General features: G+C 63.9%; 48 protein-coding genes and 1 pseudogene (1 of these 49 running past the window's edge). 36 read left to right on the top strand and 13 right to left on the bottom strand.

Going from position 1 to position 57,671, the window contains the following annotated elements; genetic code table 11:
• The 14 genes from B0G83_RS26040 to B0G83_RS25975 form a co-directional block, all read left to right on the top strand.
• Nucleotides 1–656 carry the 3' portion of an energy transducer TonB gene (locus B0G83_RS26040; RefSeq protein ID WP_105510268.1) on the top strand. Its footprint begins 40 nt before the window's first position, so 656 of the gene's 696 nt are visible here — the last part of the coding sequence; the start codon falls outside the window, past its left edge; it ends in the stop codon at nt 654–656.
• Between the two features lie 73 nt (nt 657–729).
• Nucleotides 730–1,560, top strand: a complete 831-nt coding sequence (locus B0G83_RS26035; RefSeq protein ID WP_105510267.1) for a MotA/TolQ/ExbB proton channel family protein — start codon at nt 730–732, stop codon at nt 1,558–1,560.
• A gap of 43 nt (nt 1,561–1,603) precedes the next feature.
• A complete protein-coding gene (locus B0G83_RS26030; RefSeq protein ID WP_105510266.1) occupies nt 1,604–2,026 on the top strand; it encodes a biopolymer transporter ExbD in 423 nt (140 codons plus the stop codon).
• Between the two features lie 19 nt (nt 2,027–2,045).
• On the top strand, nt 2,046–2,471 hold the full coding sequence (locus B0G83_RS26025) for a biopolymer transporter ExbD (protein ID WP_105510265.1): 426 nt from the start codon (nt 2,046–2,048) through the stop codon (nt 2,469–2,471).
• 70 nt (nt 2,472–2,541) lie between these two features.
• Nucleotides 2,542–3,534 carry a succinylglutamate desuccinylase/aspartoacylase family protein gene (locus tag B0G83_RS26020; RefSeq protein ID WP_105510264.1) on the top strand — a complete coding sequence of 331 codons (993 nt, stop codon included), beginning with the start codon at nt 2,542–2,544 and terminating at the stop codon, nt 3,532–3,534.
• Between the two features lie 416 nt (nt 3,535–3,950).
• Nucleotides 3,951–4,502: a GNAT family N-acetyltransferase gene (locus B0G83_RS26015; protein WP_105510263.1), complete on the top strand. Its 552-nt coding sequence runs from the start codon at nt 3,951–3,953 to the stop codon at nt 4,500–4,502.
• 52 nt (nt 4,503–4,554) lie between these two features.
• Nucleotides 4,555–5,490, top strand: a complete 936-nt coding sequence (locus tag B0G83_RS26010) for an ABC transporter substrate-binding protein (RefSeq protein ID WP_105510262.1) — start codon at nt 4,555–4,557, stop codon at nt 5,488–5,490.
• Nucleotides 5,491–5,645: 155 nt separating this feature from the next.
• Nucleotides 5,646–8,168, top strand: a complete 2,523-nt coding sequence (locus B0G83_RS26005; protein WP_105510421.1) for a TonB-dependent siderophore receptor — start codon at nt 5,646–5,648, stop codon at nt 8,166–8,168.
• A gap of 156 nt (nt 8,169–8,324) precedes the next feature.
• A complete protein-coding gene (locus tag B0G83_RS26000; RefSeq protein WP_105510261.1) occupies nt 8,325–9,326 on the top strand; it encodes an LLM class flavin-dependent oxidoreductase in 1,002 nt (333 codons plus the stop codon).
• Nucleotides 9,327–9,368: 42 nt separating this feature from the next.
• Nucleotides 9,369–10,691, top strand: coding sequence for an LLM class flavin-dependent oxidoreductase (locus B0G83_RS25995; protein WP_105510260.1), 1,323 nt, complete (start codon nt 9,369–9,371; stop codon nt 10,689–10,691).
• Nucleotides 10,692–10,725: 34 nt separating this feature from the next.
• A complete protein-coding gene (locus tag B0G83_RS39485) occupies nt 10,726–12,540 on the top strand; it encodes an amino acid ABC transporter permease/ATP-binding protein (protein WP_105510259.1) in 1,815 nt (604 codons plus the stop codon).
• A 4-nt stretch (nt 12,541–12,544) separates the two neighbouring features.
• The gene (locus B0G83_RS25985; RefSeq protein WP_374954941.1) at nt 12,545–13,537 is read left to right on the top strand and encodes an ABC transporter substrate-binding protein; all 993 of its coding nucleotides are present in this window, start codon (nt 12,545–12,547) and stop codon (nt 13,535–13,537) included.
• 93 nt (nt 13,538–13,630) lie between these two features.
• The gene (locus B0G83_RS25980; RefSeq protein WP_105510258.1) at nt 13,631–14,713 is read left to right on the top strand and encodes an LLM class flavin-dependent oxidoreductase; all 1,083 of its coding nucleotides are present in this window, start codon (nt 13,631–13,633) and stop codon (nt 14,711–14,713) included.
• 3 nt (nt 14,714–14,716) lie between these two features.
• Nucleotides 14,717–15,244 (top strand): GNAT family N-acetyltransferase, encoded by a 528-nt coding sequence (locus tag B0G83_RS25975; RefSeq protein WP_105510257.1) that lies wholly within the window; start codon nt 14,717–14,719, stop codon nt 15,242–15,244.
• Nucleotides 15,245–15,381: 137 nt separating this feature from the next.
• On the opposite strand, the pseudogene B0G83_RS25965 reads toward B0G83_RS25975, so the two are convergent.
• The 5 genes and pseudogenes from B0G83_RS25965 to B0G83_RS25945 form a co-directional block, all read right to left on the bottom strand.
• Nucleotides 15,382–15,591: pseudogene (locus B0G83_RS25965) on the bottom strand (amino acid ABC transporter permease); the annotation flags it as partial.
• Between the two features lie 150 nt (nt 15,592–15,741).
• The gene (locus B0G83_RS25960; RefSeq protein ID WP_105510255.1) at nt 15,742–16,386 is read right to left on the bottom strand and encodes a thiol:disulfide interchange protein DsbA/DsbL; all 645 of its coding nucleotides are present in this window, start codon (nt 16,384–16,386) and stop codon (nt 15,742–15,744) included.
• Nucleotides 16,387–16,505: 119 nt separating this feature from the next.
• The gene (locus B0G83_RS25955; protein ID WP_258168269.1) at nt 16,506–17,813 is read right to left on the bottom strand and encodes an MFS transporter; all 1,308 of its coding nucleotides are present in this window, start codon (nt 17,811–17,813) and stop codon (nt 16,506–16,508) included.
• 110 nt (nt 17,814–17,923) lie between these two features.
• A complete protein-coding gene (locus B0G83_RS25950) occupies nt 17,924–18,916 on the bottom strand; it encodes a dihydrodipicolinate synthase family protein (protein ID WP_105510254.1) in 993 nt (330 codons plus the stop codon).
• 144 nt (nt 18,917–19,060) lie between these two features.
• On the bottom strand, nt 19,061–19,972 hold the full coding sequence (locus B0G83_RS25945; RefSeq protein ID WP_105510253.1) for a LysR family transcriptional regulator: 912 nt from the start codon (nt 19,970–19,972) through the stop codon (nt 19,061–19,063).
• A gap of 127 nt (nt 19,973–20,099) precedes the next feature.
• Between B0G83_RS25945 and B0G83_RS25940 the strand changes: the two genes are divergently transcribed.
• A complete protein-coding gene (locus tag B0G83_RS25940) occupies nt 20,100–21,224 on the top strand; it encodes a mandelate racemase/muconate lactonizing enzyme family protein (protein WP_105510418.1) in 1,125 nt (374 codons plus the stop codon).
• Nucleotides 21,225–21,272: 48 nt separating this feature from the next.
• On the opposite strand, the gene B0G83_RS25935 is transcribed toward B0G83_RS25940, so the two are convergent.
• Nucleotides 21,273–22,337: an ATP-binding protein gene (locus tag B0G83_RS25935; protein WP_105510252.1), complete on the bottom strand. Its 1,065-nt coding sequence runs from the start codon at nt 22,335–22,337 to the stop codon at nt 21,273–21,275.
• Nucleotides 22,334–23,071, bottom strand: a complete 738-nt coding sequence (locus B0G83_RS25930; protein WP_105510251.1) for a response regulator — start codon at nt 23,069–23,071, stop codon at nt 22,334–22,336. Before B0G83_RS25930 ends, B0G83_RS25935 begins: the two co-directional genes overlap by 4 nt.
• 132 nt (nt 23,072–23,203) lie before the next feature.
• On the opposite strand from B0G83_RS25930, the gene B0G83_RS25925 reads away from it, so the two are divergent.
• From B0G83_RS25925 to B0G83_RS25870, 12 genes are all read left to right on the top strand, one after another.
• Complete coding sequence (locus B0G83_RS25925; protein WP_105510250.1) at nt 23,204–24,391, top strand: efflux RND transporter periplasmic adaptor subunit; 1,188 nt, start codon at nt 23,204–23,206, stop codon at nt 24,389–24,391.
• An 18-nt stretch (nt 24,392–24,409) separates the two neighbouring features.
• On the top strand, nt 24,410–27,553 hold the full coding sequence (locus B0G83_RS25920; protein ID WP_105510249.1) for an efflux RND transporter permease subunit: 3,144 nt from the start codon (nt 24,410–24,412) through the stop codon (nt 27,551–27,553).
• Between the two features lie 46 nt (nt 27,554–27,599).
• A complete protein-coding gene (locus tag B0G83_RS25915; protein WP_105510248.1) occupies nt 27,600–29,075 on the top strand; it encodes an efflux transporter outer membrane subunit in 1,476 nt (491 codons plus the stop codon).
• Nucleotides 29,076–29,194: 119 nt separating this feature from the next.
• Nucleotides 29,195–30,838 (top strand): AMP-binding protein, encoded by a 1,644-nt coding sequence (locus B0G83_RS25910; protein WP_105510247.1) that lies wholly within the window; start codon nt 29,195–29,197, stop codon nt 30,836–30,838.
• A 187-nt stretch (nt 30,839–31,025) separates the two neighbouring features.
• Nucleotides 31,026–31,901, top strand: coding sequence for an AraC family transcriptional regulator (locus tag B0G83_RS25905; protein ID WP_105510246.1), 876 nt, complete (start codon nt 31,026–31,028; stop codon nt 31,899–31,901).
• Nucleotides 31,902–31,988: 87 nt separating this feature from the next.
• Nucleotides 31,989–32,924 carry a PhzF family phenazine biosynthesis protein gene (locus B0G83_RS25900; protein WP_105510245.1) on the top strand — a complete coding sequence of 312 codons (936 nt, stop codon included), beginning with the start codon at nt 31,989–31,991 and terminating at the stop codon, nt 32,922–32,924.
• Entirely contained in the window at nt 32,921–33,424 is a 504-nt protein-coding gene (locus B0G83_RS25895) for a RidA family protein (RefSeq protein ID WP_105510244.1), read from the top strand. Before B0G83_RS25900 ends, B0G83_RS25895 begins: the two co-directional genes overlap by 4 nt.
• A gap of 80 nt (nt 33,425–33,504) precedes the next feature.
• Nucleotides 33,505–34,257 carry a transporter substrate-binding domain-containing protein gene (locus B0G83_RS25890; RefSeq protein ID WP_258168267.1) on the top strand — a complete coding sequence of 251 codons (753 nt, stop codon included), beginning with the start codon at nt 33,505–33,507 and terminating at the stop codon, nt 34,255–34,257.
• Nucleotides 34,254–34,910, top strand: coding sequence for a glutamine ABC transporter permease GlnP (glnP, locus tag B0G83_RS25885; protein WP_105510243.1), 657 nt, complete (start codon nt 34,254–34,256; stop codon nt 34,908–34,910). Before B0G83_RS25890 ends, glnP begins: the two co-directional genes overlap by 4 nt.
• Nucleotides 34,907–35,635 (top strand): glutamine ABC transporter ATP-binding protein GlnQ, encoded by a 729-nt coding sequence (gene glnQ, locus B0G83_RS25880; protein ID WP_105510242.1) that lies wholly within the window; start codon nt 34,907–34,909, stop codon nt 35,633–35,635. The genes glnP and glnQ overlap by 4 nt, the downstream gene beginning before the upstream one ends.
• Before the next feature lie 57 nt (nt 35,636–35,692).
• The gene (locus B0G83_RS25875) at nt 35,693–36,877 is read left to right on the top strand and encodes a serine hydrolase (protein ID WP_105510241.1); all 1,185 of its coding nucleotides are present in this window, start codon (nt 35,693–35,695) and stop codon (nt 36,875–36,877) included.
• A gap of 207 nt (nt 36,878–37,084) precedes the next feature.
• Entirely contained in the window at nt 37,085–38,485 is a 1,401-nt protein-coding gene (locus tag B0G83_RS25870) for an MFS transporter (protein ID WP_105510240.1), read from the top strand.
• A gap of 21 nt (nt 38,486–38,506) precedes the next feature.
• On the opposite strand, the gene B0G83_RS25865 is transcribed toward B0G83_RS25870, so the two are convergent.
• From B0G83_RS25865 to B0G83_RS25850, 4 genes are all read right to left on the bottom strand, one after another.
• Nucleotides 38,507–39,748: a citrate synthase gene (locus B0G83_RS25865; RefSeq protein ID WP_105510239.1), complete on the bottom strand. Its 1,242-nt coding sequence runs from the start codon at nt 39,746–39,748 to the stop codon at nt 38,507–38,509.
• Between the two features lie 108 nt (nt 39,749–39,856).
• Nucleotides 39,857–40,249 carry a VOC family protein gene (locus B0G83_RS25860; protein ID WP_105510238.1) on the bottom strand — a complete coding sequence of 131 codons (393 nt, stop codon included), beginning with the start codon at nt 40,247–40,249 and terminating at the stop codon, nt 39,857–39,859.
• Nucleotides 40,250–40,275: 26 nt separating this feature from the next.
• A complete protein-coding gene (locus B0G83_RS25855; protein ID WP_105510237.1) occupies nt 40,276–41,592 on the bottom strand; it encodes an MFS transporter in 1,317 nt (438 codons plus the stop codon).
• A gap of 55 nt (nt 41,593–41,647) precedes the next feature.
• On the bottom strand, nt 41,648–42,406 hold the full coding sequence (locus B0G83_RS25850) for an SDR family oxidoreductase (RefSeq protein WP_105510236.1): 759 nt from the start codon (nt 42,404–42,406) through the stop codon (nt 41,648–41,650).
• A 289-nt stretch (nt 42,407–42,695) separates the two neighbouring features.
• On the opposite strand from B0G83_RS25850, the gene B0G83_RS25845 reads away from it, so the two are divergent.
• A complete protein-coding gene (locus B0G83_RS25845) occupies nt 42,696–43,658 on the top strand; it encodes a D-glycerate dehydrogenase (RefSeq protein WP_105510235.1) in 963 nt (320 codons plus the stop codon).
• 109 nt (nt 43,659–43,767) lie between these two features.
• Here the strand turns inward: B0G83_RS25845 and B0G83_RS25840 are convergent, their stop codons facing one another.
• Nucleotides 43,768–44,157, bottom strand: a complete 390-nt coding sequence (locus tag B0G83_RS25840) for a hypothetical protein (protein WP_105510234.1) — start codon at nt 44,155–44,157, stop codon at nt 43,768–43,770.
• A 438-nt stretch (nt 44,158–44,595) separates the two neighbouring features.
• Here B0G83_RS25840 and oxlT point away from each other — a divergent pair, with 438 nt between their 5' ends.
• The 6 genes from oxlT to B0G83_RS38265 all read left to right on the top strand — a co-directional run bounded on the left by oxlT (nt 44,596) and on the right by B0G83_RS38265 (nt 50,389).
• Nucleotides 44,596–45,927 (top strand): oxalate/formate MFS antiporter, encoded by a 1,332-nt coding sequence (gene oxlT / locus B0G83_RS25835; protein ID WP_105510233.1) that lies wholly within the window; start codon nt 44,596–44,598, stop codon nt 45,925–45,927.
• Between the two features lie 77 nt (nt 45,928–46,004).
• Nucleotides 46,005–47,747 (top strand): oxalyl-CoA decarboxylase, encoded by a 1,743-nt coding sequence (gene oxc / locus B0G83_RS25830; protein ID WP_105510232.1) that lies wholly within the window; start codon nt 46,005–46,007, stop codon nt 47,745–47,747.
• A gap of 24 nt (nt 47,748–47,771) precedes the next feature.
• On the top strand, nt 47,772–49,022 hold the full coding sequence (gene frc / locus B0G83_RS25825; RefSeq protein WP_105510231.1) for a formyl-CoA transferase: 1,251 nt from the start codon (nt 47,772–47,774) through the stop codon (nt 49,020–49,022).
• A 102-nt stretch (nt 49,023–49,124) separates the two neighbouring features.
• The gene (locus B0G83_RS25820; protein ID WP_105510230.1) at nt 49,125–49,556 is read left to right on the top strand and encodes a PAS domain S-box protein; all 432 of its coding nucleotides are present in this window, start codon (nt 49,125–49,127) and stop codon (nt 49,554–49,556) included.
• A gap of 161 nt (nt 49,557–49,717) precedes the next feature.
• Nucleotides 49,718–49,918: a hypothetical protein gene (locus tag B0G83_RS25815; RefSeq protein ID WP_105510229.1), complete on the top strand. Its 201-nt coding sequence runs from the start codon at nt 49,718–49,720 to the stop codon at nt 49,916–49,918.
• 261 nt (nt 49,919–50,179) lie between these two features.
• Complete coding sequence (locus B0G83_RS38265) at nt 50,180–50,389, top strand: hypothetical protein (protein ID WP_146120293.1); 210 nt, start codon at nt 50,180–50,182, stop codon at nt 50,387–50,389.
• Here B0G83_RS38265 and B0G83_RS25805 read toward each other — a convergent pair.
• The gene (locus B0G83_RS25805; RefSeq protein WP_105510227.1) at nt 50,386–51,189 is read right to left on the bottom strand and encodes an EAL domain-containing protein; all 804 of its coding nucleotides are present in this window, start codon (nt 51,187–51,189) and stop codon (nt 50,386–50,388) included. The genes B0G83_RS38265 and B0G83_RS25805 overlap by 4 nt on opposite strands.
• Nucleotides 51,190–51,500: 311 nt before the next feature.
• Between B0G83_RS25805 and B0G83_RS25800 the strand changes: the two genes are divergently transcribed.
• A complete protein-coding gene (locus B0G83_RS25800) occupies nt 51,501–51,821 on the top strand; it encodes a hypothetical protein (protein WP_146120292.1) in 321 nt (106 codons plus the stop codon).
• 512 nt (nt 51,822–52,333) lie between these two features.
• On the top strand, nt 52,334–57,580 hold the full coding sequence (locus tag B0G83_RS39595; protein WP_105510416.1) for an ESPR-type extended signal peptide-containing protein: 5,247 nt from the start codon (nt 52,334–52,336) through the stop codon (nt 57,578–57,580).
• Nucleotides 57,581–57,671: the final 91 nt, after the last annotated feature.

Below are 57,671 nucleotides of genomic sequence, written 5' to 3'. Positions count from 1 at the left end.
CGCGTCCACCCCAATACGGACGACATGCGCAGCATCCGCTGCGGCGCTACGCCGGCCTCGCCGTGGTTCTGCTGCTGCATCTATTTTTCATCTGGGCGCTGATGAACGGCCTCGCGAACAAGGTCGTTCAGATCGTCCAGAAGCCGATCGAAACCCGCATCATCATGCCGGTGAAGCCGCCGCCCCCGCCACCGGTGCCGACGGTGAAACTGGCGCCGCCCAAAGTCACGCCACCACCGCCGCCGTTCGTGCCGCCGCCCGAAGTGGTGGTCGCGCCGACTCCGCCCGCGCCAACCATCACGCATCAGGCCGTGCCTGAGCCGACGCCGGTCGCGGCACCGCCCGCGCCGGTCGCGCCGCCTGCGCCGGCACCGGTCAAACCGGTTAGCCATACGGTCGGCGTGGTGTGTCCCAACTCGGACGAGATTCGCCGTTCGATCGCGTATCCGCAGGAAGCGCAGGACAACAACATCACCGGCGACGTGACGATCTCGTTCGTGGTCGATCCGCAGGGGCACGTAACCGACGAGAAGGTCGAGCAGTCCGCCGATCCGATTCTCGACCGGGCGGCCTTCGTCGCGGTGAAGAAATTCAACTGCATTTCGCAGGGGCAGTCGGTCCGCGTGCAGGTGCCGTTCTCGTTCAACCTGAACTGAGCGTCGCCCACGGTATGCCGTCCTGTCGCTCTCAACCCATCCGATTTCGATGACCGCCTCATCTGGAGCATCCATGAATAAGCGTTCTTTTGCCGCCGTGGCGGCCAGCCTGCTGATTCCGGCCGCGGCTGCCGGCGTTCTGGTCGTCCCGCAAACCGTGTGGGCTCAGGCGAGCGTCGCCGAAGTGACGAATCCCTACGGTCTCGGCGCGCTGTGGGCGAACGGCGACTTCGTCGCGCGGTTCGTGCTGATCCTGCTGGTCATCATGTCGATGGGCAGCTGGTACATCATGATCACCAAGTTTTTCGAGCAGGTGCGAGCGAATCGCCGCGCAAAAAGCGCCGACGACCAGTTGTGGAGCGCACCGTCACTCGCGCAGGGGGTGGCGCAACTCGATCCGGCCTCGCCGTTCCGCTTCATCGCGCAGGTCGGCATCGACGCCGGTGCGCATCACGACGAAGCCCTGCTCGAGGCGGTGGACCGCAACACCTGGATCGACGTGTCGATCGAGCGCGCGATCACCAACGTGTCGAACCGCTTGCAGGACGGCCTCGCGTTTCTCGGCACGGTCGGTTCGACCGCGCCGTTCGTCGGCCTGTTCGGCACGGTGTGGGGCATCTATCACGCGTTGACCGCAATCGGCATCGCCGGGCAGGCGTCGATCGACAAGGTGGCGGGTCCGGTCGGCGAGGCGCTGATCATGACGGCGATCGGTCTCGCGGTCGCGGTGCCTGCCGTGCTCGGCTACAACTTCCTGGTTCGGCGCAACAAGTCGGTGATGGAGCGTGTGCGCGCGTTCGGCGCGCAGTTGCACACGGTGCTGCTGCCGGGCCAGAAGCGCCATGTGCGCGCGGCCGTCGCGCAGGTGAACCCGCCCGTCGTGGCGCAGGCCGTCCTCGGCTAACGCCGGGCTCTAACCCGGCCGAACCCACGCGGAGCGCACTACCATGGGCATGAAAGTTGGACAGGACGGCGACGACGAAATCATCGCCGCGATCAACACCACGCCGCTCGTCGACGTGATGCTGGTGCTGCTGATCATTTTTCTGATCACGATTCCGGTGGTCACGCACACGGTGCCGGTGCAGTTGCCGACGCAGACGGTGAGCCCGTTGCAGACCAAACCGGACAGCGTCGAGATCGCGGTCAACAAAGACGGCGATCTGTTCTGGAACGAGAAGCAGGTCGACGCGCCGACGCTGCTCGCGCGCCTCGAGGCGGCGTCGGTGAAGCTGCCGCAGCCGGAGGTACGCGTGCGCGGGGATCAGGCCACGCGCTACGAATTCATCGGGCGGGTGGTCACGGCTTGCGAGCGGGCCGGGATTTCGAAGGTCTCTTTTATCACCCAGCCGCCCGCACGCGGCGGGTAGTTTTGCCGGAGAGTCGACAGTGGGAATGAACCTGAAATCGGGCAGCAGCGGCGAGCCGGAAGTGATGGTCGACATCAACACCACGCCGCTGATCGACGTGATGCTGGTGTTGCTGATCATGCTGATCATCACGATTCCGATCCAGATGCATGCGGTGAAAATGAACCTGCCGGTCGGCAACCCGCCGCCGTCCGCGGCGCCGCCGGCGGTGCAGGTCGACATCGATTTCGACGGGACGATCCGCTGGAACGGCACGCTGCTCGCGGGCAACGCCGAGCTGGAAAAACACATGGCCGAGGTGGCAGCGCAACCGGCCCAGGCGGAGATTCATCTGCTGCCGAACCGGCTGGCGCCTTACCGCGATGTGGCTGCCGTGCTCGCCGCCGCACAGCGCGAAGGCGCGACAAAGATCGGGCTGATCGGCAACGAACAGTATATGAACTGAGCGCGCGCGGAAGAGATATGGCACGCTGCCGGGGACACCCGCTGAAGGCCCCCTCGCTGAAGGACACCCGATGAGCTCGCTGCATAACGAAATCGATCTGGATGCCGACGGACGTCACGTCGGCTATCTGCGCCTGCCGCACTCCGTGCATCGTTCCGCGTACGGCTGGATTCCGATTCCGATCGCCTCCGTGCGCAACGGCGAAGGCCCGGTCGTGCTGCTGATGGGCGGCAACCACGGCGACGAATACGAAGGACAGGTGCTCGTTTCCAGCCTGATCCGCGAAATCGAGCCGCACTGGGTGCGCGGTCAACTGATCTTCCTGCCAATGGCGAATTTCCCCGCCGCGGCGGCAGGCCTGAGAACGTCGCCGCTCGACGGCGGCAACCTGAACCGCAGTTTTCCGGGCGATCCGGCAGGTGGCCCGACCGCGTTGATCGCCGACTACATCGAGAACACGCTGCTCGCGCGCGCGCAGTATCTGATCGACCTGCATTCGGGCGGCAGTTCGCTGCTCTACGACGGCGCCAATATGCTCGCCATCGAGCCGCGCGATTCCGAAGAAGAAGCGCGGCTCAAAGCCTTGCTCGCGGCATTCGGGTTGCCACGGGCCTTCCTGCATCGGCCGAACCCGGTGCATGCGGCGAGCGCGGCGCGTCGACAGGGGGCCGTGTCGATCCTCACCGAACTGGGCGGCGGCGGCACCGTGCAGACGAACCTGTTGCGCGACGCACGGCAGGGGCTGCTGAATCTGCTCGGCTTTATCGGCTTGCTGAGCGGGCCGCTCGTGCCGGCCGGGCCGCCGGCGCAAACGCGCTTCTATTCGGTGGCCGGTTCGCGCCATTACGTGTACGCCTACGATCGCGGCGTCTACGAGCCACTCGTCGAACTCGGCGATCAGGTCGTGGCGGGTCAGCCCGCGGCACGCATCCATTTCCCCGACACGCCGCTGCGCGAACCCGTCACCGCGTTTTTCGCGGGAACCGGCCAGGTGGTCTGCAAGCGCGTGCCCGCCGCGGTGGAGCGCGGCGATTGTCTATTCCATCTCGCCGAACCGGTTTGAAGCCGGGACGACATTCGTTTCCCGACGTTAGCCTGGAAGATCGCGCGTTTCATTGGTGCAATAACCCGCAACCGAACGCGCGACTCACGACGCCCAATCGTGTATTGATGGCTTGATCGCGCAGCTATAGCGCGAATAACGACGCCAGTAAAATTAAATGAAAGCGCGTTGAAATAAGTCCGTTGCCGATATTCTAAAAATCGCGTTATAGCGTCGGCTTTAAAGCCGGTAAAGCCAAACGGCTATGCCGCGCGAATTAAATATCCGTTATTCACGGAATAACCATTCGTTAAATGTTTGGTTCATTCCGCATTGCCGGCCTGTTATCTTGTTTTCAGTTCGACAGCATGCGAAGTCGGACAGGCCAAAGATTCAACGGACAATCGACCCGCGCCAGCGCCATCCCCGTATTCATCATGACCTACGAGATTATCGATACCACTCCGCTCGATCCCATCGCGCAACCGTTGCTGGCCGCGCTGCAAATCGAATACATCACGCGTTATCGCGAGTTCCGCAAGGACAGCGCCGCCTCGGTGAGCGAAGAGATGCTGCGTTATCCGGCCGAACTGTTCGCGCCGCCGGAGGGGGCTTTTGTCGTGATCCAGCGCGACGGGCAGACGGTCGGCGGCGGTGCGTTCAAACGCTACGACGCGGCCACCGCGGAACTCAAGCGGATCTGGACCCACCAGAGCGAACGCCGCCAGGGACTCGCTCGCCGCGTCGTCCAGGAACTCGAAGTACGTGCATTACGCCAGGGCTATCGGCGGGTTTATCTGACCACAGGTTTCAAGCAGCCGGAAGCGGCCGGGCTCTACGCGAGCACCGGCTACGAAGCGCTGTTCGATCGTTCGATCGCGCCGGAAATTCATTTCCGCCTGCCGTTCGGCAAGGACTTGCTGGAGCCGGGCCGCATCGAGTCGCTCAGCGATCTGCGCCGCGCCGAGCCGCTCGGGCAACGGCCGTAACGCGCCTCAGCGCATCGATCCATTCGTTCATTTCAACAAGGCAGAACCAGCCATGAAGCACAGCAAGGCAATCCGCTCGGCGTTCGCGCTCTGGGCGTTGGGTGTGGCGTTCGCCGCGTCGGCGGCCACCCCGGGGGCCCTCGATCTGAGCCCGGACCGGCACGACCGGGTTCGCACGACGCCCGACGCCGCGGCCATTCAGGCCGTGCCCGCCGCGTTTCCGTTCGTCGGCAAGGACGAACTGGTGATCGGCATGACCGTGGCGTGGCCGCCGCTCAGCACCTACGCGACCGATGAAAAGACGGTGGTGGGCGTCGACCCGGACCTCGCGCAACTGGTCGCCGACGGCCTCGGCCGCAAGCTGAAAATCGTGGTCCTCGCGTGGGAAGACTGGCCGCTCGCGGTGCAATCGGGCAAGGTCGACGCGGTGCTGTCGAACGTGACCGTGACCGAAGCGCGCAAGGAGAAATTCGATTTTTCGAGCTATCGGCGCGACGTGCTGGGTTTCTACGTGCACAAGGCCAGCCCGATCAAGGCGATCCGCGAACCGAAGGATATCGCCGGGCTGCGCATCATCACCGATTCGGGAACGAACCAGGAAAAGATCCTGCTGGAATGGGACAAGGAAAACGTCGCGCATGGGCTCAAGCCGGTGCAGATCCAGTACTACGGCGATCCCGCCGTGAGTTTCGTCGCCTTGCAGTCGGGGCGCGCCGATCTGATCCTCAGTGTGAATTCGGCGCTGGCGTACGAGGCGGCACAGAAAGGGGACTTGCGCGCAGTCGGCGCGATCAGCGGCGGTTGGCCGATCACGGCGGATCTGGCGATCACCACGCGCAAGGGTGGCGGACTCGCCGCGCCGCTCACGCTGCTGCTCAACGATCTGATCCACAGCGGCAAATACACCCAGGTACTCGACCGCTGGAACCTCGGTTCCGAAGCGGTGGATAAGGCCGTGACCAATCCGCCCGGCTTGCCCAAAAGCTAGACCCGCCGTCTGACCGATAGCGGGACGGTTGGGGCGGCGATCGCTGCCGACGACGATCCGCTTTCCATCGCTTTCATCACCACGTTACTGCCTTGCGCACGGCTGCGATCAGCCCGTGTGCCGGCGCCCTTCGTCCATACAAAACGGAACAGTCGATGCGCGGGACACATATCAGGAATCGGGCGGCTCAGCCCGTCATAGGGGTTCGCAGGACCATGCTGTCGATGGCCGTGCTGGCGATCGCATTCAACGGCACGGCATGGGCGCAAGGCGCGGCGGCGCCGGGCGACGTGAGCGATGCGGCCGCCGCCGCTCAGCCGGACAGCACGCCGTCCACGTCCACGTCGACATCACCGGCTGCTGCTGCGGCGGCCCGGCAAGCCGCCCCGGTGAACACCGTCCAGCAGGACACCGTGGTCGTGACCGGCACACGCACCGATACGAAGGCCAGCCAGAGCCTGACCCCGGTGGACGTGATCAGCGGCGCGCAATTGCGCTCCACCGGCCAGAACAATCTGCGCGATGCGCTGGTGCAGCTGTCGCCTTCGATCTCGCACGAAACCTACGCGGGCGACGCCGCGTTGCTCACCGACGCACTGACGCTGCACGGCCTGAGCCCCGATCACGTGCTCGTGCTGGTGAACGGCAAGCGCCGCCATACCACCGCGAACATCGCGCTCGACGGCGGCCTGAACCAGGGCTCGACCGGCGTCGATATCGACATGATTCCGGTGGGGCTGATCGATCACATCGAAGTGCTGCGCGACGGCGCGGCGGCGCAGTACGGCTCGGATGCGATCGCCGGCGTCATCAACATCATCCTGAAGAAAAATTCGCACGGTGGCGAGTTGCAGACCACCAACGGCCAGGCCTATGCGGGCGACGGCTTCAGGAATGGCGAAACGGCCACGGTCGGACTGGATCTGGGCGGCAAGGGTTTTCTGGATCTGAGCGCGGATTACAACCGTCAGAACCACACGGTACGCACCGGGCCGGACGATTACTTCGGCTCTTTCAAGCCCGGCCACGGCTACTACAATCCGATCGAAGGCGACCCGGCCAGCACGCGCGAAGCGGTCGGCTACAACGCCGGCTACTACCTCGGCGACGACGTCGAGTTGTATGGTTTCGGCACCTATGCGCACCGTAACGCGCAGGCGTACCAGAACTACCGTCCGCCTTCGGTGCTGCCGCAGATCTATCCGAACGGTTTCGTGCCGGCGGAGACCGTCAACGAGAACGACTTCTCGGTGACTACCGGCATCAAAGGCCAGAATCTGTTCGGCTGGTCGTGGGACCTGAGTTCGACCTACGGCGGCGACCACGATGTGATCGGCATGACGAACTCGGCGAACACGGGGTTGTTCGCAAGCCAGGGCTATACGCCGACGAGTTTTCACCTGGCGACCGTCAGCAACACGCAGTTGACGAACAACCTCGATTTCTCGCGTGCCTTCCAGTTGCCCGTGCTGTCGGCGCCGGTGAACATGTCGTGGGGCGTCGAACAGCGCCGCGAGACCTATACGGTGGGGGCGGGCGATCCTGCTTCGTACCTCGACGGCGGTTCGCAGGCTTTGCCGGGTCTCGCGCCCGTCAGCGCGAGCGACAACTCGCGCAATGTGGTCGGCACGTATATCGATCTGTCGACCCATCTGACGCCGCAATGGACCGTCGATCTGGCGGGACGCTTCGAGCACTACAGCGACGTGGGCAACACCACCAACGGCAAGTTCTCGACGCGCTACGACTTCACGCCGGCATTCGCCGTGCGCGGCAGTGTCAGCACCGGCTTCCGCGCGCCGTCGCTGGCCGAGCAGTACTACAGCAACATCAACGAATCGCCGGCCTCGGTCGAGGGACTGCTGGCGGCCAACTCGGGAGCGGCGAGACTGATCGGTGCGGCGCCGCTGAAGTCGGAGAAATCGACCAACTACAACCTCGGCTTCGTGCTGACGCCGGTCAAGGGCCTGCACCTGACGCTCGACGCGTACCAGATCGATATCCGCAACCGCATCGTCGAAGGTGGCACCGCGTCGGGCGCGGCCGCGATCGCCGCGATGCAGGCCGCGGGCTTGTCGGTGCCGAGTTCGATTCCGGCCTCGGCGGTCTCGGCGAGCTACTTCACCAACGGCGCGAACACACGCACGCGCGGGCTCGATCTGAGCGGCACGTATCACACGGGCTTCGGCGCGTTCGGCCAGGTGGACTGGGATCTCGGCGTGAACATCAACACGACGTCGGTCACGCATATCGCCACGGGCGCGAATGGCGCCCCGGAACTCAACGCGCAACAGATCGCGTGGCTGAGCACGTCGACGCCGAAGAACAAGATTATCGTCGGCGGCACGTGGCATCTCGACAGGTGGGGCGTGAGCCTGCACGAGACGCGCTTTGGCTCGACGTCGAGCGAGGAGACCTACATTGTCGGGCCGAACGCATTTTCGACGACGCAGTTTCTTCATTTCGAGAACGCGGCCCGCTATATCACCGACGTCGAAGTCCGCTACGACGTGACGAAGAAATTCCAGATCGCGGTGGGGGCGAACAATCTGTTCGACGTTTATCCGAGCAAGCTGCCTTATGCCGCGCAACTCGAAGGCGCGCAATACGATTCTTTCGCGTCGACGACCGGCGTGACCGGCGGTTTTTATTACGCGCGCGCCCGCTACCTGTTCTGACGATTTGCTCATATGCAAAGCAAAATTTGCTCGAACGGAATCGAGCGCGGATGACGATAATGGATCAACGGTTTCGTTCGCTGCGTTCGGCGTTTCGCTCGGCTTACTTCCCTAACTTATCCCCATGTACCTGGCGGTACACCAGGAGGGCTCACTGTGTCCTATTCACTTTCGATTCTCGACAAGAGTCCCGTCGCCGAGGGTAAAACGGCTCACGACGCGCTGAAGTTCACCGTGCGTCTCGCGCAGCGCGCGGAGGCGTTGGGCTATAAGCGCTACTGGATCGCCGAGCATCACGGCGCGCCCGGCCTGGCGAGTTCCGCGCCGGAAATCGTCGTCTCGCATCTGCTCGCGCATACGTCGCGCATTCGGGTCGGCTCGGGCGGCGTGATGCTTCAGCACTACAGCCCGTTCAAGGTGGCGGAGTCGTTTCGCGTACTCGCTTCGCTGGCGCCGGGGCGCGTCGATCTCGGGGTCGGCAAGGCGCCGGGTGGACTGCCGCTGACCACGCGCGCGTTGCAATGGTTTCACGACAAGGCGAAGAAACCCGACTTCGCGCACCAGCTCGCCGAACTCGACGCGTTCCTGAAATGGGGCGTGGCCGAGGATCATCCGCTGGCCGGCGCGGTGGCACTGCCCACGCCGCCCGAACCGCCGCAACGCGTGCTGCTGGGCGGCAGTCCCGAGAGCGCGGCGCTCGCCGCGCAGCACGACTGGCAGTACTGCTACGCCGGTCATTTCAATGGCGACGAGGCCAACATCGAGCGTTCGTTCGACGCCTATCGCAGCGTGACGGGCCGCACGCCGCTGCTCGCGGTGTATGCGTTCGCGGCGGAGTCGAAGGCCGAGGCACAGCGTCACGTCGGCGCGTTGCGGGTGTTCAAGGTGCGCCTTGCCGGCGGCCAGACGGTGAATCTGCCGAGCCCGGAAGCGGCGGCGGAATTCGCCCGGCAGACCGGCGTGACCGACTTCAGGCTCGACGAACTGCGGCCTCATGTGATCACCGGCACGCCGGACCAGGTACGCGGCGAACTCGACGCCTTGCACGAACGCTTCGGTATCGAGGAATTCGTGATCGACACGCCGGTTGCGGATTACGCGCTAAGGCTTGCGTCGGTCGAAGCGCTCGCTGGCACGCGGCAGCCCGCCAGCGTCTGAGCGCATTCGCCTTTTTCCCATTCCCCTTTGACGGACCCCATCATGACCCAGCGAAACCTCACTTTCGGCATCATGCTGCACGGCGCAGGCGGCCACATGAATTCGTGGAAGCATCCCGCCGGTCCCGCGGACGCCAGCGTCAACCTCGACTTCATCACCGGTATCGCGCAGAAGGCCGAAGCCAACGGCGTGGCGTTCGCGTTCGTGGCCGACGGCCTCTATATCAACGAGAAATCGATCCCGCATTTTCTGAACCGCTTCGAGCCGATCTCGGTTCTGTCGGCGCTCGCGACCGCGACGTCGAAGATCGGTCTGGCCGGCACGCTATCGACGTCGTACAGCCATCCGTTCACGGTGGCGCGGCAATTCGCGTCGCTCGATCTGATCAGCGGCGGGCGGGCCGGATGGAACGTCGTGACGTCGCCGCTCGAAGGGTCGGCGAAGAACTACGGCGGCGAGCATCCGGATCACGAACTGCGCTACGAGATCGCCGACGAATATCTGGAGGTGGTGCAAGGACTGTGGGATAGCTGGGACGACGACGCATTCGTGCGCGAACGCGACAGCGGCCGGTTCTTCGACCCGGACAAACTGCACACGCTCGACCACAAAGGGCGTTTTTTCCAGGTCGCCGGACCGTTGAACATTCAGCGCTCGCCCCAAGGGCAGCCGGTGATTTTCCAGGCGGGTTCGTCGGATTCGGGGATCGCGCTGGCCGGTAAATATGCGGACGCGGTGTTTACGCATTCGCCGTCGCTGGAGGAAACCCGGGGCTTCGCGCAACAGGTGCGGCACAGCGCGGTCGAGCATGGCCGCGCGCCGGACGATGTGAAGATCTTCCCGGGCATCGGTCCGATCGTCGGCGCGACGCAGGACGAAGCCGAGGCGAAGTACCGCGCGATCCGCGATCTGCTGACCGTGGACGACGCGCTCGCCTACCTGGGCCGCTTCTTCGAACACCACGACTTCACCCAATACGAGCTCGACGCGCCGTTCCCCGAACTGGGCGAACTCGGTACGAACAGCTTCCGTTCGACGACCGACCGCATCAAAAGCGAAGCGAAGCGCAAAGGCTCGACGCTGCGTGAGGTCGCCCTCGAAGTGGCGACGCCGAAGTCGCAATTCATCGGCACCGGCGAACAGATCGCCGACGAGCTGATCCGCTGGTTCGACGCCGGCGCGGCCGACGGTTTCATTCTCGGCTTCCCCGCGCAGGCCGAAGGGCTCGACGATTTCGTGCGTTACGTGATTCCGGCGCTGGAGGCACGCGGCCGTTATAGCCGCACATTGGCCGGCGCGACGCTGCGCGATCACCTGGGACTGCCGCGCCGCGAAAGCCGCTACGCGGCGGCAGAAACGGCATGAGCCACGACGGTTTGCAACGCAGGAGGGCAGCATCATGAGCGACACCACCACGCCGTTTGCCGGCTCCGCTCACGCGGGCCACGTGCCGGACACCGCCGACCGGCACGAGTACGCGCACTACCGGATCGTGCCCATGCGGCATCACGCGCGGATGGCCGGCACGGTGCTGGCCATCGTGCTGATCGGGCTCGTCCTGAACTCGGTGCTAGGCAATCCGCGTTGGGGCTGGGGCGTTTTCTCGACATGGTTTTTCGCGGAACCGGTGCTCTCGGGCCTCGGTCGCACACTGGTGCTGACGGCGCTCGGTGCGCTGTTCGGCTTCGCACTGGCCACGCCACTGGCGCTCGCGCGGGTGTCGGGTTCGCCGTTGCTCGCCGCTTGCGCGTGGGCGTTCATCTGGCTATTCCGCTCGATTCCGCTGATCGTGCTGCTGCTTCTGCTGAACAATCTCGGCTATCTGTACGAGACGATCTGGATCGGCGTGCCGTTCACGCATATCGCGCTGCTGAACGAGTCGACCACCGATCTGATCAGCCCGTTCCTCGCGGCCGTGCTCGGGCTCACGCTGAATCACGCGGCGTTCGCGGCCGAAGCGATTCGCGGCGGGCTGCTGTCGGTCGATCAGGGCCAGCGTGAAGCGGCCGCCGCGCTCGGCTTGCCGGGCGGCCGCCAGGTGCGGCGCATCGTGCTGCCGCAGGCCATGCGCGCGATCCTGCCGACCGCGTTCAACGACGTGATCGGCCTCGCGAAAGGCACGTCGGTGGTTTATATCCTCGCGATGCCGGATCTGTTCTACACGGTGCAGATCATCTATCACCGCAATCTGGAGGTGATTCCACTGCTGATGGTCGCCACCGTCTGGTATCTGATCATCCTGACCGTGCTATCGGCGATTCAGGTGCATATCGAGCGGTACTTCGCGCGTGGCGCGACGCGCGAACAGGTCGCGGTGTCGCCGTTGAGCGCGCTGTTCGGGCGTTGGCTCGCGGCGCGCGGCGCGCGGGCGGCAAACCTCACAGGCACGGCAGGCGCGACCGGCACGTCCGGCGCGGCGCAAGCGGAAGCGGCCGGCTGGGCGCAGCGGCGAGTCGGCGGGCGGGTCGGGATTCACAACCTGTCGAAGAGCTTCGGCCCGCTGAAGGTGCTCGACGATATTTCGCTGTCGTTCGCCTCGGGAAGCGTCACGGTGATCCTCGGACAATCGGGCTCGGGCAAGTCGACGCTGCTGCGCACGATCAACCATCTCGAACGCGTCGACGATGGCTTTATCGATATCGACGGTGAGCTGGTCGGCTATCGGCGCGATGGCCGCACGCTCTACGAACTCAAGGAAAAAGACATTCTGCGACGTCGGCGCGCCGACGTCGGGATGGTGTTCCAGAGCTTCAATCTGTTCCCGCATCTGAACGTGCTCGGCAACCTGATCGAAGCGCCGCTGGCGGCGGGCGTGCCGCGTGCGCAGGCCGAGGCCGAAGCGCGCGTGCTGCTCGCGCGCGTGGGACTGGCCGATAAGGCCGACGCGTGGCCGCGCCAGTTGTCCGGCGGTCAGCAGCAACGCGTGGCGATTGCCCGCGCGCTGGCGCTCAAACCGAAGGTGCTGCTGTTCGACGAACCGACTTCGGCGCTCGATCCCGAACTCGTCAACGAGGTGCTCGACGTGATCCGCCAGCTCGCGCGTTCCGGCACGACGCTGATTATCGTCACGCACGAAATCGGCTTTGCGCGCGAAGTAGCCGACACGATCGTGTTCATGGACGGCGGACGTATCGTCGAATCCGGCCCACCCGCGAACGTGCTGGGCGACCCGGCTCATCCGCGCACGCGCGAGTTTTTATCGAAGGTGCTGTGACCGTATGCGACGACGACAACGACAACCCGACACGCTGAATCGGAATCCATCGCACCCGCAACGCCGTACGTTCCTGCTCGAGCTGGCCGCACTGGCCGCCATGCCGCTCGCGTGGCATGGCGGGATCGCGCAAGCCGCCGCGCAGTCTTTCGACTTCAGCGCGGAGCAGAAAGGCCGCGTGCGTGCCCCGAAAGATCCCGACGCGCTACGCGCCGCCGCAAGCTACCGTTTCGTCACGCCCGGCGTGTTCACCGTGGCCGTCGCACCGGCCGCGCCGCCCATCGCCACTTATGCGACCGATGCGCACAGCGTGGTGGGCGCCGATCCCGACTATGCCCAACTCCTCGCGGATGCGCTCGGCCTGCGGCTTCAACTGGTGCCGGTCGCGTGGGCCGACTGGCCGCTCGGTCTGACCTCGGGCCGCTACGATGCAGTGATTTCGAACGTGGGCGTGACCGAGGGGCGCAAGAAGAAGTTCGACTTCACCACCTACCGGCTCGGCCTGCACGGCTTCTATGTACGCAACGACAGCCCCATCAGGGCGATCCGCGAGCCGCGCGATATCGCGGGGTTACGGATCGTCACCGGCTCCGGGACGATTCAGGAGCACATCCTGCTCGAATGGAACCGGCGCAACGTGGCGCAAGGCCTGAAGGCGGCCACGCTGCAGTACTACGACGACGACCCCGCGTCGGGGCGGCTCGCGTTGCTGTCGGGACGGGTGGACGCGATCTTCAATCCGGATGCGCAGCAGGCCTACGAGGCCGCGACGCAAGGGCAGACCCAGCGTGTCGGCACGGTCAACGCGGGCTGGCCCGTCACGGCCGACGTTGCGATCGCGACGCGCAAGGACAGCGGGCTCGCGCCGGCGCTGACGGCGGCGACCAACCGGCTGATCCGCGACGGCCAGTATCGCGCGGCGCTGACGCGCTGGGGCGTGCAGGCGCAAGCCGTCGACCACTCGGAAACCAATCCGCCGGGCTATCCGGATACGTGAACCGGGCGGTGCGTGGCCTGCTATCCGTCGCACTGACGCATGCATTGTCAGTACGAAGCCAACGCAATTTTCAGAACGACAAGGAGGTCCACAATGTGCGCGGTTCGCATCGATCATCTTGCTTTCCTGACACCGGGTAATTATCCCGACGATGCACCGCTCGCCGGTTTCGAGCGCACGCTCGACCTGTTCGGCGTCGGCGAAGCGCTTGGCTACGACAGCGCGTGGGTCCGTCAGCGACATCTGGAGCGCGCGGTGTCGTCCGCCGCGACGTTTCTCGCGGCGGCGAGCCAGCGCACCACACGCATCGGACTCGGCGCGGCGGTGATCCAGATGGGTTATGAGAATCCGTTCCGGCTGGCCGAGGATCTGGCCACCGTCGACGTGCTGTCGCACGGCCGCCTGAATATCGGATTGAGCGCGGGCGCGCCGGCGCACGGCATTCTGCTCGGTGAGCGTCTGTTCGATGCCAATCCCGAGTTGATCGACTTTTCGCACGCGCGTGTCGAGCGTCTGCGCCGCAATCTGGCGGGCGAATGGCTCGGCGACGAGGACAGTTTCGTCGAATCGGCGGCGGGCCGCGTGCGGCCGCGCGTGAGCCCGTTCGCACCGGGCCTGACGGATCGGCTCTGGTACGGCGCCGGTTCGCAGCGATCCATCGAATGGGCCGGCCGTCACGGCTTCAATCTGCTGATCGGCAACATCACGACAGGCGAGGGCACAGACGACTATCGCGACGCGCAAGTGAAACAGCTCGACCTGTTCCGTGCGCACTGGCGTGAGACGCGCACGCCGCGCATCGCGCTGGGCCGCGTGATCGTGCCGACCGACGGCGCCGACGCCCGCACCCGGCAGCGCTATCGCGAGTTCGCCGCAGCGCGCCACGCGCGCACACTGACGCCGCAGGGCGAGCGGCGCACGCTGTTCGTGCCGGACCTGGTGGGGTCGGCCGATGAGATCGTCGCTCGTCTGCTGGACGATCCGGTGCTCGGCCAGGTGAGCGAATTGCGCCTCGAGTTGCCGTATGATCTGCCGTTCGAGAACTATCAGCAGATCCTCGAAGATGTCGTCACGCGAGTGGCCCCTGAACTGGGCTGGCGGCCGGCGGACGCGCAGGTTTCGCAACTCACCACACCTGCTGAACTGCCGGTTCGTTACGCGCAGGCAAGGAGATAGGGTATGTCAGCGGTGCTTTCCTCCGTCGCCACGGACGATCGACTCGTGTACGTGTCGGTTCTCGATCCGCTGGCGCGTCCGCTGTTCGACGAACTGGCGCACGAATATGGCAGCCGTTACGCCGGCCTGATCGACGAGCAGGAGATCGCCCATGAAATGCAGCGCTATCCGGTCGAGGCGTTCGCCGCGCCGGAGGGCGCGTTCGTGCTGCTCCTGCGCAACGGCGAGGCGATCGCGGGCGGTGCGTTCATGCGCCACGCCGATCCCGGCACTGCCGAATTCAAACGCATCTGGGCGAGCGGCCGGCATCGCCGTCAGGGGCTTGCACGGCGTGTGCTGGCCGAGCTGGAAGCGCAGGCCGCGCGGCTGGGTTATACGCGCGTGTTTCTTGGCACGGGGCCGCGCCAGCCTGAGGCGATAGCGCTTTACCAAACCAACGGCTATACGCTGCTGTCGGCGCATGACTTCGGGGAGGACGAGCCGCCGGGTTATCTGTTCGAGAAGTCTCTCGCCGCGCCGCCTGGCGAATAGTCGCAACGCTGAAACCGCCATATCGAAAGCGTGAGGCGTGGCCTTCTCGACTTTCTTGCCGCCGCGTTCGCCGGTGCCGACGATGCGGCCTACCGTAAATTGCTCGCCGTCAACGGCGCGGATTCGCGCCGCGCGGCCGCGGTGTTCGGCAGCGCGAGACCGAGCGTGACCTTGATCCAGTCGGGAAAGGGCAGCGAAACATGGCCGATGTCGATTTCGAACGGGAACACGTAGGTTGAAAAATAGATCAGCACGAGCAGCGGGGCGTTGCGGAACACCTGCATATAGGCACGCGTGACGACCCGAACGGGCCACAGCGGCGACACCAGCAGCGCGCCGAGCACGATCTTGTGACGCTGATGAATCCGGTCGAGCGTCGCGTCGGCGTGTGCCGCCGTGGCGACGAACCCGTTATCTGATTCGTGCGTTTGGGCAGACGACGCCGACGTCACAACGTCGGCCGGATTCAGGTAACGGATTTTTGCGGCGGCGAGCCCTTACAGCTTTTTCGCCCGCACCGACGCCACCAGATAATCCAGCACCTGAATCGTGCCCGGCAAACTTTCCGTGCTGGCCGGGCCAGTCAAATACTTGCCCTGTACGGCCAACGTGGGCGTCGCGTTGACCTGATAGTCCTTGATCAACCGTGTGTCGCGCTGCAACGCGCTTTGTGTCGAGAACGAGTTATATGCCTGCAGGTATTTGGCTTTGTCGACGCCTTGGGTGGCGAGGAAGGCCGCTTGCGAATCCGGCGTCAGCAAATAGTCTTTCTTCACGTAGATTTCGTTGAAAACCACCGGCGTCAGTCGTGATGCCAGGCCCAGCGCGTCGAGCGCATGGAACATTCGCGAGTGGGGCACGAAATCGTCGCGGAAAGCGACCGGGACCCGCTGAAACACCACGTCCGGGCCCTGCTTCTTGACCCATGCTTCCAGATACGGATCGAACTCGGCGCAGTGCGGACAGCCGTACCACATGAACTCCGTGACGACGATCTTGCCGGGCGCATCCACCGGTTGCGGCGTGGAAAGAACCGTGTATTCCTTGCCGGCTACCGGCGCGGACGTCGAAGCATGGGCCGTGGAAAGGGCGGCGGCAAACAGGGTAACGGCGACGATCGAGGCGCGGAAGAGGGTTTTCATGGTTGCAAAAGGGAGGAAACGGGCCCCGAGCAAAACATAGAAAAATTAAACGATGCTTAAGGGTGTCGAAGGGTGTCGAGGTGGCGGCGGCCGCGCGGACAACACCGCCGCCGCAAGCCTCAACGATTCACCAGCCGTGCCGGAATAAACACCAGAATCAGCACCGCCGACAGCGTCAGCGTGCAAGCCGTCAGCACCAGCCCCGACGCCAGCGTATGCGTGTAGCTCTTCAGCCAGCCGATCACGGTCGGGCTAATGAAACCCGCCAGATTGCCGGTGCAATTGATCAACGCGATGCCGGCCGCCGCGCCGGTGCCGCCGAGAAACGCGGTGGGCAGCGCCCAGAACATCGGCAGTGCGGTGACCACGCCGGAGACGGCAAGCGTGAGCCCGAGCATCGACAGCACGGCACTGTCGCCGTTGGCTGCGCACAGGCTGAAACCGGAGGCGGCCACCAGCGCTGGCGCGACGATATGCCAGCGGCGTTCGCGCGTGCGGTCGGCATGGCGGCCTACCGCGAGCATCGAAAGCAGCGCCGCCGAATACGGAATCATGGTCAGCAAACCGATCATCAGCGGATCGTCGATGCCCGTGCCGCGAATGATGGTCGGTTGCCAGAAGCCGATCGCATACGAGCCCATCACGATGCCGAACAGCACCAGACACAGCAGCCAGACCCGCGCCGAACCGAACACCGCGCGTACCGAAGCGTGCGTGCGGACCACGGCGTCGGCATCGATTTCGCCTTGAATCACGCGCTTTTCCGCTTCGGTGAGCCAGTCGGCGTCGGCCACGCGATCGTCGAGGCAGCGATAGATCACCCCGCCCAGCACGATGGAGGGTAATGCCTCGACGATGAACAGCCACTGCCATCCTTCGAGTCCCCACGCGCCGTTGAACGCATGCATCAGATAGCCGGACAACGGACCGCCGAGCAAACCGGAAACGGGAATGCCGGCCATCAGCAGTGCGGTCATCTTGCCGCGCCGGTGCGACGGAAACCAGTACGTGAGATACAGGATCATGCCGGGAAAGAAACCGGCTTCGGCGACACCGAGCAGAAAGCGCACGATGTAAAACATCAGCGGCGTATGGACCCACGCGGTGACCATGGAAAGCAGCGCCCAGGTCACCATGATGCGGGCGATCCAGCGCCGCGCGCCGAAGCGATGCAGCAGCAGATTGCTCGGCACCTCGAACAGGAAGTAGCCGATAAAGAAGCAACCGGCGCCGAGGCCATACGCCGCTTCGCTGAAATGCAGACTGCCGAGCATCTGCAGTTTCGCGAAACCGACGTTGACGCGGTCCAGATAAGCGACCACATAACCGACGAACAGCAGCGGCATGAAGCGCCACGCGACACGGCGGAACAGAGGGTCCGCGGAGGTCGCGTCGAACGCGGCAGGGTAGGACGTGTGACTGAGCAAAGCTTGTCTCCTGGCCCGCCGTACTGGTTATTGTGAGTGCGGTGGCGGGCGAACGATGTGAGAGTGTACGTGGGCCGAGAGCCGTGCTGCCGGGCGCTGGGCCGCGTGGGTCAGGCGGTGTGAGTCTCCTCGCGGTGCTGTTGCTGAAAACCCGCTGCGAGCTTCACCGCGCCTTCCATTGCGAAGCCATCGCGCGTGAGCGCCTGCCGCAGTTCGCGTTGCTGCGCGTCGTCGAGTTCGACGAGCGGCGCGCGCATCGCGGCCCATTGCGCGTCGCCCGATTGCCAGGCGATCGCGGCCTTCATCGCGGCGATGATGGGGTAGCGCTGAAAAATCGCGCGCGTGTCGTTCAGGCGCTGCTGCTGGTCCGCGGCATCGGCGTCGCGCCAGTGTCGTGCGAGACGCACGATCGCCGCCGCGTTCACGTTGCCGGTCGCCGTGATGCAGCCGGCGCCGCCCTGTTGCAGCGTGGGCAGCAGGGTCGTTTCGGTACCGGCGAATACGTCGAACTGTTCACCCTGGAACGACTCGATCAACGCGGCGGTGTGTTGCCAGTCGCCGCCGCTGTCCTTGATGCCCGCCACCACGCCCGGATAACGCACGAGCAATCGCTCGATCAATGCAAAGCTGAGGCCGACCTGCGAAACCGGCGGGATGTGGTACAGATAAAGACGCAGGCGGTCATCGGCAACCGCTTCGATCACTTCGGCAAAACCGCGAAACAGTCCTTCGTCGCTCACGCCTTTGTAGAAAAACGGCGGCAGCATCAGTACACCGGCGCAACCGCCGGCCACCGCGTGACGGGTCATGTCGATCGCGTCGGGCAGCGCGCAGGCTCCCGTGCCGGGCATCAGCCTCTCAGGCGGCAGACCGGCTTCCAGTAAGGCGTCGAGCAAGGCGCGCTTTTCGTCGACGGTGAGCGAGTTCGCTTCCGAGTTGGTGCCGAATACGGCCAGTGCGACGTCCTGCTCCAGCAGCCAGCGGCAGTGATTGACGAAGCGGACCGGCGAGGGCGTGCCGTCCGCGTTGAACGGCGTGAGAACCGGCGACAGGACGCCGCGTAAGCCACGTGTGCCGGGTAAGCAGGACGAGGGCGTGCTCATGGTTTGTCTCCTTCGGTGTTCAGAGTGGCGGCGTCCTCGAATGCCTTCTGCAGCGGTGTATTCGTGCATGGCATTCAGGCGCCGACGCAGTATTGCGTGACCATGAACAGCGAAGAAGCGTGAGCCGCTTGCTTCAAACGTTAATTATTTTTGTGTCCCGGGTCGAACCGGTTGCGTCGCTTGCGCGACGTCGAGTTCCCGCGCGATCCCCAGAAACGCCTGCACCAGCCGCATGCGCGCCGACGAGCGCCCCCACAGCAGGCCCACCACGCGCTTCGGAAACGCGTACGGCAGCGGCCATCGGGCGAGCGCGAGACCGGAGAAGCGCGTCATCAGCCAGTCCGGCACCAGCGACACACCCAGCCCCCGATCCACCATTACCGCGATCGCATCGAGCCCGTCGAGTTCGCAGCGCTGATGCGGCTGAATGCCGTGCTGGCGCAGGTAGCCGTCGGCGAGCTGGCCGCCGACCACGTTGCGGTCGTACCGCACGAACGGTTCGCGCCGCAGCACCTCGTGCGGATCGCCGACCTGCATCGACGCGGGCGTCAGCAGCACCAGCGGCTCTTCGCGGAAGGTTTGCCAGTCGCAGCTTTTCGGCAGATCGAAGAGCGGCCGCACCAGCATGGCCGCGTCCAGATCGCCGCTCACCACCTTGCGGTACAGATCGACCGAATTGCCGGGTTCCAGATAGATATCGATCTGCGGATGCCGTGCGAGCAAGGCGGCCAGCACGTCCGGAATCAGGCTCGTCATCATGGTCGGCGTGCCGCCCAGCCGCAACTGACCCGCCAGCACGGACGCGTCGTTCAGATCGGCGGAGAGGTCGCGAATGTCGTGCAGCACCGCCCGGGCGCGCGCCAGAATCCGTTCGCCGGCCTCGGTCGTGCCGACCGTGCGGCCGGAGCGGCGCACCAGTTTCGCGCCGAGTTCCTGTTCCAGCATCTTCACCCGCTGCGCCACCGCGGCCGGCGTCAGATCGAGCCGGCGCGCGGCTTCGGCGATCGAGCCGAGTTCGACCACATAGACAAAGCTCTGCAGATAGCGCGAGTCCATCGAATAGAATTTTTATCTTTTGAAGAAGCCAAAGCATACTGTTTTCGATGTCATGCGGCTATCACACTTCGAACTCACCGAACGCGCATCGGACGCGTTCGGTCCGCCAACATGGAGGAGTGTGGAAATGCCAAAGATTGAATCGGTGTCGGTTTGCGCGGCGGGTGTGCCGCTGGATCGGGTGACTTCGTTTGCCACCCGCACGGTGACGACACGTCACTACGGCCTGGTCAAAGTGCGCTCAACCGACGGCGTCGAAGGGATCGGTTTCTGTTATGTGGGCAGCGCGGGCGGTGAGCTGCTACGCGTGGCCGTCGAGCAATTGCTCGCGCCGGTACTGATCGGCCAGGACTCGTATGCGGTGGAGGGCCTGTGGCAGGCGATGTATCAGGAAGCCTTGCTGCACGGCCGCGCCGGCACGGTGATGCGCGCGCTCAGCATTCTCGACACGGCGCTGTGGGACCTGAACGCACGCAGTCACAACGTGCCGCTGCACAAGTATCTCGGCGCGGTGGAACTCGATACGGTGCCGGCGTATGCGAGCGGCGGCTATTACCTCGACGGGAAATCGGCGGGCATGCTCGGCGAGGAAATGGCGAGCTATGTCGAGATGGGTTTCAAGGCGGTGAAGATGAAGGGCGGCCGTCTTTCGCCGCGCGACGAAGAAGCGCGCGTGCGTGCCGCGCGCGAAGCGATCGGCCCCGACGTCGAACTGATGATCGACATCAACAACGGCTGGACCGACACGACCCAGGCGCTGCAACATTTGCGGCGCATCGAGCAATATGATCCGTACTTCGTCGAAGAGCCGTTTTCGCCGGACGATATCGACAATCACGCGCGACTCGCCAAACTCACGCGCGTGCCGGTCGCGACCGGCGAGATCGGCTATGGCCGCTGGTATCACAAGGAACTGCTCGACAAGGGCGGCGCCGCGATCCTGCAAACGGATGCGGTGGTATGCGGCGGCATCAGCGAATGGCGGCGCATTGCCGCGACCGCCGCGAGCTATGGCGTGGTGATGTGCCCGCACTGGTTTCACGACGTGCATGCGCCGTTGGTTGCGGCCACACCGAATGCGCGCTATGTCGAGTACTTCTGGGACGATCAGGTGCTGAACTTCCGGCGGCTGATCGACCGGCAACTCGGCCACCGGAACGGCCGCATCGTGCTGCATCAGACGCCGGGGCTCGGCTTCAATTTCGACGAACGGGAAGTCGCGAAAGTCGGGAAGTGGACGGTGATCGGTTGAGCAAAGGCGGCCGCCGCAGTCGATCCGCAAGCCGCCTTGCGGCGCCGTTCAGCCGAGCCGCCCGTCGTCTGGCCAGCGCAACTCGAAACACGTGCCGCCGCCGGCGGCGGGACGACAGGCCGCCTCGCCGCCGTGCGCGTGCGCGATGGCCGCCACCACGGCCAACCCCAGACCGCTGCCGCCACCCGAGCGCGAGTTGTCCGCGCGCCGGAAGGCTTCGAACATGTGAGGCGCGAGCTCGGCAGGGATGCCGGGCCCCTCGTCCTCGACGCGCAAGCGACACATGCCCTGTTCCAGGCGCGTCTGAATCCGGATCGAGCCGGGCAATGCGTGCCGGCGCGCGTTTTCGAGCAGCGCCAGCAGCGCCTGACGGATTCGCACCGGATCGCAACGCATATGCCGTTCGTGCAGATCCAGCACCGGCTGCTGACCGGCGGCCTGCAGCGCGTCTCTGAACACCTCGACGACGGCCCGCACGTCGTCGGCAAGATCGGCCTCCTGCAACTGGAGGTCGAGATGGCCGCTCTCCGCGAGGCTGATTACGCGCAGATCTTCAATTAGCCGCGTCAGGCCTTCGACCTGCGTGAGCAAACTACGGAACTGCGATTCGTCGGGCGTGAACACGCCTTCGGCCAGACCTTGCAAACGTCCGCGCAGAATCGTGACCGGGGTGCGCAATTCGTGGGCGATCGCGGCGTTCCAGAAGGCCTGTTCTTCCGTGACACGTTGCAATTGATCGGCGAGCGCGTTGAAGTCGTCGGCGAGCAGGGCGGCTTCGCGCAGCGAGCGGTCGCCCGCATTGGCGCGCACGCTGAGATCGCCCTGGGCCACGCGGCGGATGCTGTCCGCCACGGAATTCAGCGGCACCAGGATACGGCGCGCCAGATTGACGGCCACCACGAGCGACAGCGCGAGGCCCGCGACCGTGGTCGAGACCAACCAGATCCACTCGGGACCCGTGGGGATCCAGCCCGGCTGGTTGTAGTCGTCCGGCCAGTACCTGAACATCAGGTAGTAGAACGCATACGCCGTCACCACGACCAGCAGCGTCACGCCGAAGGCCATCGCCGCCATGGTGAGCGCGATCTGGCGGCTCAACCCTTCGAGCTTCATTCGACGTTCCAGAGTTTGTAGCCGACGCCACGCACGCCGACCGGAATACCCTTCACACCGAGGTCCTCCAGCTTCTTGCGCAGCTTGCTGATGTGGCTGTCCACCGTGCGCTCCAGCGTATCGCCTTCAGGCAGACAGGTGGCCATCAGCTCCGCGCGGCTGAACACGCGTTTGGGACTGCGCGCCAGTTGCGCCAGCAGCTTGAATTCGGTCAAGGTCAGCGCCAGCAGATGACGCCGGTTGCCCACCTGCAGCGTGACCTCGTGCTGGTCCAGGTCGATCTCGAACGGCGCCGCGCGCAGTACCCGCTGATCCGTGTCGCGCGCGGCCGGCATCGAACGGCGCAAGACCGCCTGAATACGCGCGACGACTTCCGCGGGATTGAATGGCTTGATCACGTAGTCGTCCGCGCCGATGCGCAGACCCATCAGCTTGTCGATGTCCTGGTCGAGCGCGGTCAGCATGATGACGGGCGTATTGCCGCGATGACGGAGTTCGGCCAGCACTTTCCAGCCGTCGACTTCGGGCATCTGGACGTCCAGCAGCACGAGATCGGGTTTCAAGGACAGATGCAGTTCGAGCGCCTTGCGGCCGTTGTCCGCATGCACGCCGCGAAAACCGCCGCGCGTCAGATAGGCGCTGAGGATTTCGGCGATTTCGGGTTCGTCTTCGGCGATGAGGACCAACGGATGAGTGTGCTGACTGGTGTCGGAAGGCTGGGTCGAATCGGGCATGGGATTACTTCACGTTCACGGTGCGTCTCCATCGAACCTCCATGTTACCGCAGCGTAAACCCCATGGGCCGAATTCAAACTGGCGGGCGTTGGTGCTGGCGGTGAGCCGTCGGCGTCTCATGGAAAACTCAAATGAAAATGAAAAAACCCGGCCGCCACGGCAGCGCGTGCGCGCTGTTGGCCACTTTATCGATCGCACTATTGGCGGGTTGCGGACAGGCCGAACCGGAAAGCGCGCAGCCGGCGCCCGACGTGGCCGCCACCACCGTGAAGGCCGCCGCGCTGACACTCGCCGACGACTTGCCCGGCCGCGTCGCGGCGGTGCGGGTCGCGGAAATTCGTCCGCAGGTGAGCGGTATCGTGCAGCGCCGCCTGTTCGAGCAGGGCACCGAGGTGCGCGCGGGGCAGCCGTTGTTCCAGATCAATCCCGCGCCGTTCAAGGCCGATCAGGACACGGCCGCCGCAGCCTTGCAACGCGCCGAGGCGGCGCTCGCGCGCGCCAGAGTGCAAACGGCGCGCCTGCAGCCGCTGGTCGAAGCGGATGCGATCAGCCGCCAGGTCTACGATGACGCCGTGTCGCAGCGCGACCAGGCCTCGGCCGATGTGGCGCAGGCGCGGGCCACGCTCGCGCGGCGGCAGCTCGATCTGAAATTCGCCACGGTGGAGGCGCCGATCTCGGGGCGCATCGACCAGGCGCTGGTCACCGAAGGCGCGCTGGTTGCGAGCGGCGACAGCACGCCGATGGCGCGCATCCAGCAGATCGATCAGGTGTACGTCGATGTACGCCAACCGGCGGCGTCGCTCGAAGCGCTGCGCGACGCCGTGCTCACGCACCAGTCCGGTTCCGGCGGCGGGCTGCCGGCCGCGGTGCTGCGCGACAACGGCGAGCCCTATGGGGTGACGGGACGCATCCTGTTTTCAGGCGTGAACGTCGACCCCGGCACTGGCGACGTGCTGCTGCGCGTGCTGGTGGACAACCCGAAGCGGCAGCTGCTGCCGGGCATGTTCGTGCGGGCGCGCATACCGCGCGCGCACTATGCCGACGCGCTGACGGTGCCGCAGCAAGCCGTGGTGCGCGCCGAAGGCAAGCCGCGCATCTGGACGCTCGATGCGAGCGGCCACGCTCACCTCGCGCCGGTCGAACTCGGCGAACTGGTGGAGCGGCGCTACCGCATCCAGAGTGGCCTCAAGGCGGGACAGAAGATCGTGGTCGAAGGCATGGAGCGGCTGGCCGAAGGCGTGGCCGTCAGTGCGCACGATTGGTCGGCAAGCGAATCCGTTGCAGCTGTGGCGGCCCCGGCTTCCGCTTCGGCACACTGAGTCACGGAGCGCAAAATCATGTCCCAATTCTTCATTCGACGCCCGGTCTTCGCATGGGTCGTGGCGCTTTTCATCATCCTGTTCGGCGTGATCGCGATTCCGCAGTTGCCGATCGAACGCTATCCGTCCGTCGCGCCGCCCACCGTCACGATCACCGCGACGTATCCCGGCGCCACGCCGCAAGCCATGAGCGACGGCGTGCTCAGTCTGATCGAGCGTGAACTGTCCGGCGCGAAGAACCTGCTTTACTTCGAGTCGTCGGCCGACACGTCCGGTTCCGCGCAGATCGTCGCCACCTTCAAACCCGGTACCAATCCGGCGATGGCGCAGGTCGACGTGCAGAACAAGCTGAAGGCCGTCGAGCCACGCCTGCCCGCGGTGGTGCGTCAGAACGGTCTGGTGGTCGAGTCGGCGGCCTCCGGCTTCCTGATGATTCTCGGCCTGCGCTCCGACAGCGGCCGCTTCGATGAACTGGCGCTGAGCGACTATCTGGCGCGCAACGTGATCGAGGAACTGCGCCGCATCGACGGCGTGGGCCGCGTGCAACTGTTCGGCTCCGAGGAGGCCATGCGTATCTGGGTCGATCCGGCCAGGCTGATCAACTACGGCCTGTCGATGAGCGACCTGACCACGGCGATCGGCCAGCAGAACGTCCAGATCGCGCCCGGCAGCGTCGGCGCATCGCCGGCATTGGCGGGCCAGCAGGTGATGGTGCCGCTGACCGCGCAAGGCCAGTTGACGAGCCCGGAACAGTTCGCGGCGATCGTGCTGCGCGCCAACGCCAACGGCTCCAAAGTCGTGCTGGGCGATGTCGCGCGAGTCGAGATCGGCGCGCAGTCGTACAGCTTCGTGAATCGCGAGAACGGCAAACCCGCCACCTTCGCCGCGGTCCAGCTCGCGCCGGGCGCCAATGCGGTCAAGACCGCGGACGCCGTCAAAACCCGGCTCGACGAATTGAGCAAGACCATGCCGCAGGGCATGAGCTATTCGATTCCGTTCGACACGGCGCCGTTCGTCAAGATTTCGATCGAGAAGGTGATCCACACGCTGGTCGAGGCGATGGTGCTGGTGTTCCTCGTGATGTACCTGTTCCTGCAGAACGTGCGTTACACGTTGATCCCCGCGATCGTCGCGCCGGTGGCCTTGCTCGGCACGTTCACGATCATGGCCGCGCTCGGTTTCTCAATCAACGTGCTGACCATGTTCGGCATGGTGCTCGCGATCGGGATCATCGTGGACGATGCCATCGTGGTGGTGGAAAACGTCGAACGTCTGATGGCCGAAGAGGGGCTGTCGCCGAAAGACGCCACCGTCGAGGCAATGAAGGAAATCACCGGCGCCATCATCGGCATCACGCTGGTGCTGACCGCGGTGTTCATTCCGATGGCGCTCGCGAGCGGCTCGGTCGGCGTGATCTATCAGCAGTTCACGTTGTCGATGGCGGTGTCCATTCTGTTCTCGGCGTTTCTGGCGCTGACGTTGACCCCGGCGCTGTGCGCGACGATGCTCAAGCCGGTCGATCCCGCGCACCATGAAAAGCGCGGCTTCTTCGGCTGGTTCAACCGCCATTTCGAGCGTGCGACGCAGTGGTACGAGACGCGCGTGGGCCGGCTGATCGGTCGCGCTGGGCGCGTAATGCTGGTGTTCGTGGCGATTGCCGGGGTGCTGGTGTTCGCGTTCCGGAGTGTGCCGTCGTCGTTTCTGCCCGAGGAAGATCAGGGCTATTTCATGACCACCATCCAGCTCCCCGCGGACGCCACGACTGAGCGCACGCTCAAGGTCGTCAAGGCGCTCGAGCAGCACGTGGCGTCGCGGCCGTCGATCCGCTCCAACATGTCGATTCTCGGCTACGGTTTTTCAGGTTCGGGACCGAACGCCGCGTTGAGTTTCAGCGTGCTGAAAGACTGGGACGAGCGGCACGGCGCGACCAGCCGCGACGAAGTGGCACGCGCGCAGCAGGTCATGAGCGGCGTGACCGAAGGCGCGGTGATGAATCTGTTGCCGCCCGCCATCGACGAACTCGGCACCAGTTCGGGTTTCACGATGCGTTTGCAGGACCGCGCCAATCAGGGCGAAGCCAGGCTCAAGGCGGCCGAGATGAAGCTGCTCGAACTCGCGGCGCAAAGCAAGGTGGTGAGCGGTGTCTATCCCGATGGGCTGCCGGCCGGCACCAGCATCCGTCTGGACATCGACCGGCAGAAGGCCGAAGCGCTGGGCGTGTCGTTCACCAGCATCAGCGACACGCTGTCGGCCGCGATGGGATCGACCTACGTCAACGACTTCCCGAACGCCGGACGCATGCAGCAGGTGATTATCCAGGCGGACGCGCCCGCGCGCATGCAGATCGACAACGTGCTCAAGCTCTACGTGCGCAATGTGACCGGCGGCATGGTGCCGCTGTCCGAAGTGATCCGCCCCGTGTGGAGCGAAGCGCCGCTGCAACTGGTGCGCTTTCAGGGCTTCCCGTCGGTGCGGATTGCCGGCAGTGCCGCGCCCGGTGCGTCGAGCGGCGCGGCGATGGCCGAGATGGAGCGGCTGGCCGCGCAACTGCCGCCCGGTTTCGCGATCGCATGGACCGGGCAGTCGGTGCAGGAACGGCAGTCGGCCGCGCAGGCGCCGATGCTGATGGCGCTCTCGATGGTGGTCGTGTTCCTCGTGCTGGCCGCCCTCTACGAGAGCTGGGCGATTCCGCTGTCGGTGATGCTGGTGGTGCCGTTGGGACTGCTCGGTGCGGTCGGCGCGGTGTTGCTCAGGGACTTGCCCAACGACGTGTTTTTCAAGGTCGGCATGATTACCGTGATCGGTTTGTCCGCCAAGAATGCGATTCTGATCGTCGAGTTCGCCAAGCAGTTGCGCGAGCAGGGCAACGGGCTCGTGGAGTCCGCCGTGCAAGCCGCCCGGCTGCGGCTGCGCCCGATTCTGATGACGTCGCTGGCGTTCGGCCTCGGCGTGGTGCCGCTGATGATCGCGACGGGCGCCAGCGCCGAGACCCAGCACGCGATCGGCACGGGCGTGTTCGGCGGCATGGTGACCGCGACGGTGCTGGCGATTTTCTTCGTCCCGGTCTTCTTCGTGTTCGTGATGGGCCTGCAGGAGCGCTTCACGCGGTGGAGCGCCGCGCGCCGGAAAAGTGTGCCGTTGAACCATGAACAGAAAAGCTGAAGTCATGACATCGCCCATTCTCCCAATCGTTAAAAAAGGGGCTGCCATGCGCTTGCTCATTCTTCCCGTCGTGCTGGCGTTGTCGGCCTGTTCGCTGGCGCCGGCGCTTGTCAAGCCGGCCTTGCCCGTGCCGACGGCTTATACGGATCAGGCGGCGCTTGAAACGGTGAAAAACGCTGCGAATGGCGCAGCGAACACCACGGCGATCAACGCGAGTGCCGACACCGGCACGCCGGCCGCCGATCTCGGTTGGCGCGCCATGTTCGGTGACCCGCGACTGCAGCGTCTGATCGAACTGGCGTTGACCAACAATCGCGATCTGCGGCTCGCCGCGCTGAACGTCGAGGCGGCTCAGGCGCAGTTCGGCATTCAGCGATCCGCGCGTTTGCCGTCGATCGAGGCCGGCGGCAGCTTCACGCGACAACGAACGGCCGCCAATGCCGATGCCAGTCCCGGGATCCCCGCGTCCGTGCAGAACCAGGTCGGTCTCAATGTCGGACTGAGTGCGTTCGAGATCGACCTGTTCGGCCGCGTGAAATCGTTGTCTGATGCCGCCTTCGCCCGCTATCTGGCGACCGACGAAGGGCGCCGGGCGGCGCGGATTTCTCTGGTCGGCGCGGTGGCCGATGCGTACTTTGCGCAGCGTCTAGCGCAGGAGCAACGGCAATTGGCGCAGCGTACGCTCGAAGACTGGCGTCAGTCGCTCGAACTGGCGCGCCGCCTGAGAGAGGCGCATCAAAGCAGCGGCGTGGACGTGGCGCAGGCCGAAGGTCAGGTCGCCAGTGCCGAGGCGGACCTGGAGGCACGTACGCGCGCCGTGGCGCAGGCCCGCAACGCCTTGCAACTGCTGGTCGGCACGGCGCTGCCCACGGACTTGCCCGAACCGCTACCGCTCGCGCAACAGCCCGTCGTGACGCAATTGCCGACGGGCCTGCCGTCCGATCTGCTGTTGCGGCGGCCGGACATTCTGCAAGCCGAGCAGAACCTGGTGGCCGCCAATGCCGATATCGGCGCGGCGCGCGCCGCGTTCTTTCCGCGCTTATCGTTGACCACCACGCTGGGGTTCATCAGTCCGGCCATGAGCGGCCTGTTCGACGACGGACAGCGCGCGTGGTCCTTCTCGCCGCAGGTCACGCTGCCGCTGTTTCAGGGCGGCAGGCTGCGCGCCGAACTTCGGCTCGCGGAAGTGCGCAAGTCCAGCGCGGTGACCGAATACGAACGCGCGATCCAGACCGCGTTCCGGGAAGTGGCCGATGGTCTGGCCGGACGTGAAACCTTCGGCCGGCAGATCGAAGCCCAGACCCGGGTGGTGGCCAGTGCCGAGCGCCGTACCGAGCTCTCGGGCCTGCTCTATCGCGCCGGAGTGGAAGGACGTCTGGAACTGCTGGATTCGCAGCGGCAGTTGTACGCGGCGCGGCAATCGCTGCTGGATTTGCGCCGTGGCGAATTCGGCAATGCCGTCGCGCTCTATAAAGCGCTGGGCGGCGGTCTGATCGGCGAGACCGGTGTCGGCGTTCAGTGATGACGAAGCGTGCGTGACGTCATGCGGCGGTTTTGGCCACGTAGCGCATTTGCAAGTTGCCGCCGCGCGCGCCATAGTCGCACCATCCGATGCTCTGCCTTTGGGCGAAAAAAACCGACATGAACAAGAGACACTGGCTCCAGTCGTACGGCTCGATCCCCGCCGAGATCGACGCCGACCGTTATCCGTCCGTGAACGCGCTGCTGGACGGTGCGATGCGTGAGTTTGCCGAGAAGCCCGCGTTCCACGCATTCGGCCAGACACTGAGCTTCGCGGATGTGGACCGCGCCTCGCATGCGTTCGCCGCTTATCTCCAGCAGGTGGCCGGCGTCAGGAAGGGCGATCGGGTGGCCGTGATGCTGCCCAATCTACTGGCGTTTCCGCTTGCGTTCGTTGCCATCGCCAGGATCGGCGGCGTGCAGGTCAACGTCAACCCCCTCTACACCGCGCGCGAACTCGAGCATCAACTCAACGACGCGGGCGCCGAAGTCGTCGTGGTGTACAACGGCTCGACACCCACGCTGGCCCAGGTGATCGGCAAGACGCGTATCAGGACGGTGATCACGGTCAGCCCGGGTGACTGCGGCAAGAGCGGCGGCGCCGCGATTCCAGCGCCGCCCGTCGATGCAGCGTTGAACGATGCCATCACGTTCCCCGCCGCCGTCGCTCAAGGCGAGACGTTGCAACTGGAGCCGGTGGAAGTAGGCGGCCACGACCTGCTGTTCCTGCAATACACCGGCGGCACGACCGGTCCTTCGAAGGGCGCCGCGTTGTCGCACCGCAATCTGGTCGCCAACATCGAGCAGTTCAAAGCCTTCATGCCCGATGTCCAGCGCCCCGGCGAGGAAGTAGTCGTCACCGCGATTCCGCTGTATCACATCTTTGCGCTGATGGTGAATTTCCTCACCTTCTTCTCGGTCGGCGCGGCTAACTGGCTGGTGGCCAATCCACGCGATTGCGATGCTTTCATCGACGTGCTGAAGGCGGCGCGGCCGACCGTCTTCGCCGGCGTCAACACGCTCTACGCGAGCCTCGTCGCTCACCCGCGACTAACGGAGGTGGACTGGTCGCGCCTGCGGCTCGGCGCCGGCGGAGGCACCGCGGTGATCGACGTCGTCTCGGCACGCTGGGAACGCGCCACCGGCAGCTTCATTCGCGAGGGTTACGGCTTGTCCGAGACGTCGCCCATTCTCACGTTCAATCCGCAGTCCATCTCCGCGTTCACGGGCACCGTCGGCTTCCCCGTGCCGTCCACCGACGTGATGCTGCTCGACGAGCAGGACAGGGCGGTCGGCATCGGCGAAGCCGGCGAGATCTGCGTCAAGGGGCCGCAAGTCATGCGGGGCTACTGGAATCAGCCGGAGGCGAATGCCAGGGCGTTTACCGACGCGGGTTATTTCCGCACCGGCGACATCGGCGTTTTCGACGCGGAGGGTTTCCTCAGGATCGTCGACCGCAAGAAGGACATGGTGATCGTGTCGGGCTTCAACGTGTATCCGAACGAAGTGGAAGCGGTCGCGACCGCGTTCCCGGGCATCGCCGAATGCGCTTGCGTCGGCGTGCCGGACGAACGCACCGGCGAGGCGCTCAAACTCTTCGTCGTCAAGGCGCCCGAGGCCGATGTCACGGAGCAGGCGCTGATCGCCCACTGCCGTGCCGGCATGGCCGCTTATAAGGTGCCGAAGATCGTCCGCTTTGTCGACGCGCTGCCGAAATCGCCGGTAGGCAAGATTCTGCGGCGGGAGCTTCGTCACGCGGAATGAGCGGCGGCCGGTGACGGCAGGCGGCTGGCGGCAGGGCGAGGCCCGATACCCGGCGGGTTTTTGAGTTGCTATCCTGCGTTGGAAGCCGTTCATCCCGTGCCGGCGCCTTGTCCAACGCCTGGCGAATCAGGCGTCGTGCCGGTCGGCGAGCGGTGTCACCGATTCCGTATCGCCCAGGAGTACCGCCATGCTGCGCTCGTTCGATCAACTCTGTCAGCCGGTCAACAAGGACCTGCTGGTCGCCGCCGACGACGGCCACGCCACGCTCACCGGTGGCGGCACCTATGCGATGCCGTGGCACTGGCACGACTGTCTGATGTTTATCTTGCCGAGCCACGGCGCCGTCGAGCTTCGGCATGAAGACCGTCGCGCGGGCACCTGGTTGTCGCAGGATCGCTTCGCGGTGGTGCCGCCGGGCCGCGCCCATCAAACCCGGGCGGGGTGCGGCACGCACACGCACGTCGCGGTCTACGTGACCGGCGACGCGCTGCATAAGCTCGACGTCGGGGTCGGCTCGCTGGGCGAATTCCGCCGACGCACGCGCAACCCGATCCTGGTGCGCCGGACCGCCGCGATCCGAACCTTGCAGGAACTCTCGTTGCGCAACGACCGCGACGCCTATGGCAGCGCGGCGACCCGCCAGGCGCTGTCGTCGGCGTTGTTGATGCAGTGCATCGGCGAGGTGATCGCGGGCAAAACGGAACCCGGAACCTCGCCGCGCGAGCACGGCATGGCACTCGTGGCCGACCTCGAAGCCTTCCTGACCCGTCATGCCGACCAGGACATTCCGCTCGACACGCTGGAAGAGCGATTCGGCGTCTCGCGTCGCCACATGACGCGCCTGTTCCGCGAAAACACCGGGCGCTCGATCGGCGAGTTCCAGCAACAGATCCGCTACGAGAACGCTCGCCGCTTGCTCGCCGAAACGGACCTGCCCGTCGGCGAGGTGGCGTTCCGCGTCGGTTTCGAAAGCGGCGCGGCGCTTTCGCGTGCGATGCGGCGGATCGGCGGGCATTCGCCCTCGGAGGTGCGCGCGAGCATGGCCCGTTCGGTCAAATCTTAGGGCCCGCTCGACCGCGCGGCGCGGCGGCGATCCCCGTAATCTGGGCGGATGGAAACACATCCCCCGGTCAGCGGGGCGCACGCCGCCATGTCTTTACGTCACACAGTCGAACTCGTTAGCGTATTCGCCGCCGGTGCCGGCGGCGGCAACCCCGCGCCTATCGTGGTCGACGCCGCGGGCATGTCCGACAGCGACATGCAGCAGGTCGCGCAACGCTACGGCCACGAAAGCGGTTTCGTGTTGCCGGCCCCGGCGGGCTCCGGTTGCGACTACGAGTTTCGCTTCTGGGTGCCGAACCACGAAATGCCGATGTGCGGGCACGCCACGGTCGGCGCGGTCTGGCTGCTGCACCGAAACGGGCGCCTGCAGCGCGACCGGCTGACGGTCCAGACCCGCAGCGGCCGGGTCGGCATCCGCATCACCGGCGCGACGCCGGAAGGCGCCGCAGTCGAAATCTCCCAACCCGTGGGCCGGATCGAAGCCTTGCCGCGGGCGCAAGTCAGCCGCGCCGAAATTCTCGACGCGCTCGGCATCAGCGACGCGCACCTTGCGCCGCTGCCGATCCAGAACGCCTGCACCAGCCGGGTCAAGACGCTGATCCCGCTGGTCAGTGCCGCCTGTCTCGACGCGCTCGAACCGCGCTTCGAGAAAATCGAGGCCCTGTGCGAGCGGATCGGCTCCACCGGCCTCTATCCCTACGCGACCTTCGACGCCGGCCGGCAAATCTTCGACGCCCGGCAGTTCCCGCGCGCCTCCGGTTATCCGGAAGACGCGGCCACCGGTATCGCCGCGTCGGCGTTGTCGTTCGGCCTGCTCGCCAACGGCATGGTGGAAGCCTCCACGCGAACCATCACGATCCGTCAGGGACGCGCGATGCAACGGCCGTCGCAGATCTCGGTGCGCTTCAGCTTCGACGCTGGCGCGGCGTCCGGCAGTCCTGACGGCTGCTGGCTTGGCGGTCCGGTTCGTCTAGAGGCGCACAGCGGGAAACCCAGCGGCGACCACAGCGGAGCGCTGTCATGACGATCGACATTCCAGCCCGGCTCGCGCAACTGGGCATGACCTTGCCGCCCGCGCCAGAGCCGCGCGGCGCTTATCAGGGCGTCGTGATTCACGGCGGGATCGCCTATGTGAGCGGCCAGGTGAGCCGTACCGCCGACGGCGTGATCGCCGGGCCGGTCGATCGCGACACGCCGCCCGCTGTCGTCCGGCACGCGGCGCAAACCTGCGTGCTGCGCGCGCTGAGCGCGCTCGTGGCCGCGCTGCCGGCGTCGAGCGCGGTCGAACGCGTTCTGGTCCTGCGCGGCTTCGTCAACGCCGTGCCCCGTTTCGCGAACCACGGCGCGGTGATGGATGAAGCCTCGACCGTGCTGCACGACGTCTTCGGCGATCACGGCCGGCATGCGAGATCGGCGCTAGGGGTCTCCAGTCTGCCGGGCTGCGGGCTGCTCGAAATCGAACTTACCGTGGCGCTGACGCACGCGCAGCAGTGGCATGACGCAGAAACGCAGCGGCGGCCATAGCGACGCCGATGCATGACACACCATCCGGTCGCGCTGCAAACAGCACGCCGGGCACGCTCACCTACCGTGGAGAAACAACCATGAATCGCCGTCAACTGCTGCAACTCGGTCTGGCTGCCGGGCCTGCCATTCTGCTGTCCCGCTCGGTTCTAGCCGCCGACGCCGAACTGGTAGTCGGTTCCAACGTGGGCGCTCCGCCGTTCGCATTCAAGCAGGGCGACAGCTATTCCGGCTTCGACGTCGAAGTCTGGGGCGAGGTCGCCAAAGGCCTGAATCGCAAATGGCGTTTGCAGCCGATGGAGTTCGGCGCGCTGATCCCCGCGCTGCAAACCCACAATCTCGATGTGATCGTCTCGCAGCTCTTTATCAAGCCGGAGCGTCAGCAGGTGATCGACTTCTCGACGCCGTACTACAAGAGCGGCCTGATCGCGCTGACCCGCGTCGACAACACCAGCATCCACACGCCCGCCGATCTGGCCGGCAAACACATCGGCACCGAAACGGGTACGGTCGCGGTGGCCTACATCAAGGACCACGTCAAGGACGCCACGCTCGAACAGCTGCCCAGCATCAACAATGCACTGCTGGCGCTGGAAGCGGGCCGCACCGACGCGGTCGTCTACGACAAGCCGCAACTGCTGTATTACGCCAACACCGCGGGCAAGGGCAAGGTCCGGGTGGTACAGCCGCCGCTCGAAGGACTCGACGTCGGCATGGGCTTTCAGAAAGGCAGCCCGCTGGTCGCCGCGGCCAACCTTCAGCTCGCCGCCATGCGCGCCGACGGCCGGCTCCAGGCGCTCAACCGTAAATGGTTCGGCGAGGCGGCGTCATGAGTTTCGACTGGGCGGCCGTTGTCGCCGCGCTGCCTGACCTGCTGCAGGGTCTGCGGCTCACGCTTCTGATCGCGCTCGCCGGGCTCGGCGGCGGCGTCGTGCTCGGTGTCCTCGCGGGCGTGGCGCTGACCTACGGCGGGCGGCTGACCGTCATTCCGGCGCAGATCTACGTGGCCTTGATTCGCGGCACACCGATCGTGGTGCAGGTGATGTTCGTCTATTTCGCGCTGCCGATCATGATGGATATCCGCATCAGCGCGACCAGCGCCGCCATCATCACGCTGATCGTCAACTCGGGGGCCTATAACGCGGAAATCATCCGCGGCGCGCTCGACGGTGTGCCGCTCGGCCTGCGCGAGGCGGGACTCGCGATGGGTCTGCCGTTTTACAAGGTGCTGGCGCACGTCATCAGCCCGATCGCGTTCCGGCGCGCGCTGCCGGCAATGGGCAACCAGTTCGTCAATCTGGTCAAGGACACCTCGATCTTTCTCGTGATCGGCGTGGGTGAGTTGACCCGGCGCGGCCAGGAGATCATGGCCGAGAACTTTCGGGCGGTGGAAATCTGGACTGCCGTCGCAATCATCTATCTGCTCGTCATCAGCCTGCTTGCGCTGAGTCTGCGAGTGCTCGAACGGAGAGTGCGTTTGCCATGAGCATGATCGAATTCAGACAGGTCTCGAAACGCTTCGGCCAGCACGTCGTGCTGCAGCCGCTCGATCTCGCCGTCGAACGCGGCGAGGTCGCCGTGATCGTCGGCCCGTCCGGCTCCGGTAAATCGACGCTGCTCCGTTGCATCAACGGACTCGAAACCATCAGCGCGGGCGATCTGCGCGTGGACGACATCAGCGTGCTCGGCTCCGCACGCGACATCAGACGCATCCGGCTCGAAGCCGGCATGGTGTTCCAGCAGTTCAATCTGTTTCCGAACCTGACGGCAATGCAGAACGTGATGTTCGGACCGATTCGCGCGCGCGGTCAATCGAAGGCGGAAGCGCGCGAGATCGCCGGTGCGCTGTTGCAGAAAGTCGGCCTGGGCGAGCGGATGCAACACTATCCGTCGCAGCTGTCCGGCGGGCAGCAGCAACGCGTCGCGATCGCACGAGCGCTGGCCGTCCAGCCGAAGCTGATGCTGTTCGACGAGCCGACCTCCGCGCTGGACCCCGAATTGCGTCAGGAAGTCCTCAAGGTCATGCAGACGCTCGCCGGCGAGGGCACGACGATGGTCGTCGTCACGCATGAAATGGGCTTCGCCCAGCGGGTGGGTTCGCGCCTTCTGTTCATGGAAGCGGGCCGCCTGGTGCACGACGGCAAGCCCGCCGAGATGCTGTCGACGCCGCCGGGGGAGCGCTTTCGCGAGTTCCTGCAGCACGTTCATTGACGCACTCGCGTTTTCACGGGTTGTCACGAAAGACTGGATCAGGAGACGACAGTCAAGATGATTTCTTCAAGCTTCGAAAGCGACTACGGCTTTCGCCGCGACAGCGTGCGGCATGGCAACTGGCGCGAAGCGCCCTATAACGTCTGGGCCTTTCGCCACGTTCACGAACTGATCCCGACGGCGCGTATCGCGGCCACACCCGGTCTCGCGGAAGAACCCCGGCTCGACGCCGACGCGCTCAGCGCACACGAATTGATGCACGACGGCGAACGCCGCACGGTCGCCTCGATTCTGCGGCAAACCTCGACCGACGCCCTAACGGTGATGCGAGGCGGGAAGTTCGTCGCCGAGTTTCACGCCCCGCATTTCACGCTGCAAAGCCGCCATATTCTGTTTTCCGCCAGCAAGTCGGTGGCGGGGCTGCTCGCGGGGATGCTGGTCGGCGACGGGCTTCTCGACCCCGACGCGCTCGTCGCGCACTACGTGCCGGAACTCGCGCACTCGGCGTTCGGCGACGCGCGTGTCAGGCAGGTGCTGGATATGCGCACGAGCCTCGACTTCGACGAAGACTACCTCAACGCGAACGGCATCTATGCCCGCTATCGTCGTGCCGGTCTGCTGGACCCACGGCGCGACGGCGAGCCGGCCGAGACGGTGATCGATCTGCTCGCGTTGCTGCGCAAAGGTCCCGGCGAGCACGGCGGTCCGTTTCATTACTGCTCGCCGAACTCGGACGTGCTCGGCCTCGTGATCGAACGTGCGTCGGGCCAGCGCTATGCGGACTTCGCGTCGACGCGTCTGTGGCAACCGTTGGGGTTGCGGAACGATGGCTACGTGACGGTGGACATCGCGGGCACCGCACGCTCGGGCGGCGGCCTGTGCATGACCGCGCGCGATCTGGCCAGAATCGGCGAACTGGTGCGGCTCGGCGGCGTGGTCGACGGACGCCGGCTGATCGCGGCCGACTGGATGAACGACACCCTGACCGGCGGCAGCGCCGAAGCGTGGCGTCAGGGCAGCTTTTCGGACTGGCTGCCGAACGGCAAGTATCGCAACAAGTGGTATCAAGTTGGCAACGCCAGCGGTGCGTGCTTCGCGATCGGCATTCACGGTCAGTGGCTGTACGTCGATCCGTTGCGCGAGACGGTGATCGCCAAGTTCTCGTCGCAGCCGGACCCGACGAATAACGAAGTCAAACACCTGAATCTCGCCTTGTTCGAATCGATCGCGGCGGCGGGCTGAATCCGTTCGCGCCTGTGGCGCGCCGGGTCGCGTCGGACAAGGCGGGTTGCCCGTCGTCGCGAGGGGACCTGGGTATTCATGCGGATTGCAAATCCGGGCGATGCTGTGGGAGATTGCCGGGAGCGGCAAGACCGTGTCCGAAGTCGACTGGCTGGACATGCCGCGCTCTACCGCCATCGTTGCGGTCCTTTCTAACAAGAGGCGACTATGTCCAACCAGCAGGCCGCTGAAATTGCCGCACGTCTCGACCGGCTTCCCCCTTCGCGCACTGTCTGGGTCATGGTGATCCTGATCTCGCTCGGCGGTGTGTTCGAGTTCTACGATCTGTTCTTCACCGGCTATGTCGCGCCGGGAATGGTGCAGTCCGGGCTCTTCAAACCTGAATCGCTCGGCCCGTTCGCGGCGCTCGCGCCGCTCGCCGTGGCGGGATTCGGCACCTTTGTCTTTGCCACCTTCGCGGGCCTCTGGGTCGGCGCGCTGACCCTGGGTTACGTGGCGGACCGGTTCGGGCGGCGCGTGATCTTCACCTGGTCGCTGGTCTGGTACATGGTCTGCACGATCATCATGGCGTTCCAGACCACCGGGTTCGCCCTCAATATCTGGCGCTTCGTCGCGGGGATCGGCATTGGTGTCGAACTGGTGACGATCGACACGTACATTTCCGAACTGATTCCGAGCCAGGAACGCGGTCGCGCATATTCGGTCAACCAGTTCATCACGTTCGCGGTCGTGCCGGTGGTCGCGTTTCTGGCGTACGCGTTGAACGGCACCCGGCCGCTCGGCCTCGACTATTGGCGCGTGGTGATCCTGATCGGCTCGGTCGGCGCCGTCGCCGTCTGGTTCTTGCGGCGCAACATTCCGGAAAGCCCGCGCTGGCTTGCGCGCCATAACCGTTTCGACGAGGCCGAACGGATCGTCGCCGACATCGAGCGGCGCGTCGCGCTCGAGAAAGGCATCACGCTGGCGCCGCCGCAAGCGGTGGAACCCGAGAAAGAGGGACGCGGCGCGTTCAGGGAAATCTTCGCGCCCGGTTACCGGCGCCGGACCATCATTCTGTCGATCTTCAATATGGCGCAGGTGATCGGCTTCTACGGCTTTGCCGCCTGGGTGCCGACGCTGCTGATCCATCGCGGCATTCACGTCACGGCAAGCCTCGGTTATGCGTTCGTTATCGCGATCGCCAATCCGTTCGGTCCGCTCATCGGAACCCTGTTTGCCGACAGGCTCGAACGCAAGACCCAGATTTGCGGCGGACTCATCACGATGGCGGTGGTGATCGCGGTCTTTTCGCAAGTGTCGACGCCGTGGCTTCTGACCGTACTCGGCGTGGTGTTCACGCTGGCGGCGAACATCATGTCCTATGCCTATCACGGCTACCAGGCGGAGCTTTTTCCGACCCGGATACGTGCCCGGGCCATCGGCTTCGTCTATTCATGGAGCCGGATTTCCGCCGCCTTCGCCGGACTGGCGATCGGCATTCTGTTGCACGGCTACGGCGTGCCGGGCGTCGCGGTTTTCATTGGTGCCTCCATGCTGGTCGCGATCTGCATGATCCTGCTCGGACCTGCCACGAAGGGACTGTCGCTCGAAACCATCAACCAGCATTGAAGCCCGCCCGGTGGGGCGAGCTTAGCGTCCCACCGTTTTGAACACGCGATTCTTGTCGAGTGTGAGCGAGTCCGGCTTGCCGGCATCGGCCTCGGGCAGGTCGGTGCTTGCGTCTTCCAGCGCGCGGCCGGTGTAGCGGCCGCGTGGCCGGATGACCTTGCCCACCCGCAGTTGCTCGATGCAATGCGCGAGCAGGCCCACGCTGCGTGCCGTGGCGAATAGCGCGAACGACGCATCGCGCGGTAACGACAGTTGCGCCGCGAGACTCGCGAGCGCGACGTCGATATTCGGTTTGAGCCCGGTCAGCGCAACGACTCGATCGATGAACGACATGATTTCCGCCGGCGGATCCAGCACGTCGAGCAAGGCGGCCGCGCGCGTATCGCCGTCCGGATACAGATGATGTCCGAAGCCCGGAATGGGAATGGCGGAGCGTAAATGATGGGCCACCACGTTTTCCGCACCGAGTCGCTCGACGTCGTCGAACACGGCGCGCACGCGCTCCGACGCGTCGCCGTGCAGCGGGCCGGAGAAGGTGGCGAGCCCGGTGAGCAGGCAGCCCGGCAACGAGGCGCCGGTGGACGCGGTAATCCGCGCGGCGAACGCCGAACTCGTCATCTCGTGATCGGCGACGAGCACCATCGCGCGGCGGATCAGTTCGGCGCCGGCACGGTCCTGGCTCCAGCCGAGCGCGAGCTGTTCATGCGTGCGTTGCCCGGGCGCGTCGCAGCGCGCGCCGAACGCTCGGGCGATCAGCGCCACGAGCCGGCCGGCCTCGACATGCAGCGCGCTGTCCGTGCGCCCGACCGTGGAGTGACCGCAAGCCGCGAGCGCCGCCAGCGACGTGAACGCGCATTGCCTGCCGCGTTCGTCGCCGTGTAGCGGCAAGTCGGCCGTATCGAAGGCAATCGGCGCGCGCGCATTCCAGAGAACGGCGGCGACGTCTTCGAGCGTGGCCGTTTCCGACAGCCGGATGCTGTCGCGTCCGCGGTAATACGGGCGATCTTTCGAGAAAGTCGTAATGCCGCTGTAAATGCAGGGCTCCGCGCCGAATATCGTGCCGGCCGCGAGCGCCTCGCGCTTGCGGCCCACCTGTTTCTTGCGGCACAGCGCGGCGACGTCTTCGCCACGATAGAGACTCTTGCGCGGATCGAGCGGATCCGGCATGACCGCGATATTGCCGCGGCTGACGTACGCGTAGACGGTTTGCGCCTGCACGCCGAGTTGCCGAGCCGCTTCGGTGAGCGTGATCCAGTTTCGCATGGGATAGCAGGCGCGATGAGGCTATAGAAAAGGGCCGCGAGGGACGGTCGAGATGGCTTGCAGCTCGTCTGTCAACGCGCCCGATGCTGGGTCGATTCTGGCCTTGTTTCAGGTAAAAGTCATCTCGGCGGGCCGGCGCTCCAGAATCTCGATGAGGATGTCGCCCGGCGATCGCACGAAGCAGGCCCGGACACCGGCGCGAACCTGCTTCACCGGTTCGACGATTTCCGCGTCGCAGCGCAACAGGTGGTCGAACGCGGCATCGAGGTCGTCCACGAGCACGCCGAAATGGTCGATGCCCTGGGCTTTCTCGCCCTGAAGCGGCCGGCCGCTCTGCGCGTCTTGCAGCGGTGTGATGAAAAAATTGATGCTACCCAGCCGCACATCCACTCGCCCCGGACGACGCACGATATCGGCGTTCAGGCAGCGCGCGAACCATGCGGCGGTCGCTTCGGCGTCCGCCGAGCACAGTTGTAGATGGTCCCACTTGAATTCGATCATTCGGTTTCTCCGGAGAGTCGACAGCATTACAGTTCGATGCGCGAAAGTTTCCCCAGCAGCACGGAGTAAGAGAATGTCCCGAGCAGGCAGATTGCGCCCATCAGGTTGAGTGCCCAGTAGAAGTGGCCGGTGTGCTGGGTGATGTAGCCGATCATGAGCGGCGTGGTGACCGCCGCGATATTGGCCGCGAGACTGGTGATGCTGCTGGTGAGACCCACGTACTGGCGCGGTGCGATTTCGGAGACGGCGGCCCACGACATCGAGCCGACGCCTTGCGCGAAGAACGCGACCGTCAGAATGGCGATCACTCCCTCGTTCGATTCGACGAAATTGACCAGCACGATCGACGCGCCGAGCAGCGTGCCGATGATGAGCGGCGCCTTGCGTGCGGTGGACAGCGAGACGCCGCGCCGGATAAAGAAGTCCGACAGGAAACCGGCGACGAGAATGCCGAGCGTCGCGCCGATAAAGGGCAGGGCCTGGAAAATCCCCACCTTCATCATCGACATGTGACGCGCTTCGATCAGATAGGTCATGAACCAGGTGGTGAAGAACACCAGCAAGGTGTTGTTGCAGAACTTGCCGATGCAGATGGCGAGTACCTGCCGGTAGCTGAGCAGCTTTAGCGCGAGGCGCCAGTCGAATTTCTCGCGCGGCTTGCGCGTGGCCGCCCCACCTTCGTTGATGTAGTTCAGTTCAGCGGCATTCACACTCGCATGGTGCTGGGGGTCGCGATAGATCCGATACCAGATCAGACTGAACAGCATGCCGAAGCCGCCCGTCACGAAAAACACCGTGCGCCAGCCGTACGCGGCGGAAATCCACAGCAACAGGCCGGTGAACAACGGCGTGCCGATGTATTGCCCCATCACGTAGACGCTGGTCGCGAAACCACGCTCGCGGGCCGGAAACCACAACGTCACGGCGCGCGCGTTCGACGGAAAGGCCGGCGCCTCGAGCGCGCCGATAGCGAGTCGCGAGCCGAGCAACATGTGATAGCCGGTCGCGAGACCCTGCGTCAGCGTGGCGAACGACCAGCCGACCAGCGACAACGCGTAGGCGAGGCGTGAACCCAGAACGTCGGTCAGCACGCCGCCGGGCACCAGCGCAATGGAATAGGCGAGGCCGAAGCCTGCGAACAGCTCGCCCATCTGCATCCGGTTGAGCGCCAGCCCTTTCGACAGACCCGGCGCGACGATGCCCAGCGCCGAGCGATCCACGTAATTGAGAATGGTCGCCACGAGCAGCATCGAGAGCACGACGTAGCGGACTCGGGAGCGTTTCGTGGTGTCCGCGTAAGCCGGATTGCCAGCCGGCAAGCTGTGTTCCTCTGCGACTTTCATCGGTGTCTCCAAACAGTGGCCAGTGGATTTTTTTTATATCTGGCTGAATGAGGTTTTATCCGCGGCCGACGAACGGCATCGCGCTCGCCATGATGGTCATGTTCAGTACATTGGCTTCGAGCGGCAGACTGGCCATGTGCACGACCGCGTTGGCCACGTGCGTCACGTCCATTCTCGCTTCGGGCGCCAGGCGTCCGTCCGCTTGCAAAACACCCTTGTTCATCCGTTCCGTGAGCGAGGTGGCGGCGTTGCCGATATCGATCTGGCCGCAAGCGATATTGAACGCGCGCCCATCCAGTGCAATCGATCGGGTAATGCCGGTCACCGCGTGCTTGGTCGCCGTATAGGCGATGGTATGCGGCCTCGGCGCGTGCGCGGAGATCGAGCCGTTATTGATGATGCGGCCGCCTTGCGGCGACTGCGCTTTCATCAAACGATACGCGGCTCGCGCGCACAGAAACACGCCGGTCAGATTGGTGGCCACGACGTCGTTCCAGAAATCGGTGTCGTAGTCTTCGAGCGGAACGGCGCCGGCGTTGCGGCCCGCGTTATTGAAGAGCACGTCGAGCCGCCCGAATGCCGCGGCGATCTGCGAAAACGCCTGATCGACCGAAGCGGCGTGGCCGACGTCGGCCTGAAAGACCTGCGCCGCGCCACCGGCCACGCCGATGATCTCTTTCGTTTCCAGCAGCGGCTCGGCTCGGCGCCCGATCAGCGCGACGGTGAAGCCGGCTTCGGCGAGCGCCACGGCGGCGGCGCGGCCGATGCCGGAACCGGCCCCCGTCACGGCGGCGAATTGCTTCGATGCGGGCATGTCATTTCCTCCTGAGCATTCCATTGAACATGGAGGACAGAGTTGCATCCGCTCTGGCCGTCGAGCAAGCTTGATTGATTGAATCAACATCAAAGGGCTTGGCGGGCGGGAACGCCCCAGGGTTTTCCTGAGACGCCGTATCACGGGGAAAGGCGTGCAAGACGTCCGGCGGCGGAATAGGGGCCGCGCCGGCACGAAGGGGGCGCAGGCGTTGATTGATCGAATCAACATTGACGTGCGAACAGGCGGTTTCGTAGGCTCTCGACATCTCTTCATCGAAGGAAAAATCATGTCGCAAACAAACCGCACCCGTCTGCTGATTGCGCGAAAAGTCCCCGCCGCCGTGGCGAATCGCGCCGAGGCCGAGTTCCACGCGTTCGTGACCGAGTCCGATATGGACTCGGCGTCGGTCGTCGACTTCTGCAACCGCCACGACGTGCCGGCCATCCTGATCGGTAAGAAATCCGGCCTGCAGGCCGAACATATTGCCGCGCTGCCCGCGACGGTGAAGATCATCGCGAACGCGAGCGCGGGCTTCGATCATATGGACGTCGCCGCCGCCCGCGCGCGCGGCATCGCAGTCACGAACGCGCCCGACGCGTTGACCGAATGCACCGCCGATTTCACTTTTCTGCTGGTGCTGGCGGCCTGCCGGCGTGCGTCGGAATACGAACGAATCATGCGCAACGGCTGGGGTAAGTCGTTCGGCATGACCGACATGCTGGGCACGCGGGTGAACGGCAAGACGCTCGGGATCGTCGGATTTGGCCGCATTGGCCGGGCGGTCGCGAAGCGTGCGCAAAGTTTCGGCATGCGCGTGATCTACACCGACATCCGGCGCGCGGATGCGGCACTGGAAAATGGCGCGACGTTTTACGCCAGCCTCGACGAGATGCTGCCGCAATGCGAGGTGCTCACGCTGCACGTGCCGGGCGGCGGCGTGCCGTTGATGGCGAAAAAAGAGTTCGGCTTGCTGCGCAAGGGCGCGGTCTTCGTCAATGCGGCGCGTGGCGGCCTGGTCGACGAAGATGCGCTGTATGACGCGCTGACATCGGGACATCTATTCGGCGCGGGTCTCGACGTGTACCAGCACGAGCCCAACGTCGACCCACGCTTCGCCACACTCGACAACGTGTTCCTGACACCCCACATGGCCAGCGCCACGATCGAGACGCGCGACCAGATGGGTTTCACGGCATTGGACAACGTCGCCGCCGTGCTGGCAGGGCGTGCCGCGTTGAATCCGGTCTGACGCGCGACGGCCACGCCTTCGGGCGATAAATGGGCGAGGGCCGGAGACGTCCCGGCCACTTGCCCTTCACCACGCCCCACAGGAACGTCCGGCGCGTGCTGCGCCGCGTTCAGATACCGGCCAGCGCCGGCACCTCCATCTCAAACGAAAGCCGCTCGCGACGGCCGCTCGCCGCATGCTGAGGCAGCGCGCGATTGGTCGACGGGACACCGGCCGCGCGAATCAGCAGGCACGCCGGATAGCGCAGACGCTTTTTCTCCAGAATCGCCTCGCTCAAAAACGCCGCGCTATAGGCGTTCAGCAAATGCGCGTGGTGCGCTTCGATGTAGGCCGCGATCTGCTCCCGCTCGCCCTCTATCGCGGCCAGCGACGCGAGCGTGTGCACATCCCAGCGGAAACGCAGACCGAGTTCGTCGAACGCGGCGTTGTAGGCGCATAACTGCGCCTGGACTTCCGCATCGAGTGCGAGATCGGATGCGTCGAATGGCGAGGCGTTCATGGTCAATCTCCTCAGGGCAAGTGGCATGAACGGAGAGTAGAAGGGCGCGTCGATAAACGACAGTCAAAGTTTTTTCGAAAAACCATAGCGTTTCGTTTATGCGTTGGTTTACCCGAAGCCTCCTCAGCGAGGCGATATCACCGTGCGGGCAACAAACCGGGCTACCCGTCGGCTGATGGAGCGGGGCCGTACGCCGTGTATTAGTCATGCCTAATACAAACCATAAAATGTTTTGATTTTTACTTATCCATCTTCACGCGCAGCATCCACTCAGACACGCTACGTCACCCGCCGCCCGCGACGGCTGGTTGCACGTACAACGAGTTCCCTCTGGCCGACCATTCGCGCTTCATTGCACTCAGACCGGCAGCGAAGCGATTCGATCACGTAAGTCCCACGCGCCGTTCGAGCGCGACGGAATATGCAGGAGACGCAGACATGGAACATTCCAATCTACAGGAGCGCGGCCGCGCCGCGTTCTGGCATCACCGCTGGGCGCAACTCGCGATCGGCGTGGTGTGCATGGGACTCGTGGCGAATCTGCAATACGCATGGACGCTGTTCGTCGTGCCGATGGACAACGCCCACCACTGGGGTCAGGCGGCGATTCAAACCGCGTTCACGATTTTTATCGTCACCGAAACCTGGCTCGTACCCGTCGAAGGCTGGCTCGTCGATAAGTTCGGCCCGCGTCCCGTTGTGATCGGCGGCTCGCTGTGCGCGGCGCTCGGCTGGATTATCGACGCCCATGCAAGCAGTCTCGCTGCGTTGTACGTCGCGGCCGTCATTGCCGGTATCGGTGCGGGCTGCGTGTACGGCACCTGCGTCGGCACCGCGCTCAAATGGTTTCCGGACAAGCGCGGCCTCGCCGCCGGCTTGACCGCGGCGGGCTTCGGCGCCGGCGCGGCCGTCACGGTGATTCCGATCGCCAACATGATCCAGCGCTCAGGTTACGAGCATACGTTCATGTTCTTCGGCATTTTTCAGGGCGTTTGCATTCTGCTGCTGGCCACCATGCTGGTGCGGCCCAAGCCGCCTGTCGGCGCGATCGCGGCTAAACGTGTGGTGGCCAGCAAGATCGACTACACGCCCGGCGAGATGATCCGTTCGCCGCTGTTCTGGGTGCTCTATCTGATGTTCGTGTTCGTGGCCGCCGGCGGCATTATCGCGACCGCGCAGCTCGGGCCGATTGCCAAGGAATATGGTTTCGCGAAATTGCCGATCAGCCTGATGGGCATCACGCTGCCGCTGCTCACGATGACGCTGTCAATCGACAATCTGTGCAACGGTTTCACCCGTCCGCTGTGCGGTTTTCTTTCGGACCGCATTGGCCGTGAGAACACGATGTTCATGATCTTTCTCGGCGAAGGCGTGGCGTTGCTCGGGTTGATGCAGTTCGGCCACAACCCGTATGCATTCATGTTCTTCGCCGCCGCCGTGTTCCTGTGCTGGGGCGAAATCTTTTCGATCTTCCCTGCCACCTGTGCGGATACGTTCGGCAGCAAATACGCCGCGGCAAACGCCGGCACGCTTTATACCGCGAAGGGCACCGCGTCGATGCTGGTGCCGCTTGCCTCGCTGCTCTCGGCGAACGGCGGCTGGAGCACGGTGTTTATCTCGGCAGCGGTGATATCGATCGCCGCCGCCGTCTCCGCGAAGTTCGTCCTCGCGCCGATGAGGAAGCGCTGGATCGACAACTCGGGCGCGCCGGCCGGCGCGGCGATCAACGAAACCCGGCTGCACCCTTTATCCAGCGGCTCGCGTGAATAAACCACCACGCTGAACGACCCGACCCACGCACCGCTCACACCCCAACGCATAACGACCCGCCACCAAGGAGAGAAGTCATGGCAGAAGCCGACCAGCCCGCAGCAGACGTTACGTCGAAACAGCAGGCCACCGAGACGACCGATGGATTCCATCTCGTCATCGATGCGCTGAAACTGAACGACATCGACACCATCTTTGGCCTGGTCGGTATTCCCATCACCGACCTTGCGCGGCTCGCGCAAGCTGAAGGCATGCGCTTCATCGGCTTTCGCCACGAGCAGCATGCCGGCAACGCGGCGGCCATTTCCGGCTTCATGACGCAAAAGCCGGGCATTTGCCTGACCGTGTCGGCGCCGGGTTTTCTGAACGGCCTGACGGCGCTCGCCAACGCGACCACCAACTGCTTTCCGATGATTCTGATCAGCGGCTCCAGCGAGCGCGAGATCGTCGATTTGCAGCAGGGCGATTACGAGGAAATGGACCAGTTGAATGCGGCGAAACCGTACGCGAAAGCGGCGTATCGCGTGTTGCACGCGGAAGACATCGGCATTGGCGTGGCACGGGCGATTCGTGCCGCGGTGTCGGGCCGGCCCGGTGGCGTGTATCTGGATCTGCCGGCCAAACTGCTCGCGCAAACGCTCGACGTCGTCAAGGCGCAGCAGTCGCTGGTGAAAGTGGTCGACGCCGCGCCGCGTCAATTGCCGGCGCCGGAATCGGTCGAACGCGCGCTCAACGTATTGAAGAGCGCCAAACGTCCGCTGATTCTGCTCGGCAAGGGGGCGGCTTACGCGCAGGCCGACGCGGAGATTCGCGCGTTCGTCGAGCAAAGCGGCATTCCCTATCTGCCGATGTCGATGGCCAAGGGACTGCTGCCCGATACGCACGAGCAATCGGCGTCCGCGGCGCGCTCGTTCGTGCTGGAGAGCGCCGACGTCGTCGTGCTGATCGGCGCGCGTTTGAACTGGCTGCTGTCGCACGGTAAGGGAAAAACGTGGGGCGCGCAGCCGAAGCAGTTCATTCAGGTGGATATTTCGCCGACCGAAATCGACAGCAACGTGGCGATTGCCGCGCCGGTGATCGGCGATATCGGTTCGTGCGTCGCGGCTCTGCGTGCCGGCGTCGATACGAGCTTCATGAAGACGAACACCGAATGGACCGCCGCGATCGCCGAACGCAAGAACAGGAATCTCGCGAAGATGGCCGCGACGCTCGACAAGAATCCGTCGCCGATGAATTTCCATAGCGCGTTGCGGGCGATTCGCGATGTGCTGAAGACGCGGCCGGACATCAACGTCGTCAACGAAGGCGCGAATACGCTCGACTACGCGCGCAGCATCATCGACATGTATGAGCCACGCAAACGCTTCGACTCGGGCACGTGGGGAATCATGGGGATCGGCATGGGCTTCGCGATCGGCGCGGCGGTGACGAGCGGCAAGCCGGTCGTCGCGATAGAAGGCGACAGCGCATTCGGTTTCAGCGGCATGGAACTCGAAACCATCTGCCGTTACGACTTGCCGGTGTGCACGATCGTCTTCAACAACAACGGCGTGTATCGCGGCACGGACGTGAATCCGACCGGCGGCAAGGACGTCGCGCCGACCGTGTTCGTTAAGGGTGCGCGTTACGACAGGATGATCGAGGCGTTCGGCGGTGTCGGACACCACGCAACGACGCCGGAAGAGCTCACGAAGGCGCTGCTCGAAGCGATCTCGTCGGGCAAGCCGACCTTGATCAACGCCGTGATCGACGAAGCGGCCGGCACGGAAAGCGGCCGCCTCACCAATCTGAATCCGCAAAGCGCGGCAACGAAAAAGTAATCCGGAAAACCAGGAGATATCAACATGACCAAACCTCTCGACGGCATCAAGATTATCGACTTCACGCACGTTCAGGCCGGCCCTGCGTGCACGCAGTTGCTCGCCTGGTTCGGCGCGGACGTCATTAAAGTCGAACGGCCGGGTTCCGGCGACGTGACGCGCAACCAGTTGCGCGACATACCGGACGCCGATGCGCTGTACTTCACGATGCTCAACAGCAACAAGAAGTCGCTGACACTGGACACGAAAAAACCCGAAGGCAAGGAAGTACTCGAAAAACTGATCCGTGAATCGGACGTTCTAGTCGAGAATTTCGGTCCCGGTGCATTGGATCGGATGGGCTTTTCGTGGGAACGCCTGAACGAACTGAATCCGAAGATGATCGTGGCTTCGGTGAAGGGCTTCAGCGACGGCCATCACTACGACGACCTGAAGGTCTATGAAAACGTCGCGCAATGCGCGGGCGGCGCGGCGTCCACCACCGGTTTCTGGGACGGTCCGCCGACCATCAGCGCGGCGGCGCTCGGCGACAGCAACACGGGCATGCATCTGGCGATCGGCATTCTGACCGCGCTGCTGGGGCGCGACAAGACCGGCAAAGGGCAGAAGGTCGCGGTGTCGATGCAGGACAGCGTGCTGAACCTGTGCCGGGTGAAACTGCGCGACCAGCAGCGGCTGGAGCGGGTGGGCTATCTCGAGGAATATCCGCAGTACCCGCACGGCGAATTCGGCGACGTGGTGCCGCGCGGCGGCAACGCGGGCGGCGGCGGTCAGCCGGGGTGGGTGCTCAAATGCAAGGGTTGGGAAACGGACTCGAATGCGTATATCTACTTCACGATTCAGGGCCATGCATGGGAGCCGATCTGCAAGGCGCTCGGCAAACCCGAATGGATCGAGGATCCGGCCTACAAGACCGCGGAAGCGCGTCAGCCGCATATCTTCGAGATCTTCAAGACGATTGAAGCGTGGCTTGCCGACAAAACCAAATTCGAAGCAGTGGACATCTTGCGCAAGTTCGACATTCCGTGTGCGCCGGTGCTGACCATGAAAGAACTGGCGAACGATCCGTCGTTGCGTGCAAGCGGCACGATTGTCGAAGTGCCGCACAAGAAACGCGGCTCGTATCTGACGGTGGGCAGCCCGATCAAGTTCTCGGATATGAAGCCGGAGGTGACGGCATCGCCACTGCTGGGAGAACACACGGACGAAGTTCTGGCGGGCCTTGGGTATAGCAAGCAGGACATCTTCAATCTGCGCGAAATGAAAGCGGTTTAATGCGGGTAGTGGTGCGGTGCAGGCTCGCCTGAATGGTCGGGCCCGCCGCCGTCACGCCATGTTCTCGATTCAGGTCTCTACATTCAACTTCGGGGAAGCGCCGTGCAAAGTGTCATCGACTTCCAGCAACTGGCCAATGCAATCGGCGACGCGATCGTCATTTCCGACGCGCGCGGCAGCATCGAATTCTGGAACCCCGCCGCCGAACGCATGTTCGGCTTTACCCAGGAAGAGGCGATCGGACAGTCGCTCGATCTGATCATTCCGGAACGTTTGCGCGGCCGCCATTGGGACGGTTATCACAAGACCATGGCGAGCGGTGAGACGCGCTACGGCAACGACGTGCTGCGCGTTCCCGCCGTACACAAGGACGGGCGGGCGTTGTCGATCGCCTTTACGGTTGCGCTGCTGCATTCGCCGCAAAATGAACTCAATGGGATCGTTGCGGTGATTCGCGACGAGAGCGCCCGGTTCCAGGAAGATCGTCTGCTGCGCAAACGGCTCGCGGAACTGGAAGCGTCGGCCGGGGCTTGAATCACGCTTGCGCGGACCACACGCCGGGTTGGATATCCGCGCAAACGTGTTCACGGTGCATGTGACAATTGTTGGCAAACGCCGCCCAGGCGTCAGGTTAAATTCGGCTCGACACGATCCAGCACGCACTCTGCGCGCGTCGAAAGAGGCTGAAGCCAACGATGAAAACACCGAATCAGATTCAAGTGACGTTTGCCTTTCACCCGGCGGACTACAGCGCGTTTCAAGCGGCTGCCAGCATTGCCGGCCTCGATGAACAATCATTTGGCGTTCTGGCGATCCATCGCGAGGCACAACGTGTGCTCGACGAAGCGGGGCGCCGTCAGCGAGCCGTTTCGGAAAATCTCGACGTTTTCAATTGACGCCTGAATCGAGTCGACCGTGATGAATGAATCGCTGACGAAATCAATATCGGAACTCCATCTGCAACTCGCAACGATAGAGGCGCGGATCTCATCAAGGCCGGTCATTGTCACGGGCGTGCAGGGCGTGCGGATCATGCGTCTGGTTGCCATGATCTCGGGCAATGCGTTCCGATATGCGCTCGTGAGAAAGAGGCCGGCGGGGCGTTGGTGCTAGGGTTAGATCTGACTGGCACGCCTTCTTTCCGACCGAATAAAACAATGCGAACACAAACCACCGTTCACGCGGGATTGCGTGATGCGAAGGCAATGACGCGTCCCATGGGCGAGGAAACCAACACGCCCCCGCGTCGGTCGCACTGGATCACGCTGCTTGCTATCGCGACCATTCCTCTATCGATGCTGTTCGTGTGGGGATTTCTTCATCTCATTCTGGTGCTGGTGTTTCCTGGGCCGGTCATTGCACATTAGTGAGTAAGCCCATGCTGGGCAACGAGCTCGGCGATTCGATCATGAGCAATCGGGGCGGAGATGTAGTAGCCCTGACAGTCTATGTGACCGATTGTGCTGGCCCACGCGAATTGCGCTTCCGTTTCGATACCTTCGATAACCACCCGCTTGCCGAGGCGCTGTCCGAGTTGCACTAGCGCTTCAACGATGACCCTTGAATCCGCGTTCTCCTGAATGTCGGCCATGAAGCTGCGATCGAGCTTCAGCGTGTCGACCCCGAGTCGGTGCAGAATGACGAGCGACCAGCATCCCGAGCCGAAGTCGTCGATTGCCACGCTCACGCCCGATTCCTTGAGGGATTCCACGGCCGAGGCGAGTACTTCGATCGAACCCGGATCGGTGGCCTCCGTGAGTTCGATCTGCAAACGGGAGGCATCGATCGAACTGCGACCCAGCAGGCTGGACAGTTTGTCTGGCAATCCAGGTCGGCCGACTTCGCTGGCGGGAAGATTGACGGCCAATGACAGCGTGTCATACCCGCGACCGGTCCAATCGGACAGCGTTCTGACCGCTTCCGCGACAACGAAATCCGTGAAGCGTCCTGTCAGCGAAGAGTTTTCGACAACGTCGATAAATGAGTCCGGCGTGAGCACGCCGCGTGACGGATGCCGCCATCGCAGAAGCGATTCGAAACCGGATAGCCGGCCCTCCTGAAGCCGCAGTTTCGGCTGGTAGACGAAGAAGAACTCTCGTCTGGCGAGGCCACGTGCCGCGTCGGCGATTGAGTAGGACTTGAGAAGGTTTTCGGTGAGGTGTTTCATGGAGATCGCTAATGCGCGCCTGTTGCCGAGTGCATTTCTTCGCAGCCGGGAATCTCACCTACAAAGAAATTTTTGTGCCGATCATGGACGGTTCTTCGATAAGGCAAGGGTATCGAACTGAATGGTGAGCGTTGTGAACAATTGAAACTTCGCGCTTTAAACGAGTGGCGCCGGTCTTATGTTTTCCCTGAAATTCGGTTAGTTCACATTTTGTGACGAGCTGAATTTCCGCACCGACTACCATCGGCTCAATGATGAATAGGGAGCGGCTCGACGGTTGCGCGAGCGAGTCGCGGAAATTGGGAAATATCGTGGATTCACCGTATTCGACCGACAGATTTTTGGCGAGCGTTTTACTCGGCGCCCTCGTCGGATGGCTTGCTTCCGTCGGCGTGGATTACCTGAGGCTGCACCTTTCGCTTGGGAAAGGTTTCGATTCACGACTGGCAATCGAAGTGGCCGTTTCGGCGTGTCTGCTTCTGCCGCGCCCCTTACTGATGAAGACCGTCTTTCGCTCGCGACGCAACCTGTTTATGCGTGACGTAGATGTGAATGCAATGCTGAAAGGGCGCGTTGTGGGTATCGCCGGCGGCATCTGGGTGGGCGCCACGGTCAACAGTGTGCTCTTTTGACTGGCCCGGTTAACGAGTTGGGATATCAAAGCACGGGCGGTGCATCGGCGAGGGGGCCAGGTAGGTCTGCGCCTCGGATCGGCATTTTTACTTATTTCGCGGCGTGTAGTCGCGAACATTTGTGAACTCGAATGATCTTTCGTGGTGAGTGTGTCGGAAAGGTCAATTCCGTGCGATTGAAGCGCTGAACGCGTCGACACTGTCGGGAACCAGGGATTGCGCGACGTTTCACAAAAGTTCGCAACCCGAGTTCGGGTGGTCGATATTCTTGAACCACATCGGCTTTCTCCCGAAGCAGGATCGACGCAGGAAGGATGGGGATCGAATTCCGCGCGGGACCTGTTTTTTATCCGAGTCTTCTCGTGTTTCGCGCACTCACATTATTGAGTCGAATTTAGAAATTTATCAGATACGCCAATTGCGCGATCGATTGCGAATTTACGAAGCAACGTGATCCATCGATATTTAAAGCGCCTCGGTGATTGCAGTGCTAATAGTGAGGTTTGTTAATAATGAATAAAACATATCGAAGCATCTGGAACGAGGCGCTGGGTGCATGGGTGGCTACGTCGGAGTTGACGCACGCGCGGGGTAAAGCTTCAAGGAGCGTTTGCCGGGAAGAAGGTGGGGCGCCGGCTGGTCAGGGGGCTACCGGCACGCAAGCCATGCCGCTAATGCGGGGTGTCTCGGGGCTGCTGACGGTAACGGGCGTGCTGGCGTTGGGCGCGTTGCCGATTGATGCGTGGGCGGGCGGCATTGCGAACTGTAATGGCACTTCTTCGACCACGTATCTCTCCGGAACCAACACGGCGCTTGCAACGGGTGCCTGGACCGGGAACGAGGGGAACTGCGGCGGCGTTGCCGGCGACACGGGCGTCATTTTGACGGAAAGCCCAAGTGGTAACGGCGGCGTAACGGGCAACCTCGCCTACGAGTGGATCGGGGCTACTGGAAACAATGCCGCGGGTTCGATTACGCTGTACGGCCCGACCGGGATAACGCTGAACACCAAGAACAGCGCGCTCATCACGTTGAATTCGGTAACGTCGCTTGGCGGAAACAAGATCACGAATCTGGCTGCGGGGACGAATCCGACCGATGCGGTGAATTTCTCCCAATTGACGTCGTTGTCCACGTCGACCTCGACGGGGATTAGTTCGCTGTCTACCAGTTTGAGTACGACGAATAGTAATGTGACGGCGTTGTCGACTTCGGCGTCGACGGGGATTAGTACGGCGCAGAGTGGGGTGACGTCGCTGTCGACGGGGTTGAGTACGACGAACAGCAATGTGACGGCGTTGTCGACTTCGGCGTCGACGGGGATTAGCACGGCGCAGAGCGGGGTGACGTCGCTGTCGACGGGGTTGAGCACGACGAACAGCAATGTGACGGCGTTGTCGACGTCGGCGTCGACGGGGATTAGCACGGCGCAGAGTGGGGTGACTTCGCTGTCGACGGGTTTGAGTACGACGAACAGCAATGTGACGGCACTGTCGACTTCGGCGTCCACGGGGATTAGCACGGCGCAGAGTGGGGTGACTTCGCTGTCGACGGGGTTGAGCACGACCAACAGTAATGTGACGGCGTTGTCGACGTCGGCGTCGACAGGCATCAGTACCGCGCAGAGCGGCGTGACTTCGTTGTCGACGGGCGTGGCTTCACTTTCAACCGGCGTGAGTTCGCTGTCGACGGGTCTGAATTCGCTGTCGACCTCGACGTCGACGGGCATCAGTACGGCGCAAAGTGGCGTGACGTCGCTGTCGACGGGTGTGGCTTCGCTTTCGACCGGAGTGAGTTCGCTGTCGACGGGTCTCAGCACAACCAACAGCAACGTGGCATCGTTGTCGACGGGTGTGACTTCACTTTCGACCAACGTAAGTTCGCTGTCTACGGGACTGAGCACGACGAACAGCAACGTAGCGTCGCTGTCGACGGGTGTGGCGTCGTTGTCTACTGGCCTGAGCACGACGAATAGCAACGTGACCTCACTGTCGACGTCCACCTCCACGGGCATCAGCACGGCGCAAAGTGGCGTGACTTCGTTGTCGACGGGCGTGACTTCACTGTCGACGGGCCTGAGCACGACGAACAGCAACGTGAGTTCGCTGTCGACTTCCACCTCCACGGGCATCGCTTCGCTGTCGACAGGCATTGCTAACGCAGTCCAATACGATGACCCATCGCATACGAAAGTCACGCTCGGCGGTGCGGGCTCGACCACGCCAGTCACGCTGACCAATGTTGCTGCCGGAGCAAGTCCGACCGATGCGGTCAATTTCGGACAGTTGACCTCGTTGTCGACATCGACGTCGACCGGCATTAGTGCCGCGCAGAGCGGTGTGACCTCATTGTCGACGGGCGTGAGTTCGCTTTCGACCGGATTGAACACCACAAACAGCAACGTCGCATCGCTGTCGACCTCGGCGTCGACGGGCATCAGCACGGCGCAAAGCGGCGTAAACTCGTTGTCGACGGGCGTGGCTTCGATTTCGACCGGCGTGAGTTCGCTGTCGACGGGGCTGAGTACGGCCAACAGCAACGTGACTTCGCTGTCGACCTCGACTTCGACGGGGATGGCCTCGTTGTCCACCTCCGCTTCGACGGGCATTAGCACGGCGCAAAGCGGCGTGAATTCGTTGTCGACGGGACTGAGCACGACCAACAGCAATGTGGCGTCGCTGTCGACTTCGGCCTCGACGGGCATCAGCACCGCGCAAAGCGGCGTGACGTCTCTGTCGACGGGTCTGAATTCTCTTTCCACCTCGACCTCGACGGGCATCAGCACGGCGCAAAGTGGCGTGAATTCGTTGTCGACTGGCGTGGCTTCGATTTCGACCGGCGTGAGTTCGCTGTCGACGGGCCTGAGCACGACCAACAGCAACGTGGCGTCACTGTCGACCTCGGCGTCGACGGGTATTAGCACGGTACAGAGCGGCGTGACCTCACTCTCGACCTCTACCTCCACCGGCATCAGCACGGCGCAAAGTGGCGTGAATTCGTTGTCGACGGGCATGTCTTCGCTTTCGACTGGCATGAGTTCGCTGTCGACGGGTCTGAGCACCACGAACAGCAACGTGAGCGCGCTGTCGACTTCGACCTCGACGGGCATTAGCACGGCACAAAGCAGTGTGGCATCGCTCTCAACCTCGACGTCGACAGGGTTGACCTCGCTTTCCGCGGGGCTGAGCACGACAAATAGCAACGTGACCGCGCTGTCGACTTCCACCTCGACCGGCATCTCTTCGTTGTCGACGGGAATTGCGAACTCGGTTCAGTACGACGATCCGTCGCACACGAAAGTCACGCTCGGCGGCGCAGGCTCGACCACGCCAGTCACGCTGACCAATGTTGCTGCTGGAACAAATCCGACCGATGCGGTCAATTTCGGACAGTTGACCTCGTTGTCGACGTCGACATCGACCGGCATCAGCACGGCGCAGAGTGGTGTCACCTCGCTGTCGACGGGTGTGAGTTCGCTTTCGACCGGATTGAGCACCACGAACAGCAATGTCGTATCGCTGTCGACCTCGGCGTCGACGGGCATCAGCACGGCGCAAAGCGGTGTGAATTCGTTGTCGACGGGCGTGGCTTCGATTTCGACCGGCGTGAGTTCACTGTCAACGGGGCTGAGTACGACCAACAGCAACGTGGCGTCGCTGTCGACTTCGGCCTCGACGGGCCTGTCCTCGTTGTCCACCTCCGCTTCGACAGGCATTAGCACGGTACAGAGCGGCGTGACCTCGCTCTCGACCTCTACCTCCACCGGCATCAGCACGGCGCAAAGCGGTGTGAATTCGTTGTCGACGGGTGTGGCTTCGATTTCGACCGGCGTGAGTTCGCTGTCGACGGGCCTGAGCACGACCAACAGCAACGTAGCGTCGCTGTCGACTTCGACATCGACGGGGCTGTCCTCGTTGTCCACCTCCGCTTCGACGGGTATTAGCACGGTACAGAGCGGCGTGACCTCGCTCTCGACCTCTACCTCCACCGGCATCAGCACGGCGCAAAGCGGCGTGAATTCGTTGTCGACGGGCGTGTCTTCGCTTTCGACTGGCGTGAGTTCGTTGTCGACGGGCCTGAGCACGACAAACAGCAACGTGGCGTCGCTGTCGACTTCGGCATCGACCGGGCTGTCCTCGTTGTCCACCTCCGCTTCGACGGGTATTAGCACGGTACAGAGCGGCGTGACCTCGCTCTCGACCTCTGCCTCGACCGGCCTCAGCACAGCGCAAAGTGGCGTGAATTCGTTATCGACGGGCGTGTCGTCGCTTTCGAGCGGCGTGAGCTCGCTGTCGACGGGACTGAGCACGACTAACAGCACCGTGGCGTCGCTGTCGACCTCGGCGTCGACGGGCCTGGCCTCGTTGTCCACCTCCGCTTCGACGGGCATTAGCACGGTACAGAGCGGCGTGACCTCGCTCTCGACCTCTACCTCCACCGGCATCAGCACAGCGCAAAGCGGTGTGAATTCGTTGTCGACGGGCATGTCTTCGCTTTCGACTGGCGTGAGTTCGTTGTCGACGGGACTGAGCACGACCAACAGCAACGTGGCTTCGCTCTCAACTTCGGCATCGACGGGCATCAGCACGGCACAGAGCGGCGTGACGTCCCTGTCGACAGGTCTGAATTCCCTTTCTACCTCGACATCGACGGGTATCAGCACGGCGCAAAGTGGCGTGACCTCGTTGTCGACAGGCGTGAGTTCGCTGTCGACCGTCTTGAGCACCACCAACAGCAATATGACGTCGCTGTCGACTTCGACCTCGACGGGCATTAGCACGGCACAAAGCAGTGTGGCATCGCTCTCAACCTCGACGTCGACTGGACTGACCTCGCTTTCCACGGGGCTGAGCACGACCAACAGCAACGTGACCGCGCTGTCGACTTCCACCTCGACCGGCATTTCTTCGTTGTCGACGGGAATTGCGAACTCGGTTCAGTACGACGATCCGTCGCACACGAAGGTCACGCTCGGCGGCGCAGGCTCGACCACGCCAGTCACGCTGACCAATGTTGCTGCTGGAACAAATCCGACCGATGCGGTCAATTTCGGACAGTTGACCTCGTTGTCGACGTCGACGTCGAGCGGCATCAGCACCGCGCAGAGTGGTGTCACCTCGGTGTCGACGGGCGTGAGCTCACTGTCGACCGGCTTGAGCACGACCAACAGCAACTTGACGTCGCTCTCGACCTCTAGCTCCACTGGCATCAGCACTGCGCAAAGTGGTGTGACTTCGTTGTCGACGGGTCTCAGTACAGCGCAGAGCGGCGTGACTTCGTTGTCTACAGGCCTGAATTCACTGTCGACATCGACCTCGACCGGCATCAGCACCGCGCAGAGCGGCGTGACATCGCTTTCAACCTCGACGTCGACCGGGCTGACCTCCCTGTCGACGGGCTTGAGTACGACCAACAGCAACGTGGCGTCGCTCTCGACCTCCAGTTCCACGGGTATCAGCACGGCACAAAGTGGCGTGAGTTCGTTGTCGACGGGTCTGAATACACTGTCGACATCGACTTCGACTGGCATCAGCACCGCGCAAAGCGGCGTGACGTCCCTGTCGACGGGTCTGAATTCCCTTTCCACCTCGGCGTCGACGGGTATCAGCACGGCGCAAAGTGGCGTGAGTTCGTTGTCGACGGGAGTGAGTTCACTGTCGACCGGCTTGAGCACCACCAACAGCAATGTGACGTCGCTGTCGACTTCCGCCTCGACGGGCATCAGCACGGCACAGAGCGGCGTGACGTCTCTGTCGTAAGCGTCATTTGAAGGCCGTATCGACATCGACGTTGAGAGTGTCCAAAGTGATGTCCATCACTTCGAGTAGTGGGGACCACTTTGATGACAGA

Origin of the sequence: Paraburkholderia sp. BL21I4N1 (assembly GCF_002973525.1) — a bacterium.
Lineage (GTDB): Bacteria > Pseudomonadota > Gammaproteobacteria > Burkholderiales > Burkholderiaceae > Paraburkholderia.
This window is presented reverse-complemented; position numbering and strand designations above follow the sequence as displayed.

Bases quoted from the DNA above. Each gene is read 5' to 3' on its own strand.
- B0G83_RS26035 (WP_105510267.1), top strand. From the start codon at position 730: ATGAATAAGCGTTCTTTTGCCGCCGTGGCGGCCAGCCTGCTGATTCCG.
- B0G83_RS26030 (WP_105510266.1), top strand. From the start codon at position 1,604: ATGGGCATGAAAGTTGGACAGGACGGCGACGACGAAATCATCGCCGCG.
- B0G83_RS26020 (WP_105510264.1), top strand. From the start codon at position 2,542: ATGAGCTCGCTGCATAACGAAATCGATCTGGATGCCGACGGACGTCAC.
- B0G83_RS26015 (WP_105510263.1), top strand. From the start codon at position 3,951: ATGACCTACGAGATTATCGATACCACTCCGCTCGATCCCATCGCGCAA.
- B0G83_RS26010 (WP_105510262.1), top strand. From the start codon at position 4,555: ATGAAGCACAGCAAGGCAATCCGCTCGGCGTTCGCGCTCTGGGCGTTG.
- B0G83_RS26005 (WP_105510421.1), top strand. From the start codon at position 5,646: ATGCGCGGGACACATATCAGGAATCGGGCGGCTCAGCCCGTCATAGGG.
- B0G83_RS25995 (WP_105510260.1), top strand. From the start codon at position 9,369: ATGACCCAGCGAAACCTCACTTTCGGCATCATGCTGCACGGCGCAGGC.
- B0G83_RS39485 (WP_105510259.1), top strand. From the start codon at position 10,726: ATGAGCGACACCACCACGCCGTTTGCCGGCTCCGCTCACGCGGGCCAC.
- B0G83_RS25985 (WP_374954941.1), top strand. From the start codon at position 12,545: ATGCGACGACGACAACGACAACCCGACACGCTGAATCGGAATCCATCG.
- B0G83_RS25980 (WP_105510258.1), top strand. From the start codon at position 13,631: ATGTGCGCGGTTCGCATCGATCATCTTGCTTTCCTGACACCGGGTAAT.
- B0G83_RS25975 (WP_105510257.1), top strand. From the start codon at position 14,717: ATGTCAGCGGTGCTTTCCTCCGTCGCCACGGACGATCGACTCGTGTAC.
- B0G83_RS25960 (WP_105510255.1), bottom strand. From the start codon at position 16,386: ATGAAAACCCTCTTCCGCGCCTCGATCGTCGCCGTTACCCTGTTTGCC.
- B0G83_RS25950 (WP_105510254.1), bottom strand. From the start codon at position 18,916: ATGAGCACGCCCTCGTCCTGCTTACCCGGCACACGTGGCTTACGCGGC.
- B0G83_RS25945 (WP_105510253.1), bottom strand. From the start codon at position 19,972: ATGGACTCGCGCTATCTGCAGAGCTTTGTCTATGTGGTCGAACTCGGC.
- B0G83_RS25940 (WP_105510418.1), top strand. From the start codon at position 20,100: ATGCCAAAGATTGAATCGGTGTCGGTTTGCGCGGCGGGTGTGCCGCTG.
- B0G83_RS25935 (WP_105510252.1), bottom strand. From the start codon at position 22,337: ATGAAGCTCGAAGGGTTGAGCCGCCAGATCGCGCTCACCATGGCGGCG.
- B0G83_RS25930 (WP_105510251.1), bottom strand. From the start codon at position 23,071: ATGCCCGATTCGACCCAGCCTTCCGACACCAGTCAGCACACTCATCCG.
- B0G83_RS25925 (WP_105510250.1), top strand. From the start codon at position 23,204: ATGAAAATGAAAAAACCCGGCCGCCACGGCAGCGCGTGCGCGCTGTTG.
- B0G83_RS25920 (WP_105510249.1), top strand. From the start codon at position 24,410: ATGTCCCAATTCTTCATTCGACGCCCGGTCTTCGCATGGGTCGTGGCG.
- B0G83_RS25915 (WP_105510248.1), top strand. From the start codon at position 27,600: ATGCGCTTGCTCATTCTTCCCGTCGTGCTGGCGTTGTCGGCCTGTTCG.
- B0G83_RS25910 (WP_105510247.1), top strand. From the start codon at position 29,195: ATGAACAAGAGACACTGGCTCCAGTCGTACGGCTCGATCCCCGCCGAG.
- B0G83_RS25905 (WP_105510246.1), top strand. From the start codon at position 31,026: ATGCTGCGCTCGTTCGATCAACTCTGTCAGCCGGTCAACAAGGACCTG.
- B0G83_RS25900 (WP_105510245.1), top strand. From the start codon at position 31,989: ATGTCTTTACGTCACACAGTCGAACTCGTTAGCGTATTCGCCGCCGGT.
- B0G83_RS25895 (WP_105510244.1), top strand. From the start codon at position 32,921: ATGACGATCGACATTCCAGCCCGGCTCGCGCAACTGGGCATGACCTTG.
- B0G83_RS25890 (WP_258168267.1), top strand. From the start codon at position 33,505: ATGAATCGCCGTCAACTGCTGCAACTCGGTCTGGCTGCCGGGCCTGCC.
- glnP (WP_105510243.1), top strand. From the start codon at position 34,254: ATGAGTTTCGACTGGGCGGCCGTTGTCGCCGCGCTGCCTGACCTGCTG.
- glnQ (WP_105510242.1), top strand. From the start codon at position 34,907: ATGAGCATGATCGAATTCAGACAGGTCTCGAAACGCTTCGGCCAGCAC.
- B0G83_RS25875 (WP_105510241.1), top strand. From the start codon at position 35,693: ATGATTTCTTCAAGCTTCGAAAGCGACTACGGCTTTCGCCGCGACAGC.
- B0G83_RS25870 (WP_105510240.1), top strand. From the start codon at position 37,085: ATGTCCAACCAGCAGGCCGCTGAAATTGCCGCACGTCTCGACCGGCTT.
- B0G83_RS25865 (WP_105510239.1), bottom strand. From the start codon at position 39,748: ATGCGAAACTGGATCACGCTCACCGAAGCGGCTCGGCAACTCGGCGTG.
- B0G83_RS25860 (WP_105510238.1), bottom strand. From the start codon at position 40,249: ATGATCGAATTCAAGTGGGACCATCTACAACTGTGCTCGGCGGACGCC.
- B0G83_RS25855 (WP_105510237.1), bottom strand. From the start codon at position 41,592: ATGAAAGTCGCAGAGGAACACAGCTTGCCGGCTGGCAATCCGGCTTAC.
- B0G83_RS25850 (WP_105510236.1), bottom strand. From the start codon at position 42,406: ATGCCCGCATCGAAGCAATTCGCCGCCGTGACGGGGGCCGGTTCCGGC.
- B0G83_RS25845 (WP_105510235.1), top strand. From the start codon at position 42,696: ATGTCGCAAACAAACCGCACCCGTCTGCTGATTGCGCGAAAAGTCCCC.
- B0G83_RS25840 (WP_105510234.1), bottom strand. From the start codon at position 44,157: ATGAACGCCTCGCCATTCGACGCATCCGATCTCGCACTCGATGCGGAA.
- oxlT (WP_105510233.1), top strand. From the start codon at position 44,596: ATGGAACATTCCAATCTACAGGAGCGCGGCCGCGCCGCGTTCTGGCAT.
- oxc (WP_105510232.1), top strand. From the start codon at position 46,005: ATGGCAGAAGCCGACCAGCCCGCAGCAGACGTTACGTCGAAACAGCAG.
- frc (WP_105510231.1), top strand. From the start codon at position 47,772: ATGACCAAACCTCTCGACGGCATCAAGATTATCGACTTCACGCACGTT.
- B0G83_RS25815 (WP_105510229.1), top strand. From the start codon at position 49,718: ATGAAAACACCGAATCAGATTCAAGTGACGTTTGCCTTTCACCCGGCG.
- B0G83_RS38265 (WP_146120293.1), top strand. From the start codon at position 50,180: ATGCGAACACAAACCACCGTTCACGCGGGATTGCGTGATGCGAAGGCA.
- B0G83_RS25805 (WP_105510227.1), bottom strand. From the start codon at position 51,189: ATGAAACACCTCACCGAAAACCTTCTCAAGTCCTACTCAATCGCCGAC.
- B0G83_RS39595 (WP_105510416.1), top strand. From the start codon at position 52,334: ATGAATAAAACATATCGAAGCATCTGGAACGAGGCGCTGGGTGCATGG.